Raw genomic sequence first — 57,671 nt, 5'->3', positions numbered from 1 at the left:
TACAAGCATGGCAGCGCCAAAACACAAAGCGGCGGTTTTACCACGTGCGCCATCAGTGAAGTACCACGCCATGTTATCGATGCTGCGCTTAAAGCCTGCGCCCCGATAGGCGATAGCCTTTACGGTGTTGATATTAAACAGGATGGCGATAAGGTTTATGTAATTGAAGTGAACGATAACCCTAACATCGACGATGGTGTAGAAGACCTATATCTGGGTAATAAATTGTACGATCTACTGGTAGAAGACTTTATTCGCCGCATCGAACTAAAACGGTAAAATTTTGGCACAAAAAAACCGGCTTTAGCCGGTTTATTTGGTGCAGATGGAGAGACTCGAACTCTCACGCCTTGTGGGCACAAACACCTGAAGCTTGCGTGTCTACCAATTCCACCACATCTGCATTATGTTTCGCGCTCAGCGCTTAACATGGCGTGCAGTATAGCGACTTTAAAACAGCAGTCAACTGTGAAACTGCACATTTTCTGCTGTTTTGCACTGTTCGGACAAATACTAGGCAAAGCGCCTAGTATTTCGCCTTTTTCAGCAAACCAATCTCCTCTAAACGCTGCATTAGGTAGTCGTTTGAATTAATTGGTTCAGGGTAACGATTAGGATTATCAGCACTGATACAAGTTGAGAGTGTTTCAATTACGTAATCCGGGTTGGGGTGCATAAAAAACGGTATTGAGTAGCGAGGCTCACCCGCTGCCGCACCAGCAGGGTTAACAACCCGGTGTGTGGTCGATGGTAATACATGATTAGTCAGGCGCTGTAACATATCGCCAATGTTGACCACGATTGTGCCTTCAATAGTCGTGACCGGCAGCCAGCTACCATCACGCCGCAATATCTCAAGACCCGCTTCGTTAGAACCCACTAACAGGGTAATAAGATTAATATCTTCATGCTGACCGGCACGGATAGACTGTGTACTGGTATCTTTAATTGGCGGATAATGAATCGGCCGCAAAATTGAATTACCGTAGTTCACCTTATCAGCAAAATATTTCTGCTCTTGTCCCAGATAAAGTGCCAGGGCTTCCAGTACCGTATTACCTAACTTTTCCAGTTCTGTGTACAGAGCATAAGTTGCTTGTTTAAAGCCCTCTACCTCTTTTGGCCACACATTAGGATACAAACTGGGATGCGGCGCTGGGCCTTGCAGCTCACGGCCAACATGCCAGAACTCTTTTAAATCTGGGTGATTTGAGTCTTTTGCTTTTTCAACCCCAAAGCCGGTGTAACCGCGTGCACCGCCCTGCCCTGGTTTATGGTATTTTGCTTTAACCTCAGTCGGTAAAGCAAAAAACTGCTTAATTGCATTGTAAGTATTTGCTACCACTTCATCCGGAATACCGTGGCCACTAATGCCGCAGAACCCAAACTCAGTGTAGGCCTTGCCAATTTCGGCAACAAAGTTATCTTTGTCGGTGGCAAACCGTCTTATATCTAACGTAGGAACTTGCTTTGTCATATAAAAGACCTGTTTTTAGCCTAAAGTAAAAAAGAACCCTGCAATAGCAGCGCTCATCAAGTTAGCTAATGTTGCTGCCAACAGAGCTTTTAAACCCAGCTCAGCAATATCAGCCCGGCGACCTGGCGCCATACCACCCAAGCCACCTAATAAAATAGCAATTGACGAAAAGTTAGCAAAACCACACAAAGCAATAGTCACTATCACCTGTGTATGGGCACTTAACTGCTCCTTCACCTGCACAAAGTCGAGGTATGCGACAAACTCATTTATTACCAGCTTTTGGCCGATAAAGCTGCCAGCCATGCGTGCCTCATCCCAAGACACGCCTAAAATAAAGGCCAGCGGCTGAAATACGTAGCCGAAAATCAGTTGCAGTGTTAAATCGTCTTTACCAAACCAGCCGCCCACGCCACCAACAATGCCATTAACCAGCGCAATTAAACCGACAAAAGCTAACAGCATAGCACCTACATTCAATGCCAGTTGCATACCACTGGACGCACCGGCTGCAGCGGCATCGATCACGTTAGTATGAGGCTTTTCGGTATTAATTTCTGTCAGTTCATTTTTTGGCTGCTCAGTTTCCGGCAGGATCATTTTTGCCATTAAAAAGCCACCGGGCGCAGCCATAAAGCTGGCGGCTATCAGGTACTTTAACTCCACGCCCAAGCCAGCGTAACCGGCCAGTACTGAACCGGCAACAGATGCTAAACCACCCACCATAACGGCAAACAACTCGGAACGTGTCATAGTGGGAATGAAAGGCCGCACGATTAACGGCGCTTCGGTTTGACCGACGAAAATATTGGCTGCAGCCGACATCGATTCTGGCCGGCTGGTACCCAGCACTTTTTGCAAACCACCGCCTATAATACGGATTACCCAGGTCATAATACCGACGTGATACAACACCGCGATTAACGATGAAAAGAAGATAATAATGGTCAGCACATGGATGGCAAAAATGAATCCCTGGGAAAACTTACCCAGATCACCGAACAAAAACTGAATACCGGCGTTGGCATAGCCAATTACGTTAGCCACCACCTGAGAGATGTTGTACAACACATCTTGGCCAAAAGGTACGTAAAGCACAAATGCGCCTATTGCCAGCTGAATAGCAAAGGCGCCGCCCACGGTGCGCCAGTTAATACGGCTACGCTTGGCTGATGCCAGATACGCTACCAGTAACAGGGCTGCAATGCCCACTAATCCCATCATCGGTTATTCCCTGATTATTGTTATTCTGCCAGCAACTGGCGGATTTTTGCTTTTATAATGTCAATAGCAATTTGGTTTTTACCACCACGGGTAACCACTAAATCGGCATATTGTTTGGAAGGGGCGATAAACTCAAAAAATGCCGGACGCACCGAGTTCTCATATTGCTCAGTGACCGAGCTTAAACTACGGCCACGCTCTTCTAAATCCCGCTTTATCCGACGCAGTAAACAGATATCCAGTGGCGTATCCATAAATACGGTGATATCAAACTGCTCACGCAACTGCTCATCAGTTAGCAGTAAAATGCCTTCCACCAGAATCACTTTGGCCGGTTGTACCGCAATGGTCTCTTCAGTTCGGGTATGGGTTTTATAGCTGTATTGCGGCATCTGTATTGCTTTACCAGCGCGCAGTGCGCGTAAATGCGCCGCCAGTAATTCATGCTCGAACGCTGCAGGGTGGTCGTAATTGGTTAGCGTTCGCTGCTCAAAAGACAAATGGCTCTGGTCACGGTAATAGGCATCTTCGGACAAAATGGCGATACGCTCACCACCCAGCTCAGCCACCAGTTCTTGGTAGACTGTTGATGCGAAAAGACTTTTACCAGACGCCGAAGCGCCGGCAATAGCTATGATAGTGTTTTTTCCCACTGAAACGTTCACTTTTGCAGAAAATAGCTGCTGATTATCGCTAAAAAGTGCTTATTTAGAAATAAAAAAATGCCCGCATTCAGCGGGCATCTTTAATTTGAAGCAACACTGGTATTAGAACTTGTATTCAAAGCCTAAACGCATGCTCCAAAGAGATGGGTCACCCGCACGGCCTTGAACTGGGTCTACGCGACCAGCATTGAAGGTGTTGTACAGGAACTTGTTATCGGCTGTAGTGCCAAAGTTCGCTACGTTTACTGCACGTGGGAAGCTAGTTTCATACAACACACCCCAATCATCATTGATAAGGTTGGTTAAGTTATCAATCACGAAGAACAGGCTAGAACGGTGGCCTTCCATAAAGCCCGGTAATTCCTGCTCGAAACGGAAGTCTACTTTGACCCACCAATCACTGTTAAATTCGTTACGAGGTGCATAGCCGCCTGCGTACTTATCTAAACCTTCACGGTTGATAAATGCAAAGAATGCATCAGTATCAAAGCTATCTGCAAACTCAACGTTAGGATCGTTTACGCCAGTTGGTACATACAGCAACTGTCTACCAGTGAAGATATCGCCATTGCCGTTCATGGTGAAGCTGTATGGGCGACCTTCGTTGGCTGAGCCAAACAGGCTAAATGTAGAATCATAGCCATCCATTAACTCCACAGTGTAAGTTGCACGCAGTGTGAAACGGTGTGGAATTTCATAGTTTGATTTCGCAATACCAGGATTTTCGAAATCAGCCGTTGCCAGGTTACCGTAGTTAGAGTAAGCCACTGAACTGGTCATTGGATTTACATCTTCTGAATCGGTATATGCATAAGCAGCAGTCAGATCTAAACCAAAGTCATAAGACTTGCTAACCGAAATCGACGCTGACAGATTGGCACCTGAGTCACCATTCACGTTAGTCAACAGGAAGGCCTCTGGCACACTACGTGGAATTGACGGGTACAGCGGACGACCGTCTGGTAATACGCCGATCGGACCAAAACCACCCTCTTCTGAGCGTCTTAAATCAGATACGATAGCCGCATCTTCTTTTTTGGTGTATAGCAAATCTGCCATCACCACATAGCCGCTGTCGAAGGTGTAAGTAGCGCCTAACGCATACTTCCACTCTTTAGGTAATTTAAAGTTTGGATCTAATGCATTTACAGGACCACGACCATCAGCAGCAGTAACTTCATCAAAAAGTTGCTGAGGGATATCAATTAACGGACGGCCTGAACCAGTGTGTGGAATGTCAAACAGTGTGTTATCTGCATTGAAAAAATCACTTGGTGTAGATGCCTGATACAGTGAAACGCCATTGTTTGAGTAATTATTAGATAACCAAACATTTGGGTTACCGCCTGAATATAGGCCGATACCACCACGAACCTCAAGCTCTGGGCTTGCCATCCAGTTAACACCTAAACGTGGTTGCAGCAGCCCTTCGCCGTCTAGGGTGGCATCATTTGCAAACCCGTAAGTATCGGTAAAGCTCTGATTTACACGTGGTGTATCACTGGTAGTGTACCAGTCGTAACGCAAGCCATAAGTTAAGGTTACATCGTGATCAACAATGTAAAACTCATCTTGCACATAAGCGGTGTTTACTGCGTATTTAAACTGGCCTGCACCATCAATCGGGTTGTTAGTGCCAGCGGCGTTTTCATAAATGGCTGATGACGGAATACCCGCAGCAAAATCTTCAATAGAGTTAAATACGTATTCACCCTCAGTTTCCTGAATAAACAGGTTGAACACATCGTACTGTTCGCGCTCAACGCCAAAGCTGATTGAGTGGTCACCATACAAGTAGGTACCAGCAAATTTAAAGAAAGTGGTTTCATAAGTTAACTTGTTAGAGTGACGTGAGTCGTCAGCGCCCAAATACACTGTAGGGCCAACACGCAGTTGAATTTCACCAACCTCAGTACCGCCTAACGGGCTTACACGAGCATCAAGCTCAGAATAACCTAAACGAACTTCAGTAGAGAAGTTATCTGTCCAGTCAGAGAATACGTTCGCTACGTAAGAGTTAAACTCCGCACCACGCTCATAGAAGTGGCCTGAGAACTCAAGCTCGTCATCATCTCCATCAGATTCAGCAATAGAGAAGCCATCGTTATAGTTATAAGTAAAAGCAGCGCGGTGACTGTCATTAATAAACCAGTCAAGCTTCAACAGAATTTTTTCGTCTTCAACCGGAATACTCGATGGGAATGAGCCCGGTTCAAAACCATAAACCTCACGGGCAATACGTGCAATTTCATCGACTTGCTCTAATGTAATGCCAGACACTTCGCGGGCAGCATTTGAACCTTCAGGGCCACGGTCGAAGGTATCAGCGCCTTCTAACTTTTCATAAGCAGCAAACCAAAACAGCTTGTCGCTAACGATTGCACCACCACCATTAAAGCCATAACGACGCTCATTGAAAGCACCAACATTAATTTTGTCGCCTTCCAGCTTGTCACCCTGTAAAGAATCGTTTGTGTAGTCAAAGAACACGCTACCACTGAACTCATTACCACCGGACTTTGTTACAGCGTTGATGTTACAGGCAGTAAAACCGCCGTATTTCACATCAAACGGAGCCAGTTCAACAGCAACCTGCTCAATCGCATCGTAAGAAAACGGCATGCGCTCGGTTGGATAGCCACTTGAGTTTAAACCGAAGTTATCGTTGGTACGCACACCGTCGACCGTAAGGCTGTTAAAGCGTGGGTTTGCACCAGCACACTGGATATCACCAGCATTTGTTTCGTTAATATAGATGCGTGGATCAACGCGCACCACATCGCGTAAATCGCGGTTAATCGCTGGCGTATTGCGTAAATCTTCCAGATTGAAGTTTGCTGCAGGGCCCGTGCCGCCGTAGTTAGAGTTGCTAATTGCCGTTCCGGTAACCGCAATCCGCTCAACGTCTGGCTGCTGCACTATCACGTTAAGGTTCTGGGTATCACCAAGAGTAAGAAAAACATTGTCAACAGTTTCAACCAGGCCATCGGCGCTCTTTACTGTCAACAAATATGGGCCGCCAACCTGCAAACCGCGTGCAGAGAAAGTACCGGTTTCGTTAGTTGTCAGAGTACGGGTAGTGCCGCTACGCTTGTCGGTTAGTGTTACTGTAGCATTGGCAACTGTAGTACCGGCTTCAGTAGTAACAACACCCCGAATAGCTGATGAAGTTTCTTGTGCCAGAGCGATATTGCTTGCGCCTAAAGCGAGCGTTACCGCAAGAGCTATACTTTTAATTTTCATATCGTTTTCACCTGGTAGTTGTAGGTATTTATCTAAAATCCATTTGAATACAGTTGTTGTGTTCAATTTGGGAGATAATGGTAACTAAACCATATTACACTTTTCTTACGCCCATCTGATTTACGGGAACTTTTTGTTCCTCTCATTGTCCTAGGCGGTTGCAATATAAGTGTAACATAGCTGGTCTGAGTTGCGCACTAGACGACTTAAAATTGACTAGAAAACGACTTATTCTAGCTTTTCATTCATTTACTGGTGTTTATCCAGTTAGCGTTTTATGCTATCGCGCATGAAAAATCTCTTGTCAGCCGCCTAAATGTTAACATTACCTAAAGCGCTGTTTATCGGCGCGCTGCTCTGCCTTGGAGCCAGTACAGCTATGAATGCCAAAGAAATTACCTTTGCTACCTTTAATGTCAGTATGGAAGCACAAAACTATCTGCCGCGTGGTGAGCCGGGCGATGGTGAGGTATTGGCTAAGCTGCTGCAAACTGACGATCAGCCACAGATCCGTAACATTGCCCAGATTATTCAGCACGTGAGACCTGATGTGCTGCTATTGAACGAGTTTGATTATATTGCCGCCCCTGAGCAGGGTGTAAAAGCCTTTATCCGTAATTACTTAAATAAACCGCAGGGTAACGCCAAAGCGATAGATTACCCCTATTTTTACTACAGCACGGTCAACACCGGCCAGCCTAGTCCTTTTGACTTAGACAACGATGGTAAAGCGACCGGCGTTGGCGCCGATGCCTGGGCCTTTGGCTTTTACCCGGGCCAGTATGGCATGCTTTTGTTATCAAAATACCCACTAGATAACGCTAAAGTGCGCACTTTTCAGCACTTTAAATGGAAGGATATGCCAGGCTTTATGCCCACCAAAAAAGCGGATGGCAGCCCTTGGTACAATGCTGATGCCTGGCAGCAGTTCCCGTTGTCGTCCAAAAGCCACTGGGATATCCCGCTAACGATTGACGGTCAGACGGTGCATATTCTGGCCAGCCATCCGACACCACCGGTTTTTGACGGCCCGGAAAACCGCAACGGCATTCGTAACCATGATGAATTGCGCTTTTGGATAGATTATTTAACGCCGGGGCAAAACCAGTATATTTATGATGATAACGGCAACAAAGGCGGTTTTAGCCATGGCGAGCGTTTTGTGTTGCTGGGTGATTTAAACGCCTCTGCCGAAGGTGAAGGCGATGCCATTAACAGTGCCATCAGCGCGCTATATCAGCACCCCGCCGTTAACAACAGCCAGCCACCAAAAAGCCTGGGCGGTAAAGAGCACAGCCCGGATAACCCGCATGGTGCGGTACATACTGCCGGCTGGCGTATGCGGGCTGATTATGTGCTGCCGTCAAAGCAAGGCTTCACGCTGATGGATAGCGGTGTGTTCTGGCCAGAAAAAGCCGATCCACTGTATCCGTTAGTCGGTTCACGCGGTGCCAGCTCAGATCATCGACTGGTCTGGGTAAAGTTAACATTAAGCGCTGATTGAATCAGCGCCTCTTAAGGCAGAGCTTTAATTAAAATCGCCGCACCAGGTTTTGTACATGCACTGTCACTTCCTCGCGGTCATGGTATAAGTGCTTTGCCTGCAGCCGGTATTTGATGCCGGCTGATGTGAGACGCTGCTCAAACTGTTTCAGAATATCGCACAGCGTTTCATAGCGCTTTTTCATTGGCAGCTTCAGGTTGAAGATGGTTTCCTGACACCAGCCGTTAATCAGCCAGTCGGCAATCCGCTCGGCCACCCGCTGCGGCTGCTCTATCATGTCGCACACCAGCCAATAGTTGTTTTTGCGCTGCGGTTCAAACTTAAAGCCATCAACCATTAAATGCTGCACCTGACCGGTCTGCATTAAAGACTCCGCCATAGGGCCGTTATCAATGGCGGTAACCATCATACTGCGCTTCACCAGCTGATAGGTCCAGCCACCAGGGCAAGCGCCCAAATCTACCGCATGTAAGCCTCCGGACAGTCGCGTATCCCACTCACGTTTAGGGATAAACTGTAAAAACGCTTCTTCCAGCTTTAATGTACTGCGACTTGGCGCCTCAGCGGGAAACTTAAGCCGCATAATGCCATTTTCCAGCGGGCTGTTATTCTCCGGGTACGACACCCCAATATAGCCCTGCTGACCACTTAATAAAAACAAATGCAGCACTGCTGCCCGTTTTTGCTCTTTTTGCGTCAGCACGCCCGCCTGGCGCAGCGCCTGACGCAGCGGTACTGTAAGTTTACGCGCCAGCGTAGATAAGGTTTTACCGTCATTGGTATCGGGGTACTCTACCCGCAACTCGCCACAGCCGGTTAGCTCTGCTGACAATAGGGCCTCAAGCACCGGCGCAATGCGATCAGCCGGTGGTAAATCAAGTAAACCCGCTTGCAGTAAGCTCCACTGGCGAATAAAGATAAATTGTTCAAAAGGATAGTCACGGTAAAACGCCGCCAGACTGTCGCTGTCATAGGCTTCAAAAATAACAAAGCCGCTGTCATTTTGCAGCTTACAAAAGCCACCAGTGTTATTAAGAGCCGCTTTGTGCTGAATTTCTGCCGCGCACTCCTTTTCAAAACCCGCCCGGCAATACAGTAATAGTTGTCTCATATCAGCTCCGCCGCCACGCTGTTATTGCCAGCAATAACCAGGCAGCAATTAGTAACTGCCCGCCTACCGGGGCCAGTTGTGAATAATATAGCGGCAGTGCAAACACACCCGCCAATAAGGTCCAAACAAAACAGCAAAGCCCCAGATGCCATAACAGCGCTACCAGTCGCTTTAACCGGCTGCTACTTTGTGACAACCCTAAGGCCAGCAGTGCCAGGGCATGAAACGCTAGCATGCCAAGCGCACTTAACACTCTGGACAGCTGTTCAGCGGTTAAATCGCCTTGCCACAGGTGCATCAATACGGCGCTCAGTGCCACTACCGCAGCACCGTAAAAAGCACTAATACTGTTACTTAACTGCCAAAAGTACTTCATCAATTTTCCTGCTACAAAAGGCTGCGGCTGCACTAACTAACTGCAGCTGAGTCAAGCCACTTTTAACCCGGGGCACAAAGTCATGGTTCGCATCAGTCAGCCAGTAAAGCTCAACTGTCGGCCAGTGTTTATTACTCAGCTCATCTTTGCTACCAAAAGCATCCCGCTCGCCCTGGGCGATATACAAAGGTGCAGCTAAATCTGCAAAATGCTCAGTACGCCACTGCGGCTTGTTCGGCGAATGAAACGGATAACCAAAGGCAAATACCGCCTGCACCGCGCTGTGACCACTCAACAATGACGCCACCCGCCCGCCCATAGACTTACCACCAATAAATAACGGCAAATCTGCCGGGCACTGCGTTATGTGCTGGCTAAACTCGTCAGCTAACAGCGGAATTTTCGTGGGCAACCGCCGTTTGCCCTCATCAAGCGCCTGCTGCATATAGCCAAAATTAAAACGCCACACTTCAATTCCACATTCAACCAGCGCACAGGCCAACTGCTGCATCACCTCGCTATTAGCACCGGCACCAGCGCCATGCGCCAGCAGCAAGCGCGCTTTCGCATTAGCCGCCTTGTTAATTAGTACCTTAGTCAAGCGCCACCGCATTGGTAAACTGCTGTTCAGCAAAGGCGGCTTGCTCTGCTTCGACCATTTGTGTCATCCACTGACGAAAGGCAGTAATTTTACCCAACTCAGTCTGGCTTTCACGGCACACCAGATAGTAAGCGTCTTTCGAGATAAGTACATGGTTAAACGGCACTATTAACCGGCCGGAGTTAATATCGGGCCGGGCCAGCACATTGTGCGCCAGCGCCACGCCTTGGCCATGAATCGCCGCCTGCAGAACCATCGATGAGTGGCTAAAAATCGGCCCCTGATTCACATTAAAATGCTTAAAGCCCTGAGTAGTAAACCAGGCTTTCCAGGCACGGCGCGAGCCATCGTGCAACAGGTTATGGTACTGCAGATCGGTCGGCTCTTGCAGCGGTTTGCTACTGTTTAACAGCAACGGTGAACACACCGGCAGTAGATATTCAGTATGCAGCTTATCAGCATGTAAGTTACGCCAGGTGCCGCGGCCATAATAAATGGCCACATCAACATCATCGGTCAGCGAGCCCTCGTCCAAATCAACCGCTTTTATGCGTACGTCGATATCGGGGTGTTGCTCACTAAATTGATTAAGCCTGGGTACCAGCCACTGAATAGCAAAGCTGGGTTGCAGGCTTACTGTTAACGAACCCTTAGCACCGCGTGCCAGCAGCTTTTCTGTCGACTCATGTAACTGCAAGAAAATTTCTTTTATATCGAGAAAATAACTTTGCCCCTCTTCAGTCAGCAGCAAAGAGCGGTTTTTGCGCATAAACAGCTTAAGGCCAAGATGGTCTTCCAGCGCTTTGATCTGATGGCTAATAGCGGCCTGCGTAACGTACATCTCTTCCGCCGCCTTGGTAAAGCTTAAATGGCGTGCTGCGGTTTCAAAGGCTTTCAGTGCATTAAGAGGGGGTAAGCGGCGCGCCATAAGCTCTCGCAAAAGTAGGTTAATGATAAAAATTTCTAATGCGAATTATAGCGCTGCCACTGCCGCCGCGCCAGCGGCAGTGTTAGATACGTTTATTTATCGACAGGCTTGTAACCTTCAATTTCAACATCTTCGCCTTTAAACAAGAAGGCTTCCATCTGTGTTTCCAGCAACTTTCTGTGCTCCGGGTTCATCATGTTCAACTTTTTCTCATTAATCAGCATTATTTGTTTCGCCTGCCACAGGGCAAAGGCCTCTTTACTGATCGAGTTAAAGATTTTTTTGCCCAAATCACCCGGATACAACTGAAAATCCAACCCCGGTGCGTCCTTTTTCAGATATTCACAAAATACGGTACGGCTCATACCTGTGTTTCCTCCTGCTCTGACGCTGCAGCGACAACCTGCGCAAACAGCTGCTTGGCCGGTGCAGACAGTCCCACCGGCGGAATGGCGTCTATTGTAAACCAAGTTGCCGCAGATTGCTCCTGCACCTGCAGCGGTGCTTTAACGAGCACCGCTAACTGCGGTTGCACCCATAAATGAAAATGACTAAAGGTATGCCGAAAGCCTGCCAGCTCAATTTTTTGGCTAAGTTCAAGGGCGTTGATAGCGATAAATTGCTCGCGCTCCGCTGCCGAGGCAAACTCAAAAAAACCATACAGGCCGCCCCACAGCCCCGACGCTGGCCGCTGCGTTAACAACAGTTGCTTATTGTACTGCAACAGCAACCAGAAACTTTGTCGCTCTGGCAGGGCTTTTTTCGGCTTTTTGCCGGGATAACGCGCTTGCTCAGCGCTAAGCGCCGCTTTACATTTTAACTTTAGCGGGCAATCAGCACAGCGCGGCTTACTGCGGCTACATAAACTGGCGCCTAAATCCATCATTGCCTGATTAAACTCTGCTACGGTCTCAGCGGGCGTAATTTGCTCTGCCAACTGCCAAAGCTGTTGCTCTACCGCTTTTTCACCCGGCCAGCCGTCAACTGCGGCAAAGCGCGCCAGCACCCGCTTACAATTGCCGTCTAAAATCGGATAATGCTGTCCAAGTGCCAGCGACAATACAGCGCCGGCGGTCGAGCGGCCAACTCCAGGCAGCGCCAGCACTTGGTCAAACTGCTGCGGAAACTGTCCATCATAGTGTGCGGCTATCTGCTGTGCCGCTTTGTGCAAGTTGCGGGCCCGGGCGTAATAGCCCAGCCCGGTCCATAAATGCAATACATCATCTAATGGCGCTTCAGCTAACGCTTTTACATCGGGAAAACGGCTGATAAAACGCTGAAAATAAGGTATTACGGTGGCAACCTGCGTCTGCTGTAGCATCACTTCACTAAGCCAGGTGTTATAAGGGCTTTTATTTAGCTGCCACGGCAGGCTTTTACGGCCATGCTGGCGATACCAGTTAACCAGCTGATTTGAAAACCAAATTGCGTCTTGTTGCTGCAGCATTTTTACCTCAATTTTAGATCCCGCGCAGTATAAGCAGCAAGGCTTTGCTTGCCAACCTGAATCGGCGGTTGAGCAATAGCGTCAATACAAGGATAATACGCGCCAATTACGCATATTGGAGCAGACAATGACAGACACGCACGACCAGCCAGCACAACAACAGGGCGAGACCTATATGCGCAGGATCCGCTCTTTTGTACTGCGTGAAGGCCGTTTAACCAAAGGGCAGCAGCACGCACTGGACACATACTGGGCCGACTATGGTGTCGACTACCAACCACAGCTTATTGACTTACCAGCGCTGTTCGGTCGGGACAACCACAAGGTGCTGGAAATTGGCTTTGGTATGGGTAAATCACTGGTCCAAATGGCTAAGGCCGCGCCAGAAAAAGACTTTATTGGCATTGAAGTGCACAAGCCCGGTGTCGGTGCCTGTTTAGCCGATGCAGTGACCCAGCAGGTTAACAACCTGAGAGTGTTTGAACATGATGCCGTTGAAGTATTAGAGCAGATGCTTGCCGACAATAGCCTGGACACGGTGCAGCTTTTTTTTCCTGATCCCTGGCACAAAAAGCGCCATCATAAGCGCCGCATCGTACAACCGGCCTTTGTACAGTTACTGCGGCGTAAGTTAAAAGCCGGTGGCGTGTTTCATATGGCGACCGACTGGGAAAACTACGCTGAGCATATGCTTGAGGTGATGTCGCAGGCCGAGGGCTTTGTTAATCTGGCCGATGATAGCCGTTATGTCGAGCGCCCCGAGCACAGGCCTCTGACCAAATTTGAACAACGTGGTCAGCGTCTGGGCCATGGTGTTTGGGACCTGATGTTTAAAAAGGAAAGCTAAATGCTCGCCACCACCAGTCAACTGGTTCTACGCAACATTAATGACTTAAACGGCCGGGTGCTGTTAGTTGAGCCTCAGGCCGACAACCTGGCCAGCGAGCTATTGCACCTTTCACCACAGCTTGACATAAGCTGCTACAGCACAGATGCAGCTGTCGCTGCCTGCTGGCAGCAAAGTGCGGTAACCCTGCACACCGAGCTTAGCCCAGAGTTTACTCAAACATTTGATACGCTAGTGCTGTTTTACCCCAAAAGTAAAGAGCAGCTTGGTTTTACCCTGGCGCAACTAGCAACGGCGATAAGCCCGGCTACTCAGGTATTTGTTGTAGGCGATAATAAAGGTGGCATTAAAAGCCTACCCAGCCATGCAGAAAAACTGGCGCTTAATGCCAATAAATTAGATAACGCAAAGCATTGCCTGTGGTTTTCGCTGTTTGGCGACTTTACTGCTTTACCCCAGATATCAGCCAGCCAGTTCAGCATTGAAAACGATGGCAAAACACTCAAGCTATGCTCATTACCCGGTGTGTTTAACCATGGCAAGCTGGATATCGGCACCGCGTTGTTACTGGACAACTTACCGCCGATAAGTGGCGGTAAAGTACTTGATTTCGCCTGTGGCTGCGGTGTAATTGGCGCCGTATTAAAACGCCGTCACCCTGCCATTGAGCTGTACAGCTCGGATATTAGCGCTTTGGCTGTGGCGTCAACTGAACTTACATTAGAGGCTAACCAGCTACAAGGCTCAGTCCTATTGGCCGATGGCTTACCGGCTCAACCCAAGCAGTTTGACTATATTGTCACCAACCCACCGTTTCACACTGGCATTAAAACCGACTACAGTATTGTGGAAAGCTTTATTCAGGGCAGTGCCAAACGTTTAAACCCGCAGGGCAACCTGACGCTGGTGGCAAACAGCCATCTGGCTTATCTGGATCTATTACAGCAGGCCTTTAAACGGGTTGAAATTATTGCCAAAGCAAATGGTTTTGTCGTATACCGGGCTTTTCCATAAGGCGATAACGGAGACACATGATGCGAATACACTTGGTGCTAGTCCTGCTTATCGTCGCGCTTTCAGCGCCGGTACAGGCTAGCACTAACTGCATTCAGGACCCGAAGCGGCAAAACGCCTGTCCGCACCTGCTATACCGGGCAGTGCAGCTGCCGGGTGCCTCCAGCAACAGCGTGCTATGTGTTTGTGTTACAGACTTTGCCCCGCTATTAACGCCAGCAAAGAATGAAGCTGAGCAAATTAGTCAGAACATGACAAGGCGTCAGCTTGAAGCCCAGCATGGCGATAAACTTCAAACCGTATTAGACATACTGAAACAACGGCGTTAGTCGCTAAGCAGCACCAGACGCTCAGCAAAACTGCCCAAACACTCCTCCTTTGCCGTGAATAACACCGGGACCAAAAACAACTGCCCCTGCTCTACCCAATAAATAGCATTTTGCTCAAACTGCTGTGCCAGTGCCACTGCCTGTGGTTTATCACACAACACTATCCAGCTTTTTTCCTGAAAACTCCTATCAGGTGCACTCCCTATTACTGAGCGATGAGGTAAACGCTGCTTGTTCAGGCAGGCTTGAAATTCGTTATCGCGGCGCAAGTTAAGGTAAGGATGCTCAGTGTGCCCGGCAGGATTCTGCGCACTGATAATGGCAAAATCGACATCACACTTAAGTGCCTGATGGCACAGGAAGATACTCGTTTTATAACTTTCCCACAGGTTCATAACCAAACCCAAAAGTAACAAGTGCCTCTACTATAAACGGCTTTGCTAAATTTGCCAGTGTGGTTTGCTAAATTGCGCTAATGTGCATAACATCAATGCAGACATACACTGCTAAATCCTGCATCGGCATAGAGATAACTGAATGATTGCCATAGATAAAACAACATCGATTAAGAGTGCATTAATTTGGGTAATCATGCTTATTTGCAGCCTGACACTGTGCCTGGCAATGGTGGTATCTGCCACGCAAGATGTGAAGCTACAGCGAAAAAAGCTCGTTGCACAGCTCGACGGCTATGTCAGCATTATCGCTTTTAACGCCAAAAGCAGTATTTTGCAGGACGATGCCGACATCGAAGACAACCGGCTTAACTCTTTTAATGCCGTTGATATGCTGCATAACATTCATATCTACAAGAAGCTGACGCCCAAAGATGAACTCAGCTTTTTTGCCAGCTATAACCGCGATGGTGTTGGCCCTTACCCGGTGCAATTTGAACGGGTGCAACAGCTGCTAAAGCCTTATATCAGCGCCAATTATATTGAACTGACCAAAGCCATTACCCACGACAAAGAGGTTCTGGGTTATGTCTATCTGAGGGCCAGTCAAGAAGAGCTCAGTGCGTATATTCAAACCCGTATTCTGCTGGATATTCTTATCGCGCTGGTCGCACTTGGCAGTGCGTTTTTTATAAGTGCCCGCTTGCAGCAGCGTTTTACCAGCCCGATCGATACCCTACTTAATGTCGTGCAAAAAGTGGCCAAGGAGAAAAACTATCAGGTCCGGGCGCCGATAGCGCCAATAAAAGAATACAACATGCTAAGCCGTGCCTTTAATACCATGCTGGATCGTATCGAGCAGCAAATTAGTAAACTACAACAGGCCGAGCAGGAAAACCGCCAGCTAACGCTAAGTCTGGAGCAAAAAATTGAGCAGCGCACCGAAGCGTTAAAAACCTCGAATCAGGAGCTGTTAAACACCCTGTCGACGCTGCACCAATACCAAAACCAGATTGTTGAAACCGAAAAAATGGCCAGCCTGGGCCAGATGGTCGCAGGCGTGGCGCATGAGGTTAATACGCCGATTGGCTTGGGTGTTACCGCTTCAACCTTACTGCAGGATAAGCTGGCCGATATTCAAAAAGCCTTTGATGAGAAAAAGCTCACCTCGTCACAGCTGGCGAAATTTTTGTCAGAAAGCAAAGAGAATCTGGGCATTATCTATCGCAATATGGAACGGGCCGCTAGCCTGATCTCCAGCTTTAAGCGGGTGGCTGTCGATCAGTCAAATGAGAATCGCCGTCAGTTTAATATGCTGCAGCTTATTAACGAGGTACTGCTGTCGCTTAGGCCCAACCTGAAAAAGACCCAGCATCAGGTGCTCATTAATTGCCCGGCAGAGCTGGAGCTGGACAGTAAACCCGGCCCGATTAACCAAATACTGATAAATCTTATCATGAACAGTTTGATCCATGCCTTTGAACATATCGAACAAGGTGAAATTACGATTGATGTTAGCGTTAGCAATAACCACTGCCAGCTGGTGTACCGGGATAACGGCGCCGGCGTACCAGAAACGATTAAAAAGCGTATCTTCGACCCCTTTGTTACCACCAAAAGAGGTGAAGGCGGCAGCGGTCTGGGTTTGCATCTGGTCTATAACCTGGTGACGCAGGCTTTAAATGGCAAGATAGTACTCGATAGCACGCTGGGCCAGGGCGTCCGTTTTCAGATTGATTTCCCGGTTATCGTGGTTAAAAGTTAATTCAATTTAATCAATAGCATAGATAGCGATTGCCGACTTAAAGAGCAGATGAAAATATTAGCAAAGACTAATTGTTAACAAAAAACTTGTTAACATTTGGACGGATGGTTATAATTGCGTATTATTTGACAATTGCACGTCATCTATAAAACGTTAAAATCTCACAAGATTAACAAAATTCACATAAGGTTTAACTCCAATGCAAACACCTGTGATTCTGATCGTTGAAGACGAAGAAGTAACCCGCCTTAATCTGGTCAGCCTGTTTCAGGGCGAAGGCTATGATGTAATTGAAGCGGTAAATGGCGAGGAAATGAATCAGAAGCTAACCGAAAATAAAGTTAGCCTGGTTGTCATGGATATTAATCTGCCGGGTAAGAACGGCCTGATTTTGGCGAGGGAGTTACGCCAGAAAGAAAACATCGGTTTAATCTTTTTAACCGGCCGCGACAGTGAAGTAGACCGTATTTTGGGTCTGGAAATTGGCGCCGACGATTACCTGACCAAACCGTTTAACCCGCGTGAACTGACAATCCGTGCCCGTAACCTGTTAAACCGCACTGTCGCGCAACCTGTAGTTGAAGAGCACAAAAGCGTGGTTAAGTTTAATGGCTGGACGCTGGATGAAAATAGCCGCAATTTAACCTCGCCAAAAGGCGTGGCGCGCCGGTTGCCAAAAGGCGAATACCGCGCTTTGCGTTTAATGTTAGATACACCCGGTAAAATCTTTACCCGCGAGCAGTTGATCCGTCATATGACCGGCCGTGATTTACGCCCGAATGACCGCACTGTAGATGTGACTATTCGCCGCATCCGTAAACACTTTGAATCGGATATCGATAGCCCGGAGTTAATCAGCACTATTCACGGTGAAGGTTACCGTTTTGTCGGCAAGCTGGAAAAGTAAGTCTTAAGCTTGTTCAATAAACTCAGACAGGGCAGCCAGGTGCTGCTCTGTTTTTAAGTGAAAATCCACCAGTTGCCGCTCTACCCCCTGCCAGTTTACCGGCTCTTGCTCAAACCGCTTAGCCTGCTGCTGCACCCATAGCAAGCCCACCGATGCTGCAGCCCCTTTAAGTTTATGCGCCGCCTCCTGAAACTCCTTTGCCTGTTTCTGTAGCGCTGTTTCCATCATCCGGTTGATATAACCTGGCAATAACTGAGCAAATAATTGTGCACTGCGCTTCATAGCATCTTTACCAAGCGACTGCAGATAATCATTCAGGGTGGCGCTGTCTAATACCTCGGTGTCACTCTGGTCGCTGCTGGGGAGCTGGTGTTGCACTTTTACTGCACTGGGCGAGAACAGCTGCGCCAGCAGTTGGTCAAGCTTAGTAGTGTTAATGGGTTTAGCCAGAGCGCCCTCTATTTGTATGCCCTCTAATTGCTGTTCCGCTTTACGCACATTGGCGCTTAACACCACTATGGGCAAGGCTGCCAGGTGCGGCTCCTGGCGAATATAGTGCGCAACTTGCTCGCCGCCCATATCAGGCAACTGCATATCCAGCAGCACCAAATCGATATCATCTTCGGTTTCCAGCAGTGCGATGGCATCTTCACCGGTTTCTGCCAGCACGACAGTGTGACCACGCTGCTCCAACAAACCGGTGGCGATTTCAGCGTTAAGCGGCACATCTTCTACCAGCAAAATGGTCAATTCCGGACAACTAATCGCGGGCTGCAGCTCTTGCTGTGCTGCTGCTGTTGGCAGCGTCACATTAAAACGGCTGCCCTCGCCACTAATGCTGTTCACGCTAATTTGGCCCTGCATAGCCTCAACCAGGGCACGTGACACCGACAAACCAATGCCCGAGCCCATAATGCTTAAGCGGCGCCCGTCGTTAGACTTGTAATACATATCAAAAATGCGCTCTTGCTCTTGTGCCGCTATACCTATACCGGTATCACTGACTTCAAAGCGAAGCTGGTCGCACTGTGCACTGAGCTGACAGCTTAAACTAACGCTGCCCTTGCTGGTGAACTTAACGGCGTTATTCAGCAGGTTCCACAACACCTGCCGCAATCGGGTTGGATCAAGCCGCAGATAGACATCATCTAAAGCATCTACCTGCAAACTAAATTGCAGGCCCTTTTGCTGACACAACAGCTCGGCAAAGTTAGCAATGTCATTAATAAAGGGTTTAAAGGCGACGCTTTGATAAACAATATCCAGATCCTGCCGATCGATTTTATCCAGATCGATAATGTCATTAAAAATATTACCTAGGGTTTCTGCACTGCTAAAAATAGTATTAGCCCAGCCGTGCTGCTGCTTTGTTAGCTTGCTTTCCAGCAAGCGCCGGCTTAACCCCACTATACCGTTTAGCGGTGTGCGTAGCTCATGGCTTAACGTTGCAATAAACTTGCCTTTGTCCTGATAGGCTTTTTCCAACGCCTGCTCGGCCAGCTTTCGCGAGGTAATATCACGACCGAAGCCAAGCAAACCAATGTAACGGCCGTGGCGATCATAAAATGGTACCTTGCGCATCTCAAACCACAATACCTGGCCATCCTCTTTAATAAACTCGACATCCAGTGTCAGCTCAGAGGGCTGCATATGTAGCTCATGTTCGGTCAAGATAGCGGCTTGCGCACTATCATCAGTGTAAATATCGGCAGGCAAACGGCCAATCAGTTCATTGGCAGGCTTGCCCATAATCGCTTCAAACATTTTATTGCAACTGGCAAAGCGGCCAGTTTCATCACGGTAGTAAAACAAGTCGGGGGAGCTGTCGACAATAGAGCGGATCAGTAAACTTTGCTCTTCTAACTCTATCTGGGCTTTTTTACGCTCAGCAATTTCTTTACGCAGCTCATCTACAGCACGACGCTTGGCTTGAAAAGCTTTTTTTCGCTCTTCAATTTCAAAGTTAAGCTGGCGGATATTGTCTTGCATCCCTTCATTCAGCAAACGCTCCTGGTGGGCAGAGTCTTCTAAGTAAGACAAGGCGGCATCCAGATGCAGTACTAAATAAAACACAATGGCAATAACGGCAGGGCCAAGTAGCAGGCTAATACCCAGTACCGCTTGTACCTGTGACCAGACAATACTGTTGTGCAACACCAGATTGAGAGCAATGCAGGCAAGACCGCTCAGCAGCAATAACAAAAGCTGGCACAATAGTGCCAGCTTTAGCTTGCCCCAGGTGCGGATGCCGTTAGCAAAGCTCCTGACCTGGGGGTGAACCGGACCTTGCATCAGGTTAACACCTCGCAGAGTACTGTTAGTTTGCCGGGGCTATATCCAGCAAAACGTTTCGGTATGAACAATACTGCGCTTCAGTACCAGCCTGACGGTACAAGCCCTGACGCGCATAAGTGGTCATATCTTTGCTCAGGGTAAGTTGATGCCCTTGCCCCACCCGCACCGCGCGCCCCTGCGCCTGTCGGCTTTGTGTCAGGCAAAGCAGCTGTGCCAGCTGGCGATAATTATCACGTTCGAACAACTCGCCAGAGCTTAATAGCGGCGATTGGTTATTATTAGGTGCAAACTTCCAGTCGGCAAAGCGGGTACGCATTACACCGTCTTTGATTTCCAGCATGTCATCACGGGTTAAATAATGCGTACTGACTTTTTCAATCTGGCTGGCGCTACCCTCACCGCTGCTTTGCGCCTGCTGCATATCAGCCACAAAGACACCCGCTTCACCCAGCACCGCCATTTTTACTTCAGGAGCATTTTCTGCCAGGTCAAAGCCGACTAATAAGGCTGTATTTTCGTCAATACCAAAACCAAAACGAGTCTGCGTATCATGTTGCAACCGCACTAGCCGCGCCTGGCGGCCGCGTTCAGAGAAATGCGTATCCAGTACACCCCAGTTAAACAAGCCAAGGCCACCAGCACCGCTGTAGGTTAGATGGTTTTCGCCAAGGCCGTTGGCACAGCTTTGATCTCTATCACAGCCACTTTGTGGTGCGGGCAAATCAAAAGCACCGAATTGCATAGCGCTGTAGCTATCACCATTGGTAATCATCGGCGTTTTGCGTCCCTGATAACTCCCTCCTGCCATCACAGCACTACCGGCACTGGTACCGGCTACAATGATCTGGCCGGCGGCCAACATTGACTCCAGTTGTTTAAGCTCCGCCGTTGCAGTGCCATCATCCTGACGAAACGCTTTTAATGTCAGGCTCTGGTCTCCACCATTAATGAAAACAGCATCCGAGCGACGAATAAGCTCTACCGCGGCGGTGGTACCCTGTTGGCAAAACTGTTCAAACTGTTGCATCAAGTCGGGGTACACCCGCGCTCGCTGATAAGTGCCATGATAAGCCGCCAGGTATTGCGGTAACTGCTCACAAGATGGCGAATTATTAGCTTTATTTTGCTGTGCAGCCTGATAGGCAGCATTGATCGGTAACCAGGTTACTTCGGCGCCGGCTTCGCTAAACAGATTGGTGTACATATCAACCGCAGCAAAGGGATCGCGCCCTGAAGCGGTTACTACCAGCAGTCGCGGCTTACGCTGCGGGCCACTAACCTGCTGCGCTAAATCGACAATTTTACGCACAATCTCTACGGTAAATGCATCGCTGGTTTGCGCCAAGTTAGCGAACTCTCGTTGCCGCGTAGTCGCGCGGCGGCCGCCAGCGTTTGCACTGGCCATAATTTGCAGCTGGTCGAGCACAAAATTACGCTCACGGTCGGTCAAAGCGGCATAATTGGTCCGGCCCGACACCCAAATACCGTCTATTTCTATCTCGGCGCCACGCCACTGCCGCAGCAACTCGCGCTCTGTCATGGGTTCACCGGCCTGGCGACTGCGGATAAACTCAAGTAGTGCCAGCGTTTGTTGCTGCTCAATCACCCGCTCTTCGCCCCAGAAACTGCTATCAGCAATATTGGCCAGGTGCGGCTCCGACAACAGATACTGCTCTGCAGATTTCGCCGCAGCACTAAAGGTATCGGCCGCTGTACAGTAGCGATTGCTCACCGAAGAGCAAATTTGCATACCACCGCCCACCAATACCATAGAGTATTCCGGCAGCTTTCTTTCGCCGTTAACATTGGCAGCCGAGGCTGAACTGGCCAGTAAAGCCGCAGAAAGGTAAAAACTTAGTGATCTCATTATTCTCTTTCTTATCGTAAGCGCAGATAGTTGCCTGAGCCTGTTGCCCGGCGCGGAATAAAATTTAATATGCATAGATTATCCTGTATTGACTTCTTTGCCAATTAGCAGTAATTCTAATAGCGCTGTTAAATTCATTTAACGTTCATTTTCCGGTAACGATATGCTGAAAAAAGCCTTTGCGCTAAGTTCATATCATTACTCGTCTTACTACCTGTCAGAGTGGTTTAACGAGTAGACACATGTCAGGCACTAAACCGTGTCTGGCAGCGCTATTCCTGTAAACCAATAACTCAAATTAATAATGATAAGCCAGGCCTGGCATATGTTGCCGTGCGCCTGGCCAGATAAAGACAGGTATTTTCATGCACAAGTTATCTCCCTTAGCACTGGCCGTTGCAGCTAGTTTCTTCGTTACTCCTTTTGCGTTCGCGGCTGAAGAAATGCCGAAAGAAGAGCAAAAAATTGAAAAAATCGAGGTTACCGGCTCGCGCATTAAAGGCGTTGACCTCGAAGGCACCCAGCCACTGGTTGTTATCTCGGCCGATGATATTAAGAACTCCGGCGCAAACTCAGTATATGAGTTGCTGCAAGATTTAGGGCAGGTGCGTGGTGGTACAGGCACCTTTTCTACCTCAGAAAGCGGTGCAACCTCAACATCTACCCCAGCTGGACAGGCAGCAGCGTCACTGCGGGGGCTGGGACCGTCCTCAACGTTAACCCTGATTAACGGGCGTCGCGTCGCAGCATCATCGTTTGCAGCAGGAACGCAAAATTTTGTTGATATTAATAGCATTCCGCTGGCGGCTATAGAACGCGTGGAAGTGTTGGCCACTGGTGCATCAGCCATTTACGGTGCTGATGCCGTTGCCGGTGTTATCAACTACATCCTGAAAAAGGATTATGAGGGTGCCGAGGTTACACTGTCTTATGCCAACAGCACAGCGTCTTCCAATGATGCCACTGTCAACGCCAACCTGCTATTTGGAACTAATGTCGCCGGCGGCAACTTAACGCTATTCGCCGACCTTTTTGATCGTGAAGGCTATATGGCGTCAGATCGCGACTTTACCAAACAACCGGCCTTACAAAGTAATTATTCTTATTTACCCAAGCTGCGTGATGGTGCCAACATCAACTACTACTCTGTACGCAGTGGCAATGAAATTGGCAATCCGAATTGTACCAGCCCGCTGGTAACAACTGAGTTTGGTGAAGAAATCTGTGCCTATTATGCTAATCAGGATGATCAGCTGGAAAGCCCGTTTGAAAGCCAATCAGCCGGCTTTATTTTTACCAAGTATATTAATGACTTAGTATGGAATACTGACTTTTTCTTCAGTACAACCAAGTCAACTGCCATATCGTCACCAGCACCGATAGAGCAGGTAGAGCAAGTTAACCCTGATCACGGTGCCTGGGTACCAGAAACGGCATTAGACATCTACCCGGCAGACTACGTAGACTTCTTATATGATGAGCTGTGGATAGACCCGTTTGACACCTTAGCCGGCCAGGAATTATGGGGCTTTCAATACAGTGCCCGCTTCAATGATCCGCGCACTATTGAAAATAAAACTGACTCTTTCCGCCTGACCAGCTCACTGGGTGGTGATATTGCGGATTGGCAATGGGAGTCTGCTATCCTGCTTTCTCAATCCAAATCTAAACAGAAAGCCATTGCAGGTATCTACAATCGTTATAAATACAGTGCTTTGGTGCATGGTGAACTGTGCAGCGACGGCAGCATCGCCAATTTTGACGAGGATATGGGCTTAAGCTGCTCTTCAGGTCAGTTACTCGCGGCATTTAACCCTCTGCTACAGAATGATGCAGCCAACAATGCTCTACTCTCTAATGCACAAGAAGTACCGACACGGGATGGTAAGAGCACGGTTTATGGCTGGGACTTACGCTTTAGCGGCGACCTGATGGAGTTTAATGATGACTTTATCCGTGCTGCCTTTGGTATCGAAGCCCGCAAAGAAGAAATTACAGATACACCGTCGTTGAATGCCAGAGCACGACCAGAAAATCGTTATTTGGTTGACGTGTTTGGTTTTGGCTCCAGCTTGTCAGAAGCAGACCGTACGCAAGCAGCGGCTTTTGCCGAAATTTATGCCCCGCTTAGCGATACCGTTGAATTACAGCTGGCTGGTCGTTACGACTACTACGACGATTTTGGCAGTACGTTTAACCCTAAAGTAGGCCTGACCTGGCGCCCACATGACACCTTAGCCATTCGCGGCTCTTGGGCAACCTCGTTCCGCGCCCCGTCTTTAACACAGGCAGGGGTAAAATTAAGAACAACCACAGCGACCTACGATTGTAGTGCTAATCAAACCGTTGCTGATTTGTACTGTGAGGGTTTTGGTGATGTGCGCCGGCCGAATGTGCTGGAGCTGGGCAACCCAGATTTACAGGCTGAGACTTCAGAATCAGTAAGCTTTGGTTTTGCCTGGAGCCCAACCGACAATACTACCCTAACAGTAGACTACTGGCAGTTTAGCCACGAGAAACTGGTTGATACAGACCTTACTGCCATGCTCGCCAGAACTGCAACAGATGCCTCTGTGCGCCATTGTGGTTTAGTGCCTGAAGGTGAAACTGGTATCGCTTATAACCCGGATCTGTGCCTGGTAACTGATGAAGCTGGCCTGACGGTGGAAGATGAAGGCGCCAATATGGCGCAAATTCTTGATGCCTGGGTAGCCTTTGACGAGCCACGTTTTGCCGAGCTGCCGTTACTACGCGATCATGTGATCCAGTTAGAGAACGTCGGCCAGCAAGATGTGAAAGGTGTCGATCTGCGTTTTTCACATACACTTGACTTTGCGGGTGGCCGCTTAGGCCTAGATGCTGACTGGACACACTATGTCAGCTTTGAGCGTAATAAAGCCGGCTCTGATGAAATTGAATCACTTATTGGCACCTTCCGCTACCCGGAAAACATTGCCAGTGCACGTATTTCCTGGAGCGGTGAAGCGGTTTATGTAGGGCTGACAGCACTTTATACCTCGTCATATCAGGATGACATTAGCAGACTAAGAGGCCGTAATATTGACGAGCTGACTGATCTTGGTTTGCTGGACGAGAATGGCCAGCGTGAGGTTTCAGCCTGGACAACACTGCGCGCCAATATTGGTTATGACTTTGAAAATGCTTCATTAAACTTCACGGTCGATAACCTGCTGGATCGTGATCCACCGGCAGTGTACGGCACGGCACGTGGTTTTGATTCTATTAACCACGACGCTTTTGGCCGTAACTATCGTGTATCCTTTAGCTACTTCTTTTAATGAGTACCGAGCGGGCGTGAGTAGATAACACTCATGCCCGCTTACCTTTATCGGCTACGACAAGGTTTACACTATGGCTAATCAAGTAAGACAACCGGTATCAATGCCGGATGCCTTTATCATTCTGTTTTTTGTCATGATACTGGCCGCTGTGGCATCGCATCTGGTGCCTGCCGGCTCATTCACTATGCTGGAGCCGGCACACTTGGCTGAGGGTGCTGCCAAACTGAAAAGCAAAATCGACCCCAACAGCTTTACACTGCACCAGGACGCTGAGCAAGGTGCGCCGCTGTTTGCTGAAGGTGGCGGCATCGGCTTTTTTAACTATGCCTTTGAAGGCCTGGTATCCGGTGATAAATGGGGCTCTGCCGTCGGCGTAGTGGCCTTTATTCTGCTCACCGGCGGTGCCTTTGGCATCATTATGAAAACCGGCGCTATCCACAATGGTATTCTGGCGCTTATCGCCAAAACCCAGCGCATGGAGTTTTTGTTTATTCCACTGATGTTTGGTCTGTTTTCATTAGGCGGTGCCGTATTTGGTATGGGTGAAGAAGCTATTGCCTTTTGTATTGTGCTGCTGCCACTGATGCTAGCGCTGGGCTACGATGCCATTACCACGGTACTGGTAACCTATGTGGCCACCCAAATCGGTTTTGCTACCTCCTGGATGAACCCGTTTAATGTCGCGATTGCTCAGGGTATAGCGGAAATTCCGCTGTTGTCTGGTAGTGATCTGCGTATTGCCATGTGGGCGGTCTTTACCCTGTTTGGCATTATTTTCACTATGAAATATGCCGCCAAAATTAAAGCCCAGCCAGAGCTGTCGCTCAGTTTTGCCAGCGATCAAAAGCTGCGTTCAGAGCAAAGCGAAAGTGCGAAAAACCAATACAACGGCCTGGACTCCATCATTCTGCTGGCGTTCTTTGCTGGCTTAATTTGGATCATCTGGGGCGTAACAGTACGTCAGTACTACATTCCGGAAATTGCCAGCCAGTTTTTTACCATTGGTGTGGTGATAGCGGTTATTGCAGTGCTGGGAAAACGTTTTAGCATGAATGACGCTGCTGACGGCTTTAAGCACGGCGCAGCTGAACTGTTGCCGGCTGCGCTGATTGTCGGTATGGCCAAAGGCATTGTGCTGCTGTTAGGCGGTGACAGCCCCGAATCGCCCTCTGTACTTAACACGCTGCTGTATTACAGCGGCCAGCTGCTGGGCGATTTACCAGCCTATTTATCCGCCTGGCTGATGTTGGTGATCCAGTCCGTGATTAACTTCTTTGTTGCCTCCGGCTCAGGTCAGGCGGCGCTGACGATGCCACTTATTGCGCCACTGGCCGATTTAGTCGGACTTTCGCGCCAGATTGCCGTCTTAGCCTTTCAGCTTGGTGATGGCTTAACCAACTGCATCATTCCTACTTCGGCGGCATTAATCGGCTGTTTGGGTGTGGTACGGGTAGATTGGACAGTCTGGCTGCGTTTTGTCTGGAAATTACAGCTGTGTCTGTTTGCACTGGCCAGCGCCTTTATGTTTATCGCCGTTGCTATTGCATATCAATAACAGCGCGAGCTGTTTAAGGTAACTATTTTGAACAACATTATTTTAATAAAAAATGCCGAGCTGCTGGCCCCCCACAGTATTGGTAAAAAAGACGTAGTACTTGCAGGCAATACTATTGCCGCTATTGGTGAAGACTTCAATCTGGCAGGCTCCAACCTGCCGGTAACGGTAATAGACGGCAAGGACTATTACCTTACTCCGGGCTTTGTTGATTCCCTGGTGCATTTTATCGGCGGTGGCGGCGAAGGCGGCTTTGCCACCCGCACCCCGGAAATGCAATTAACCGATGCCACCTTAGGTGGCGTTACTACCGCTATTGGCGTGCTGGGTACCGATGCCACCACCCGCACCTTCACTAATCTGCTGGCTAAAGCACATGCGCTGGAAACTGAAGGCATCAGCACCTATTGCCATACCGGCTCTTATGAGATCCCCTGTCGCACCCTGACCGGCAATATCACTGATGATTTGATCCTGATTGATAAGTTTATCGGTGTCGGTGAAATTGCCATCAGCGATCACCGCTCATCACAGCCCACCACCGATGAAATTCGCAAAGTGGCTGCTGCAGCACGGGTTGGCGGCATTCTGTCGGGCAAAAGCGGCGTGGTGAGTGTGCATATGGGCGCCGGCGAGCGTATTTTGCAGCCGATATATCAGGCGGTGGCCGGTACCGAGTTAAAACTCAAGCAGTTCTACCCTACCCATATGAACCGCAACCGCCGGGTGTTTGAAGCCGGTTTAGAGTTTGCCACTAAAAGCGGCGTAATTGACTTTACCACCAGCACCACTGACTTTGACTTAAAACATGGCGAAGTGGCTGCTGCTGCAGCACTGGCTGAAGCCTTAGCCTTTGGCATCAACGCAATGCAATTAACACTTAGCTCAGATGGCAATGCCAGCCTGCCAATCTACAACGACGAAGGCGAGCTATTAGGCTTGCAGGTAGGCAGTGTGCAAAGCTTGTATCAAAGCGCCCGTGAAGCCGTATTAACGCACAAGGTGGCACTATCCGATGCAATCTGCAGTATTACTGCAGCACCGGCTGCCGTGTTGGGGTTAAAGCAAAAAGGCCGTTTAGCGCCACAGTTAGATGCCGATCTGGTACTGCTGCGCCGCGATGACTTGGCTATTGATAGTGTCATAGCCAAAGGCAAATTGCTGGTGCAACAAGGCAAAGCCCTGGTAAAAGGTACCTTTGAGCGTTAAGGCCAACTAGCAGCTGACAAATAGCCCCCTGACAAGCAACCACAACTCGCATAAATATGGCGCCTTTTGCCATAGTGTGATTGGTAAAAAAAGCTGCCACGGCAGCTTTTTTATTATGCCAATTGCTATCAATGGCAAAAATATCGCCAATTCATGTAATTAATTTTCAATTTCAAAACTGCGCTTTCTGCGTTATTTCACCCGCCAAGCACTATAAAGTCAGCTTGCTTTTTTCCACAAGTCACGGTATACCTGTACGCACTTGAACGTTTAGACGGCTAAACATTTCAAGAGTAAATACTCTACAACGCATTGACCTCTGAAAGAGTAACCGTTATTTTCTTTCAGCAGCAGCAAAAACCAACAATAAGAATAATAATTCAAAAATAATACATATTTATTTATTTATTTATTTATCAGGACAAGTTTGGAGGTGAGTCATGGCGTTGTACCAACACAGTCAGGCAAGAGAAAACTGTGGCTTTGGTCTGATTGCCCATCTGGAGGGCGCAGCCAGCCACCGCATCGTCAGAACCGCCATTAATGGCTTGGATCGTATGCAACATCGCGGCGGTATTTCTGCCGACGGCAAAACCGGCGATGGCTGCGGCTTATTAATGCAAAAACCCGATAGTTTTTTCCGTGCTATCGCCGAAGAAAACGGCTGGAATTTAGCGAAAAAATACGGCGTCGGTATGATTTTCCTCAGCCAGGATCCGGTAAAAGCCGCTTTAGCCAAAAAAATTATCGCCCAGGAAATTGGCCGCGAAACTTTAACCTTAGTCGCCTGGCGCACGGTGCCGGTTGACAGCAGCGTGCTGGGCCCCTTGGCGCTTAGCTCAATGCCACAAATTGAACAGGTAATTGTTAACGCGCCACATGGCTGGGGCGATCACGACCTGGAGCGCCGCCTGTATATGGTGCGCCGCCGTATTGAAAAGCAACTCACCGACGATAAAGACTTTTACATCCCCAGTTTCTCATCACTGGTTACCGTATTTAAAGGCCTGATGATGCCGGCCGATTTGCCGCGTTATTATCTCGATTTGGCTGACATTCGCATGGAAACCGCTATCTGCGTATTCCACCAGCGCTTCTCTACCAACACCATGCCGCGCTGGCAACTGGCGCAACCGTTTCGCTTTTTAGCCCATAACGGTGAAATTAATACCATTACCGGCAACCGGCAGTGGGCCCGCGCCCGCCAATACAAGTTTGCCTCACCGCTATTACCGGATCTGCAGGACGCCGCGCCTTTTGTCGGTCAAAGCGGCTCAGACTCCAGCTCGCTGGATAATATGCTTGAATTGCTGCTTGCCGGCGGTATGGATTTATTCCGTGCTATGCGTTTATTAGTACCGCCTGCCTGGCAGGGCAACCGGGTAATGGACGACAACTTAAAAGCCTTTTATGAGTTTAACTCCATGCATATGGAGCCGTGGGACGGCCCGGCCGGTATTGTGATGACCAACGGACAACACGTAGCCTGTAACCTGGACCGCAACGGTTTGCGCCCGGCTCGCTTTGTGATTACCCGCGATAAACTGATCACGCTGGCGTCAGAAGTGGGTATCTGGGATTACACGCCGGATGAAGTGGTGGAAAAAGGCCGGGTTGGCCCGGGCGAAATGCTGGCGGTAGATACCACCAGTGGTGAAATTTGGCGCTCAGATAAAATAGACGCCGACTTAATGGCGCGTCACCCGTACCGCGACTGGCTTAATAGCAATGTGCAGCGGCTGGTGCCATACGAAAAATACGAAACCGACCTTATCGGTAAACGTGTCTTTACTGATGATGAAATGCTGGTGCTGCATAAGCTGTTTAATTACAGCTATGAAGAGATTGATCAGGTGATGACGGTGCTGGCCAAAGATGGTCAGGAAGCGGTAGGCTCTATGGGTGATGACACGCCAATGGCGGTGCTGTCGCGCAAACCGCGTACCTTGTACGATTATTTCCGTCAGCAGTTTGCGCAGGTCACCAACCCACCGATTGACCCACTGCGCGAATCTCATGTGATGTCACTGGCCACCAGCATCGGTCGCGAGCATAACGTGTTTAAAGAAACTGCCGGTTATGCGCGTCGGATTCAGTTTGAATCGCCGGTGATGATGTATTCCGACTTAAAGCAGCTAAAACAGGCGGACGAGCAGTACTACAAGCATCAGATTTTCTCACTGAACTTTGACCCGAGCACTTTTAGCCTAGAGCAAGCCGTCACCCAGCTTTGTGACGATGTAATAACAGCGGTGCGCGATAACAAGGTAGTGCTGGTGATGTTAACTGACCGTCGCATCGAGCAAGGCAAACTGCCAATACCTGCTGCTATGGCAGTAGGTGCGGTGCAACATGCGCTGGTTAATGCCCAGCTGCGCTGCGACTCCAACATTATTGTCGAAACCGCCACTGCACGTGACCCGCATCATTTCGCCGTATTAATTGGCCTTGGCGCCACCGGTATTTATCCGTTTTTAGCTTATGAAACCGTTGAACAGCTGGTTGAGAAAGGTGTTATTAACTTAACCGCGCGCCAGGCAGTACTGAATTACCGTAAAGGCATTAACAAAGGCCTGTACAAAATCATGTCGAAAATGGGTATTTCAACGGTGGCGAGCTATCGTTGCTCTAACCTGTTTGAGGCCGTCGGTATTGATAAAGCGGTGATGCGGCAATGCTTCGCCGATATCCCATCACGCTTAGGCGGTGCCGGTTTCGACGATTTCCAGCAGGACATTCAACAGCTTGCCAACGTCGCCTGGCTCAAGCGCAAGCCGTTAAATCACGGTGGTTTACTAAAATACGTACACGATGGCGAATACCACGCCTACAACCCGGATGTGGTGCAAACGCTGCAAAAAGCGGTGCGCTCCGGCAAATACGAGGACTATCAGCAGTACAGCCGTATTGTCAACGAGCGCCCGGTAGCGCATTTACGTGACTTATTTAAACTAAATGCAGCCGCTGCGGTGCCGCTGGAGCAGGTTGAAAGCGAGGACAAGCTGTATCCGCGTTTTGACAGTGCGGCGATGTCTATCGGCGCCTTAAGCCCGGAAGCGCATGAAGCCCTGGCGATTGCGATGAACCGTTTGGGCGGGCGCTCTAACTCGGGTGAAGGTGGTGAAGATCCACGCCGCTTTGGCACTGAGAAAAACTCTAAGATTAAACAGGTGGCCTCCGGCCGCTTTGGTGTGACGCCGCATTACTTAGTTAATGCTGAAGTTATCCAGATTAAAGTGGCGCAAGGCGCTAAGCCGGGTGAAGGTGGTCAGCTGCCGGGTGAGAAAGTGACCGCAGAAATTGCCCGCCTGCGCTATTCGGTACCCGGCGTGACGCTAATTTCACCGCCGCCGCACCACGATATTTACTCAATTGAAGATTTAGCCCAGCTGATTTTCGATTTAAAGCAGGTCAACCCACAGGCGCTGATCTCCGTCAAACTGGTATCAGAGCCTGGCATCGGCACCATCGCCACCGGTGTCGCCAAAGCTTATGCTGATTTGATTACCGTATCCGGTTATGACGGCGGCACCGGCGCCAGCCCGCTAACCTCGGTTAAATACGCCGGTAGCCCGTGGGAGCTGGGCCTTGCCGAAGTGCATCAGGCGCTGGTCGAAAACGGCCTGCGCGATCGCGTGCGCTTGCAGGTAGATGGCGGTTTAAAAACCGGCCTTGATGTGATTAAAGCGGCTATTTTAGGTGCTGAAAGCTTTGGCTTTGGTACCGGCCCTATGGTGGCGCTGGGCTGCAAGTTCCTGCGTATTTGCCATTTAAATAACTGCGCCACCGGTGTAGCAACCCAGGATGCAACACTGCGCCGCGATCACTTTAACGGCCTGCCAGAGATGGTAATGAACTACTTTAAGTTCTTGGCCTTTGAAGTGCGCGAACTGATGGCGCAACTTGGCGTAACTGAGTTAACTCAGCTTATCGGCCGCACCGATTTACTCAGCGTCAAAGACAGTGAAACGCAAAAGCAGGCCCGGCTGGATTTAACGCCTATTCTGCAAGCCAGTGGCGTGCAATCAGATAAAGCCTTGTACTGCGTGCAAAACAACACACCGTTTGATGAAGGTAAGTTAAACCAGGAGCTATTAGCGCGCTGCGAGCAGATGGTGCTGAACAAAAGCGGTGGTCAACTCAGTGTCAGTATTCGCAATACCGACCGCTCAGTGGGTGCGGCGCTGTCCGGCTTTATTGCCCGTCAGCACGGTAACCAGGGTATGGCAACCGATCCCATCCGTATCCGTTTAACCGGCACTGCCGGCCAGAGCTTTGGTGTGTGGAACGCTGGTGGCCTGCATATGTCACTGCAAGGCGATGCCAACGACTACGTCGGTAAAGGCATGACCGGCGGTATGCTGGCGATTTACCCGGCCAAGGGCGCGGCCTTTGCCAAAAACGGCTTTACCATTGCCGGTAATACTTGCTTGTACGGTGCCACCGGCGGGCGTTTATACGCTGCAGGTCAGGTCGGCGAGCGCTTTGCGGTGCGTAACTCCGGTGCCTTAGCGGTAGTAGAAGGCACCGGCGATAACTGCTGTGAATATATGACCGGCGGCGTGGTCGTGGTGCTGGGTTGCACCGGGGTGAACTTCGGTGCCGGTATGACCGGTGGCTTTGCTTACCTGCTGGATGAGCAGGACGATTTAGCGCTTAGGTTAAACCCGGAGCTGGTAGAAGCGCTGGACGTCAGCACGCCCATACTGCAAGAGCACCTGCGTAGCCTGCTGCACCAGCATGTCGAGGAAACCGGCAGTGAAAAAGCGCAAAAAATCTTAAATGACTTTGGCAGCTACTTAAGTAAATTCAAGCTGGTTAAACCAAAAACCAGCGATGTAAACACCTTGCTGGGACACCGCGCACGCTCGTCAGCCGAGCTGCGGGTACAGGCGATGTAGGGAGGCGTTATGGCACAGAATGTATACCAGTTTATCGACGTAAAACGGATTGATCCGCCAAAACGCTCACACCACGAACGCACTATCGAGTTCGTGGAAATTTACCAGCCAATGACCCACACCCAGGTGGAAGGTCAGGCCGATCGCTGCCTGGATTGCGGCAACCCTTACTGTGAATGGAAGTGCCCGGTGCACAACTATATTCCGCAGTGGTTAAAGCTGGCCAACGAAGGCAAGATCATTGAAGCGGCTGAGCTGTCGCATAAAACCAACAGCCTGCCGGAAGTGTGCGGCCGGGTCTGCCCGCAAGACCGCTTATGCGAAGGCGCCTGTACGCTAAACGAAGGTTTTGGCGCGGTAACCATCGGCAGTATTGAGAAATACATCACCGACAAAGCCTTTGAGATGGGCTGGCGGCCGGATTTATCTGCCGTGGTAAAAACCGAGCGCCGCGTCGCCGTTATTGGTGCCGGCCCGGCCGGTTTAGCCTGCGCCGATGTACTGATACGCAACGGCGTCACGCCAGTGGTGTTTGACCGCTATCCGGAAATCGGTGGCCTGTTAACCTTTGGTATTCCGCCGTTTAAGCTGGAGAAAGACGTTCTTAAGCTGCGCCGGCAGATTTTTAGCGAAATGGGTATCGAGTTTCGCTTAAACACCAACGTTGGTGTTGATGTCAGCTTCGACAGCTTATTAAACGAGTTTGATGCGGTGTTTTTAGCGCTGGGTACTTACACGCCAATGAAAGGCGGCTTAGCCAATGAAGATGCGCCAGGTGTGTATGAAGCACTGCCGTTTTTAATCGGTAATATCAATAACCTGATGGGCTGGCAGACGGAGCACCCATACGTTAGCTTAAAAGACAAAACCGTGGTGGTGTTAGGCGGTGGCGACACGGCGATGGACTGCGTACGCACCTCCATTCGCCAGGGCGCTACTAAGGTTAGCTGTGCCTACCGGCGCGACGAAGCCAATATGCCAGGCTCACGTAAGGAAGTACAAAACGCGCGCGAAGAAGGCGTCGAGTTTTTGTTTAACTTACAACCGCTGGGTATCGAGGTTAACGCCGAAGGTAAGGTGATTGGCGTTAAGGTAGTGACCACCCAACTGGGCGCACCGGATGCCAAAGGCCGCCGCAGCCCCGAGCCAGTGCCGGGTTCTGAGCTGGTGTTACCAGCTGATGCGGTAGTAATTGCCTTTGGTTTTCAGCCCAGCCCACCGCAGTGGTTAGTCGATATGGGTGTAGAGCTGGACAGCAAAGGCCGGGTTGTAGCCAGCGAAAAGAGTACCTACGCCATGCAAACCAACCAGCAGAAAATCTTTGCCGGTGGCGATATGGTATTAGGCTCAGATCTGGTAGTGACCGCTATCGCCCAGGGCCGTAAGGCTGCCGAAGGTATATTGGACTACTTACAAGTATAAAAACGCAGGTATAAAAACGCAGGTGTAACGTCCGCTTCTGCTTGATGCTTGTGCCATCCGCAGCAGCGGACAGTTAAGGCAAGATTAAGCTGCCGGTTTAAGCGAAATGCTCGAACCGGCTTACCCACGCCGACACGCCGTAAACCCATCCCTGGGGGCTCGTCTCAGCCCGTCCGGGGCTTCAACGGTCAGCTTAGGGTAAGCCTAATCTCGCTTTATCGTTTCCGGTTGCAGGTTCAAAGCGTGGATAACCCGGTTCGAGCAATACACATCAGTCAAACCTGCATAGCCACAATACAAGGAAGAACAACATGCCCCACTTTACCCTGCCAGACCTCTGCGACGCCCACGCCGACTGCATTCGCGTGACTGATCCTATCTTCACCAACTACGGTGGCAAAGCCGCCTTTGGCGGGCAAATCGTTACCGTGAAATGCTTTGAAGATAACTCCAAGGTTAAGCAGTTAGTCGCCACACCGGGGCAGGGTAAGGTGTTAGTGGTCGACGGCGGCGGCTCTAAGCGCCATGCGCTACTGGGCGATATACTGGCCGAACAAGCGGCAGCCAATGGCTGGGAAGGCATTATTGTCAACGGCTGTATTCGCGATATTGACGAGATACGCCAATCGCCGCTCGGCGTGCAGGCGCTGGGTATTCACCCAATGAAAACCGACAAACGCGATTTGGGCGATATCAATGTAACGGTAACTTTCGCCGGAGTAGATTTTATCCCCGGCCAGTTTGTGTATGCCGATAATAATGGCGTGCTGGTAGCGACTAAGCAGTTGCTGTGAAGAACGTCAGTTGGAGCAGTTTTCAGAACGGCTCACACGCGGTGCCCTGGTGAAACAACATCTGCCAGTTTTCACCATCAAAACGGTAGAGTGAGCTTCGTATGGAGTACGCCGCTGTATCGTCACCCTCCCGCTGTATAGTGGCGCGGTAAGTCAGCTGCGCCAGCCCTTCGGCCCAAACCCGGCAGTTAAAATCTTGTTGGGTAATCACAGGTGGGGTTTCTGTTGGTAAACGCTCCAGCACATCAGCTTTACCAAAACAGCGGCCGGTAGCGGCGATTTCATAAAAATCATCGGCCAGATAGCGGTTTAGTAGCTCGGCAGATAACCGCGTAGTGGGCTGTACCAATAGCTGTTCCAGCTCAATTAATTGCTGTTTAACTGTGTCGCTATGCACTAAGAAATATCTCTTTTTATTGATTTGTATTTTCACTCAATAATAAACATCAATGACTCTGACTCTATTCGTTGTATTGACCCTTTTGGTTTCTTTGTAAAACTAGAGAGGTAATGATAAGTCACCAGGTAAAAAAAGACCCGCTCTAAAGCCAGTAAGTTGATAAGAAAAATTCTGTTGCGTCAAAAGTCATGATCAGCGAGCATGGAAGAAAACCTAAGATAGGAAATTGGGATGGCAAAGCAACGGAAACTTGATGTAGGCGCGATTAATATCACCATTCACCCGCATACTGCAGCGCGCTATGTCTCTATGTTTAAACAAGCTAGTAGGCAACGTATCACTGCAAACATTGGCTATAAACATTTGGCGATTATAACCGGAGTCAGCTCCTTCGATCCTCTTTTAAGAGACGCGGTAGATGCACCTATTCAGGGTGACATTGTTAAGTTTACAGATATTGATTTAGATGGCCCTTGGCTAAATTTGGAGAACAATCAGGAGGCTGAAGAAAGCGATTTAGAGAGTATAAACATACCGGAGCATTTGAAACCAAATATGAGCCGTTTCAGGTTCGTATTTTTCCCGGAAAAACATATTTTGTTTTATGAAGCTTATGACCGTGGCACTGTGCTTAATCCAAATGTTGCAACGAGAATTTTTAAAAGTATTTTTGCTAACTCAGACATAGTATCAGTGTACGGCGACGTAAACGTTACGCACATTCCGAAAGAAGATGCGGTGGAAGTTGCTCTAAAAACTCCAAGAGTATCAAGTGTGAAGTTTAAAGTTACACGACCAAATGCAGATCACTTTAAAGAGCAGGAAGCAGAGTTTCTAGCTAAATTGAATAGCCTGCACGTAGCAGAAGTTAAGCAGGAATATAAAGCCATTAACGGCAAGTCTATCGTCATGGATAGATCAATGACAACCTTAGCCAAAATTGCCGCCAATAATGGTCGGTTTGAACTTAAAGGACGGGACGACAATAATAAGGTGGTTAACTTTTCGACAGTTAGCCATCCAATGATTGAGACAGTTTTCTTTAACCCGAAGCGTGAGACAGTGCTGTCATTTCTATATAAAACAGCGTTAAAAATTTGGAAAAGATATAGATGCCAACCGAACAAGCAAACAGAATTAAGGCCGCATCTATAATATCGCGCTATTGGACAGCCTATGGAGGGGTGGTAGGACTTTTAAGTAGCCTGTATTTTTGGGGCGCGCTTATTCTGTCTGGTTGTTTGCATCAAATTTGGATTGTTCCAGGCTGGTGGGATACTGTCTTATCGGTTATCCCAAACCTGCTGGGTTTTAGTCTTGGAGGTTTTGCGCTGTGGATAGCGATAGGTGATGACAAATTCCGTGAATTCATAGCGGTAAAAAGCCCCAATGAAACGGTCAGCATTTATGAGGGTATTAACGCCAACTTTGTACACTTTATCGTGCTTCAGACGCTAGCTCTGGTATGTGCATTATGGGCTAAGGGGATGAATTTTGCTTTACCTGAAGAATACTGGATAATCGTGCACTTTCGAGAGCAATACTTTGTAATTGTAAAGGTATTTACCTTCCTTGGTTTTGCTGTATTTGTGTATGCACTGCTCACGGCATTATCTGCTACGCTCGGTCTATACCGAGTTACTCGTATGTATGAGGCCTACCTTGCAGTTAAAGTGCAAAGGGAAGTTAAAAAAGTTAGTGCAATCCAACGAAAATCACTTCGATTGCAGCGGATGAACAAAACATCTAGGCATTCAAAATTGAAGTACAAGTAAGACGAATGATTCGCGGATTACCCGCTCGCCGAGTGATTCAGATGAAGTGACGATTTTGGATATTCTGTATGACCACCACTTTAGCAAGGACCTGCTAAATCGCTTGTAAGGTTTTTAACACGGTTTTAAGCTACTAAGACAGTAAAGGAAGGTTAAGCGTGGACGATGCGCCTAAAGATTATTTTGATAGAAAACGATTCGCAGGCTTGCTACTGAGCCACATTAAAATGTTACCAACTCCTTTTGCAGTTGGGTTAGATGCGCCATGGGGATATGGCAAAACATTCTTTGTTCAACATGTACTTAAACCTGAAGCTGAGCAGACCAAGCTACCGCTGATTATTTACGACGCTTTCGAGCATGAGAAAGATGGAGACGTTTTTCTTAGTCTCGTTACCACCATACTTGAGAATACTGTGGTATTGAATCAGGGTGAAAAAACAGTTGTTGAGACAGCAATTTTAGATGTTGCAAGGGCGACAGCGAAATTTGTTAAAGCAGCTTCTGATGTTACTCTAAATGCCGTATCCAAGACTCTTTTAAGACAATCGAGTGAAGATTTAGCAGCTAAATTCACGAGCGACACTAGTGCAGTAGAAAACTTCGCAAATGATATCGAAACCGGCGTTGAAAAATTCATCCTAGAAAGGACTCGGCCTGGTAACTCTTATCGAGACATTAAAGAAAGCTTTAAATCCAGCATGCGAAAGTTAATTTGTACGATGTCGGATAAAGCAAAACTTATAGTTGTGATTGATGATCTAGATAGGTGCACACCGAAGCATGCACTTGAAATCTTAGAAGCCGTGCATCATTTGCTTAACACCGATGGTATAATTTTTTTATTTTCGTACCATCGTCAACAACTAGAGCGAATGGTAGAGCACACATATGGTATAGGTATTGACGCAACGCAGTATCTTAATAAGTTTATTGGACTAAACATCCAGTTCCCGACTCCAGAAAAACTTATCCACAAGTCTGGCATCTTCAAGCTAGCCAAAGATCGTTTTGACACATACAGCGAAAATCTGGACTTAAACGACGAGGTGTTGAGTGATTTATTAAAATATTTGCATCTTTTTTCCCTCTTTAGTGAGGTTAGCGCAAGGCTGACTCAAGCCTTTTCAAGTCTCGCCATTGCAATTAGAAGATTCTGTTATGGCACAAGCAATGGGCTATATAACAGAGACTTAGCGATGATTATTTTTTGGGCTCTGACAAAACCAAATGATTTGAGGCAATTAACACAGACAGACATCTCAGCAGAAGAGGTCATGAGAATAAGGTTAGCACTGGACTTTGATCGTCTGCGTAAAGTCCAACAAGTTCCTGAGGACATCATGGATTCTATTCTGGGTGGAACCGCTTCTCACATAAACTCTCAAAATGCGCTAAAAAATCATATAAATGAAATACTCACTTTAAGCCGCTAATTAGCAAACGCTTTAATCTACAACCAAAACACTAATCCACCACAATCAGCCTAGGATAATATCGTATACGAACTTCTTCGTGCGCCGAATCTGAGATATCACTTCCCATTGCAGTCCGTCTCAGGTTTTTTGCCGCAACGAGTGTCGAACCTGAACCAAAGAAAGGGTCAATAACTAACTCCCCCTTATTCGAACTTTGTAGAATCAATTGCTCGAGAAGCGGTATTGGTTTCTCCGTAGGATAACCGCGATACACTCGTTTAAATTCCAGGATGTCAGGAACACTCAAGTCATTGAGCTTCCTTTTACCTTTCTCAAAAAATAAAATGAATTCATACCTTGAACGATAGTGATATCCCATGCCAATGCATTTTTTATCCCAAACAATAGGTTTCCAGAACTTAAAACCTACTTTTTCAGCTATCGGCTTAATGAAAAACATCGTCTCTTGATCACAAAACAAGTAAAAATGAGAGCCTTTCTTAAGGACTCGATAAATCTCCGTCAATAAACTTTCAAATCTTGAGTTAGGAAAAATTTCAAACCATTGATTACTAGAACTTTTACTTACCTTCAGCCTAGTTGTCGTACCTATTTTTCTGTATTTTTCCAGCGATTCGTACGGTGGATCGGTAATGACTAAATCAACGCTAGCATCCGCCAGTGTCGACAGCCATGAGACGGCATCTTCCTTAAATAATTTCATTAACTCTCTACTTTAAACTACTACATACCCTGCCTGAACTATAAACTTGCGAAATTTCACCTTTCTGCAGACCTCTGCAATCAGAGCAGTAACTTTGATAGCCTTCAGGATTTCTAGCTGTTTTTCGGGCTGGTGTTTTACCAAACGACGCAGGGTAAGAATGAAAAACATGTTCTTTACCATTTGCGTCAGAACAATGAGGGCATGATTTGAACTTTGCCCCTGTTACCGGATCTATTTTCTGAATCATACCAATATTTAGTTTTTTACCACAGCAAGTACAGCTCATAATACTCCCTTAATTAGTTTCCTAGATAGTTGTAAACGAAATACAAATTAGTCCATTGCTTTACCCCCCTAACATGAGGGGAAAGCAAAGGTAATACTGCCAATTCGGATCCAAAGAAAACTAACGAAGTTTTGATTTAATGCTGATATCGCCGATTTTCGACCACTTTCTTGCTAACAAAATGTTTCTTATGCTAATAAAGCGATAGCTGCAAAAGAAATCGTGTTTGTGCTGCATAGACGGGATAAACAACACTATAACTGCCCAAAAGCTGTTTGGTGGGTTTCAAGTTGTAGTGTCAGTGCTTGTTGTTGTCCTTTACTCCTTCCTTCTTACAATCAGCGTATTGATACAAAAATCTCCCCATAGACTGCACTGTTATCCGTTTTTAGCCGTATTAGCCGTAACCTAATCAACGATTAAAGGATCTCCTGTGAACGTATTACTACACCGTGTTTGGCTGCCGCTATTTACTGTGCTGTTAACTGCTGGTTGTTCTGTGTTTGGCGACAATGGCGTTGAAAGTGCGCCTTACACCTTAGTTAAAGCCGATGCCAGCCAAAACATTGAAGTGCGTAACTACGACAGCATGATTCTGGTGTCTACCGATATGGCAGGCGATGGCCGCAATAGTGCCTTTAGAAAGCTATTTCGCTACATCGATGGCGAAAATGAGGCTGCGGCTAATATTGCCATGACAGCACCGGTGATGATGAACAACAGCAGTAAAGGCGAAAAAATTGCCATGACAGCGCCGGTATTTATGAATAACCGCCCGGGCGGGTCGATGATGTCTTTTGTGATGCCAAAAGAGTTTACCCTGCAAACCACGCCTAAACCGACTAACCCCGATGTGGTAGTAACGGAAGTTAAGAATTACAAAGTCGCCGCCATTCAGTTTAGTGGCACACTACGTCGCAGCAACGTGGCAAAACACACCTCGCTATTACAAGACTGGATAACCGCCAATGGCTACACCGCCATCGGTGAGCCGGTTGAAGCCGGTTACAACGGCCCCTTGACGCTGCCAATGCTAAGGCGCAATGAAGTGTTGATTGAAATTGATTAGCACCAACTCAAGTCAATAAAGACGCCTTCTTTATTGCTGTGCGACCTTTGTCGTATGTTGCTATACCGCCGATAGGCCTATGCTTTTCTTCATAACAACATCCGTTAGCAGGCTTCGCACAGGCTGTTCGCCTGACGTCCTGCACCACGCAGAATTAGCCGGGAGTGACTATGTTTAAAGGCGTATTAATTGAAAAAGACGAGCAAGGCTATCGTGCTGCACTAAAAGAGTTAGACGACAGTGTGCTGATGGACGGCGATACGCTGATTAACGTGGCCTACAGCACGCTAAATTATAAAGATGCGCTGGCCATTACCGGTAAAGCCCCGGTAGTACGCAAATTCCCGATGATCCCGGGCATTGATTTAGCCGGCACGGTAATCAGCTGCAACACGGGTAAATTTAAAGCCGGTGAAAAAGTGCTACTAAACGGCTTTGGTGTTGGCGAAGTGCACTGTGGCGGCCTGGCGCAACAAGCCCGGCTTAACAGCGACTGGTTAATTGCCCTACCCAAGGGTTTGTCGGCCAAACAAGCTATGGCAATTGGCACTGCAGGTTACACCGCTATGCTGTGCGTCATGGCACTGCAAAAACACGGGGTAACGCCGGATTCAGGTGAAATTTTAGTGACCGGCGCTAATGGCGGCGTGGGTAGCTTTGCTATCGCGATATTGGCAAAGCTGGGCTACCGCGTTGTTGCTGCGACAGGCCGGGTTGACGAGGCCGACTACTTAAAAACCCTTGGCGCCAGCGACATTATTAACCGCCACACCCTGTCTGAACCCGGTAAACCGCTGGCCAAAGAGCGCTGGGCCGGCGTGGTCGATTCTGTCGGCAGCCATACTTTGGTGAATGCCTGTGCCAGCACGAAATACGGCGGCGTGGTGGCAGCCTGTGGCCTGGCCCAGGGTATGGACTTACCTGGCACGGTAGCGCCCTTTATCCTGCGCGGCGTAACCTTAGCAGGTATAGATAGCGTGATGCGACCGCTTAAAGACCGCATTGACGCCTGGGACAGATTGGCCGAAGTGCTAGACGCCAGAACATTAGAAACCGTGGCAAGCGAAATAAGCTTAGCGCAGGTGTGTGACACCGCACAGCAGTTACTCGCCGGCCGGTTACGTGGGCGGGTTGTGGTGAAGGTAGAATAGGCTTGAGATAGTGGACCGTTATCCAATCCGTGCCGTATAGCTGGAGAATGCGAATTTGATACGGGACAGATGGTGAAACTACTGCTGAGTTTATTCGCCATAGTGCTGTTGGCAGGGTGCTCATTATTTGGCGATAACGGCGTTGAAAGTGCGCCTTATACCCTGCTTAAGGCAGATGAAAGCGCCAACATCGAAGTGCGTAATTACGACAGCCTGGTGCTGGTAACTACCGATATGGCCGGTGATGGCCGCAATAGCGCTTTTAGAAAGCTATTTCGCTATATAGATGGCGAAAATGAGGCTGCGGCTAATATTGCCATGACAGCACCGGTGATGATGAACAACAGCAGTAAAGGCGAAAAAATTGCCATCACAGCGCCAGTGTTGATGAATAACCAGTCTGGCGCGTCGATGATGTCTTTTGTAATGCCAAAAGACTTTACCTTACAAACCACACCGAAACCCATTAACCCCGATGTGATGGTGACTGAAGTTAAGGATTACAAAGTGGCCGCCATTCAATTTAGTAGCACGCTAAGTAAAAGCAACGTAGTCAAACAGACCGCACTGTTGCGGGCGTGGATAACCACCAATGGCTACACCGCCAAAGGTGAGCCGGTTGAGGCTGGTTATAACGGCCCGCTTACGCTACCAATGCTCAGGCGAAACGAAGTGTTAATTGAGATACACTAAACCAGTTTGCGGCTGATAATATCGGCTAGTTGATTACATTGAGGATGTTTTACATGCGTAAGCTTAGCGCCTTATTGGCTGCCAGTGTTATTTGTGTTGTCACACTCACCGGCTGCACTGGCACGCCTGAGGGCGTAAAACCTGTTACCCCTTTTGAACTGGAGCGCTACCTGGGCCAATGGCATGAAATTGCCCGGCTGGATCACCGCTTTGAGCGTGGTTTAACGCAAGTAACAGCTAACTACAGTATGCGTGAGGATGGCGGGATAAAAGTGATTAACCGTGGTTTTAATGCTGAAGAAAATGCATGGCGCGAGGCTGAAGGTAAAGCTTACTTTGTTGGCGATACCAATACCGGTGCGCTTAAAGTGTCGTTTTTTGGCCCCTTTTACGGCAGCTATAATGTGGCACGCTTAAGCGACGATTACAGCATGGCACTGGTGGTAGGCCCATCGCTGGATTACGCCTGGCTGCTGGCACGCAGTAACACCCCGGCCAAAGCGCAGTGCGAGGCTTTTGCCCAAACCGCTACCGAGCTGGGTATTGACCCGGCAGACTGGATTTGGCTTGAACAGTGCAGCGGCTGAAAAGGTAATGCTTGCTGCAAAAGCACAGTTATGCAGCTACACTGATAGCCTGATGCTAAGCCCAATCCAATCAATATGTTAGATACGTTATGATAAGCGAAAAAATAATGCTGCTGTGGCAGCAATTGGTAAGTTTTTTACAACAACCGTCAATGTGGTACCAAATGGTTGCCGTGGTTGCCGCTTTAACTCTGGCCTGGCTGCTTAACCGGGTACTGGCTAAACGGCTGAATGACAGTGGCGGCAAGGGTTTGCGCCATGTGGCGCTGCACAGCTCACAACGCATAGTGCTGCCTTTTAGCCTGGCCGCATTGCTGGCACTGACGGCTGAAGCCTTTGCCAGCTCCCAGTTGCCGGCACAGTTACTCAGGTTTTTAGTGCCTATTGCGCTGGCACTGGGCGTAATACGCTTGCTGGTGTATATCCTGCGTAAAGCGTTTTTATCCAGTCCTTTCGTCAAATCGGCCGAGCCGGTAATCACCACTACCGTGTGGCTGCTGGTGGTACTGCATTTAGCCGGCTGGTTGCAACCGCTGCTGAAAATGATGGATGCACTGGCCTTTACCTTAGGTGAGAGCAGGCTGTCGCTACTGAGTGTGGTTAAATTAGTGCTGGTGATCATTCTGGCCTTTACGCTGGCGCTGTGGCTGGCCGAGCTGTTAAACCAACAACTGAGAAAAGCTAAACATATCAGCCCCAGCATGCAGGTTGGCTTTAGCAAAGTGGCCAAGGTGGCACTGATCACCCTGGCATTTTTGGTGGCACTTAACGCTGTAGGTATCAACTTAAGCTCGCTGGCAGTTTTTGGCGGCGCCTTAGGTGTTGGCCTGGGGTTTGGTTTACAGCGTATAGCGTCAAATTTTATCAGTGGCTTTATATTGGTGCTCGACCGTAGCGTAAAGCCCGGGGATGTGATTTCAGTTGGCGACAGTTTTGGTTGGGTGCACGAGTTAAAAGCCCGTTATGTAGTGGTACGTAACCGCGAAGGCGTTGATACGCTGATCCCAAATGAGAACCTGATTACATCAGAAGTGATTAACTGGAGCTATGAAGACCGTAATGTACGGGTAAAAATTCTGGTGCAAGTTAGCTATGACGATGACCCGGAGCAAGCGATGGCATTGATGCTGCAATGTGCTAACAGTTCTACCCGGGTGTTGAACGACCCTGCACCCACAGTCATGCTAAAGAATTTTGCTGACAGTGGAATAGAGCTGGAGCTAAGAGTATGGATAGCCGATCCGGAGTACGGTGCAGACACCGTGCGCTCAGACATTAACGTGGCTATCTGGCGCGCCTTTAAACAGGCGGGTATTACCATTCCTTATCCGCAGCGTGATTTGCATATTAAATCTGGCTTACCCACACTGCCATCCTGACTGAGCCACCATAACACTGCGTGGGTGCCTGCCAGCAAAGCAGGCGCCCTTCACTTAGGCTGCGCCAATCATCCGGCGCAGTACATAATGTAAAATGCCGCCATGCTGGTAATACGCCAGTTCGGTCGCTGTATCAATGCGACAATGCACATCGATCTCTTGTTTGCCACCATCAGCATAACGGATCAACAGCTGCAGCTTTTGTTTTGCCATTAGCGTACTTAAACCGCGTAAAGTAAAACTCTCTTCGCCGGTCAGCTTAAGCGTTTTACGATCTGTACCCGGCAAAAACTGCAGCGGTAATACCCCCATACCTATTAAGTTAGAACGGTGAATCCGCTCAAAAGACTCGGCCAGGACGGCCCTTACGCCTAACATCAGGGTGCCCTTGGCAGCCCAATCGCGGGAAGAGCCGGTACCGTATTCTTTACCCGCAATGACGATAAGAGGCAGTTCCTGTTGCTGATAACGCATTGCGGCATTAAATATCGACAAGGTATCGCCAGAGGGGTAATGCCTGGTCACACCACCTTCGCTGCCCGGTACCATTTCATTACGAATTCGGACGTTGGCAAAGGTACCTCGTACCATCACTTCGTGATTACCGCGCCTTGAGCCATACGAGTTAAAATCTTCCGGTGCTATACCCAGCTGCTGCAAATATTCCCCGGCCGGGCTGCTCTGTTTAATATTGCCAGCCGGCGAAATATGATCAGTGGTCACCGAGTCTCCGAGCAGGGCCAATACTCTGGCATTAACAATATCGCGCACCGGTTTGGGCGTACGCGACAAGCCACGGAAAAAATCGGGTTGGCGGATGTAACTGGACTCCGGCCAGCTGTAGGTTTTCGCTTTCGCTACTTCAATAGCCTGCCAGCTGGCATCACCGTCAAAAACCTTGGCATATTCAGCTGAAAACATACTGCTTTGCACAGTAGCCACGGCTGCCGCCACAGTATCGTTATCAGGCCAGATATCTTTCAGATACACATTATTGCCCTGTGCATCCTGCCCTAAGGGTTCAGCGCTAAGGTCGATATTCATATGACCAGCCAGCGCAAAAGCCACTACCAGTGGCGGCGACGCCAGCCAGTTTGATTTCACCAGGGGATGAATACGGCCTTCAAAGTTACGGTTGCCGGACAACACCGCTGACACATTTAAATCACCTTTATTAATCGCCTCTTCAATCGGTTTGGCCAGCGGGCCTGAATTGCCAATACAGGTGGTACAACCATAGCCCACCAGATAAAAACCCAGTTGCTCTAACGCAGACATCAACCCCGCTTGCTCCAGATAACGGGTAACCACCTTAGAGCCGGGTGCCAGCGAGCTTTTCACCCAGGGTTTTGCTTTCAGGCCTTTCGCCAGCGCATTTTTGGCCAACAAACCGGCAGCCATCAACACACTGGGATTAGACGTATTGGTGCAGGATGTGATTGCCGCAATCACCACCGCATGTTCCGGCAATTTAACCCTACTGCCATTTAATTCAAAACTGTTATCGGTGGTCGCCGCCGTACTCTGGCCACCGCCTTCGCTGACTAACTGAGACTCGCGTGCCAGCGTTTTAATATCCAATGGTTTGGTATCATCGCAATGTTGTTTCAGATCTGTCAGCGTGACTTTGTCTTGTGGCCGCTTTGGCCCGGCCAACGACGCTTGCACCGTGGCAAGGTCAAGATGCAACATGTCAGTAAACACCGGTTCATCACCATCCTGCCGCCAGAGCCCCTGCGCCTGGCAATAGGCTTTCACTCTGCTAATCACTGCAGCATCACGTCCGGTGAGCTTTAGATAATCCAGCGTCACCTGATCGACAGGAAAGAAGCCGCAAGTTGCACCATATTCCGGCGCCATATTGGCAATAGTCGCCCGATCTGCCAGCGACAACTGGGACAGGCCAACACCAAAAAACTCCACAAATTTACCGACCACACCATGCTTTCGTAGCAGCTGGGTGAGGGTGAGCACCAAATCGGTCGCGGTAATACCGGCAGCCAACTTGCCGGTAAGCTCTACCCCAACGACGTGTGGAATTGTCATCGACACCGGTTGCCCCAGCATTGCCGCTTCGGCTTCAATACCGCCAACGCCCCATCCTAAAATACCCAGGGCATTTATCATCGTTGTGTGAGAGTCCGTACCCACCAGTGTATCGGGATAGGCAAGCTGACCATCATCGGTACTCTGTGCCCACACCGTTTGCCCGAGGTACTCCAGATTCACCTGATGACAAATCCCTGTGCCCGGGGGCACCACACGAAAATTAGCAAAGGCCTTAGCGCCCCAGCGCAAAAAGGCATAACGCTCATGGTTACGCTGCATTTCAATATCAACGTTTTCACGAAAGGCGTCAGCGCTGGCGTAGCGATCTACCATCACGGAGTGATCAATGACCAAATCGACCGGCGACAACGGGTTGACCTTATCGGGATCTTCACCCAGCGCCGCCACGGCCGCCCGCATCGCGGCTAAATCGACTACCGCCGGTACACCGGTAAAATCCTGCATTAATACCCGTGCCGGCCGAAAAGCAATTTCACGCTCAGAGCTGCCGGTTTTCTGCCAGTCGACCAAAGCCTGAATATCAGCGTCAGTCACACTATCACCATCGAGATGACGTAACAGATTCTCTAACAACACTTTTAATGAGAATGGCAAACGGCTGATATCGCCAAAGTGCTCAGCCGCCTTAGGTAAGCTGTAAATGCGGTATTGCTGCTGCGCCACATTTAGGGTGTCGATATAAGGATTCGCTGAAGTCATGGTTCCCCCTCTGTTATGGCTCTGATTCACTACAGTGTAGTTCATCAGCGTCACAGTTCGAGGCTAACACGGTAGATAGCCCGTACGGGAGGAGGCGTAACATCAGCGCGATGTTACGCCCACATAAGGATGGTGAAGCTTTACTGCAGACTGACTTTGGCGAATTTGCGCTTACCTACCTGGTAAATCTCGCTGCTGCCTTTAGTGATTTCCAGTTTAGTGTCATCAATTTTCTGCTCACCATTGAGCTTCACCGCACCTTGTTTAATCATACGGATGGCTTCCGAGGTGCTGTCGACTAAACCGGCTTCTTTTAGCAAGTTAGCTATCGGCATGCTGTCGCCTTCGCAGCTGACGGTCAGCTCTGGAATATCATCCGGTAAGGCATTTTTGCTAAAGCGCTGGATAAAGTCCTGATGTGCTGCTTGCGCGGACGCCTCGTCATGAAAGCGGGCAATAATTTCTTTGGCCAGCAGAATTTTAATATCGCGCGGGTTAGCGCCCTCTGCCACCTGCTGTTTCAGTGCCGCCACTTCTGCCAGTGGACGGAAACTTAGCAGGTCGTAGTAACGCCACATCAGCTCATCGGAAATTGACATAATTTTGCCAAACATCTCATTTGGCGCATCGGTAATGCCAACATAGTTACCCAGCGACTTGGACATTTTCTGCACGCCATCCAAGCCTTCCAGTAATGGCACCATCATGACGGTTTGCGGCCGCTGACCTTCGTCTTTTTGTAGTTCACGGCCCATCAGCAGGTTAAAGCGCTGGTCGGTACCGCCCATTTCCACATCGGCTTCAAGTGCGACTGAGTCCCAGCCTTGCACCAGCGGGTACAAAAATTCGTGAATAGCAATCGACTGATTATTGGCATAACGCTTTTTAAAATCGTCGCGCTCCAGCATCCGGGCCACAGTTTGCCGGGCAGCCAGTTTAATCATGCCGGCGGCGCCGAGTTTTTCCATCCATTCAGAGTTAAAGGCTACGCGGGTTTTTGCCGGATCAAGAATTTTAAATACCTGATCTTTGTAGGTTTGCGCGTTAGCTAAGACATCTTCGCGGCTAAGCGGTTTACGGGTGACGTTTTTACCAGTTGGGTCACCAATTAAACCGGTAAAGTCACCGATTAAAAAGATCACTTCATGGCCTAGCTGCTGAAAGGTGCGCAGCTTGTTGATCAGTACCGTATGGCCTAAGTGTAAATCAGGGGCTGTTGGGTCAAAGCCAGCCTTAATTTTTAACGGCTTGCCCTCTTTGAGTTTGGCAATTAGCTCTTCTTCCAGCAGAATTTCTTCGCAACCGCGTTTTAGCTCAGCTAAAGCCTGCTCCCAATCCGCCATTCTGGCCTCCTGATTTTTCACCTGTTTACCCGTTGAAGCCGCATTCTATAGCATGTTTAGCCCAGGGGAAACGCACAAAAGTCTGGTGTCAGTGAAAAAAACGGTATATGCTCGGTTTTTGTGCGTTTGTTGAGCCAAGAACAGAATTATGCGTCAATTCGTCACTAAAATTCCAAAACAGCACCGGGTGCTCATTGCCGCGACCTCCGTGTTCTTATCCGTAGTGTTGCTATTACCGTCAGAGCAGGCTGCAGCCTCTAAAAGTAGCAAAGCCGACAGCCTGGAAATTGGTAAGCGTTACAGCTTGGCACTGCCGGAGCAAACCGATGTATTACTGCCCGAGCAGAGCGTATCAACACTGGCACCATTACCGGCTGAAGATTTATCGTTAGATTGGTCAGTGCTGCAGGTACGCAAGGGTGACGCCTTATCCGCGCTGTTTAAACAAGCCAATGTTAGCCAGCAGGTGATGCTGGATATCCTGGCGTTGGGTAAACCAGTAAAAACCTTAACCCGGCTGTTCCCCGGCGAACAGCTGGAGTTTGGCGTTGACGCTCAGGGTGAGCTGCAAGAGTTGCGCTATGCGCTGAACCACCTGACCACACTGCGTATTAGCCGCAACAGTGAAGGCGGCTTTGTTGCCGAAGAGCTGAAAAAAGATGTCGAGCTACGCAACCAGTTTGCCAGTGCGGCCATTCGCAGTAATTTCTGGAGTGCTGGTATTGAAGCGGGCTTAAGCGAAGCGCAGATCATGAACCTGGCCGGTATTTTTGGCTGGGATATCGACTTTGGTTTAGATATCCGTGCCGGCGATAGCTTTAGCGTATTGTATGAAACGCAATATGTTGATGGTGAGTTTATCGGCAACGGCAATATTATTGCGGCACAGTTCTCCAATCAGGGCCATTTATATCAGGCCGTGCTGCACAGCGACGGTAACTACTACAAACCCGACGGTGCCAGTATGCGCCAGGCGTTTTTACGCGCACCGGTGAGCTTCCAGTATGTAAGTTCTAACTTTAACCCACGCCGCTTACACCCGGTGTTAAAAACCGTACGGCCACATAACGGTGTCGATTATGTGGCCCCCGTAGGCACCCCGATTATGGCCGCAGGTGATGGCCGCGTAGTAGCGTCAGCCTATAACAACGTTAATGGTCATTATGTGTTTATCCAGCACGCCAATAATATTGTGACTAAGTACTTGCACCTGTCTAAGCGTTTGGTGGCCAAAGGCGATAAAGTACGCCAGGGTGAGGCTATTGGCCGCTTAGGCTCTACCGGCCGCGTGACCGGTGCTCACTTGCACTACGAATTCGTGGTAGACGGCGTACACCGCAACCCCAGAACGGTTAAACTGCCACAGGCTACCCCACTGCAGGGTAATGACAAAGTACAGTTTACCGCCAAGGCGCAGCAGGTATTAACCCAGCTGCAAACCAAAGAGCGGGTATTGTTGGCTAAAGCTGAGGATGAGCGGCCTGCTGCAACCGCAGCGCCTTAAACCTCTTGCCTAAATAGCAAAAGCCCGCGTTATCGCGGGCTTTTTGTTGTAGCGTTTACGTCAGATTGTCAGTACTAAACGCTACCCCACCAGCGCAAGCAATATACCCGCAGCAACCGCAGAGCCAATCACACCGGCTACATTGGGTCCCATCGCATGCATCAGCAGGAAGTTATGCGGGTTAGCCTCTAAGCCCAGTTTGTTAACCACCCGTGCCGCCATAGGCACAGCCGATACGCCAGCGGCACCAATTAGCGGGTTAATCGGCTGTTTAGAGAACTTGCCCATCAGCTTGGCCATCAGTACGCCAGATGCAGTACCTATAGCAAAGGCCACAGCGCCCAGCACTAAGATACCTAAGGTTTGCAGGGTAAGGAATTTGTCAGCACTAAGACGTGAGCCCACTGCCAGGCCTAAAAAGATGGTGACGATGTTTATCAATTCATTCTGTGCGGTTTTACTTAGCCGCTCGACCACACCGCATTCACGCATCAGGTTACCTAAACAAAACATACCGATAAGCGGTGCAGCGCTGGGCAGCAATAAAATAGTCAGCAGCAGCACAGCAAGTGGAAAAACAATTTTCTCTTTTTTACTCACGGTTCTAAGCTGCACCATTTCAATATTGCGCTCTGCTTTGCTGGTCAGCGCCCGCATAATCGGTGGCTGTATAATCGGCACCAGCGCCATATAAGAGTAGGCCGCCACTGCAATGGCGCCCAGCAGATCCGGTGCCAGTTTAGACGCAAGGAAAATGGCCGTCGGGCCATCAGCACCGCCGATAATGGCAATGGCTGAGGCTTCTTTTAAGGTAAAACTTAAGCCGGGCACCGCATTAAGGGCGATAGCACCGAGCAAGGTGGCAAAAATACCAAACTGCGCCGCAGCGCCTAACAGCAGCATGCGCGGGTTAGCAATTAGGGCGCCAAAGTCGGTCATGGCGCCTACACCCATGAAAATCAGCAGCGGGAAAATGCCCGTGCCAATGCCCACTTCATAAATCATGTACAACAGGCCGCCCGGCTCACCCATACCGGCCAGTGGAATATTGGTCAGCACAGCGCCAAAACCGATTGGTAATAACAACAACGGCTCAAAGCCACGTGCTATTGCCAGATAAAGCAGCGTAAAGCCGACCAGCATCATCACTGCCTGACCGGCGGTAAAATTCATTAAGCCGGTCGAGGCTATTAAGGTAGTTACAGCATCCATTGATTATCCCCGGTGCCTAGTTAAAACTGATCAGCACATCACCTGTGCTAACGGCATCACCGGCCGCGACATGGATATTGGCCACCTGACCATCGGCAACGGCGCGTACTTCCGTTTCCATTTTCATCGCCTCCATAATGATGACCACATCGCCGCGTTTTACGCTGGCACCCACTTTTGTCACCACTTTCCAGATATTACCGGCCAGCGGCGCATTAAGGGTGGCAGCACCGGTTACTGACGCACTGCCCGGGATATTTTCTGATACCACAGGCTTTACTGAGCTTAGCTCGCCGGTAGGGGCAACTTCGACTTCATACACCTTGCCATCAACACGCACACTGTAACTGGCCGGGCCGGTTTGCGCGGGTTTTGCGCTGTTAGCCGCGGGCTTAGCCGCTGTTGGCGCTGATGCTGGTGCGTCCGGGACCGGTTCAAACGCTGCCGGGTTATCGCGGTTTTTCAAAAACTTCAGCCCGACTTGTGGGAACAAGGCATAAGTCAGCACGTCATCAATGTGCTGCTCTGCCAGACGGATGCTCTCGCTTTGCGCCAGGCTATTGAGCTCCTGTTGCAGCTTATCCAGCTCGGGCTCCAGCAAATCGGCTGGCCGGCAGGTAATAGCAGTTTCACCGGCGAGTACCCGCTGTTGCAACTCAGTGTTCATTGGCGCTGGGGTAGCACCGTATTCGCCTTTTAATACACCGGCCGTCTCTTTGGTGATGCTTTTGTAACGCTCGCCGGTCAGCACATTGAGTACCGCCTGGGTGCCAACAATTTGTGACGTTGGCGTCACCAGGGGCAAATAACCTAAATCCTGGCGCACCTGCGGTATTTCTTTTAATACAGCATCCAGTTTATCCAAAGCACCCTGCTCTTTTAGCTGGCTTTCCATGTTGGTGAGCATGCCACCGGGCACCTGCGCCAATAAAATACGCGCATCGACACCTTTTAATGAACCTTCAAACTGGGCGTATTTCTTTCTGATATCACGAAAATAGGCAGCAATCTCCGCCAGCAGCTCCATGTTCAGGCCAGTATCACGCTCAGTGCCCTCGGTGATTGCCACCATGGTTTCGGTGGCGCTGTGGCCATACGTCATGCTCATGGAGGAAATGGCGGTGTCAAGCATATCGATGCCGGCGTCGATGGCCTTTTGGTAACTTGCCGTGCTAAGTCCGGTGGTGGCATGGCATTGCATCGCCAGTGGAATGTTAGTCGCGGCTTTAATACGGCTGACCAGCTCCTCGCACTCGTAAGGTTTAAGCAGACCGGCCATATCCTTAATACAAATAGAGTGGCAGCCCATGTCTTCCAGTTGGCGCGCCATGTCTACCCACATATCGATAGTATGCACCGGGCTTACGGTATATGAGATGGTGCCCTGAGCATGAGCACCAACCTTTATCGCGGCCTGTACGGCCGTTTGCAGGTTACGGATATCGTTCATCGCATCGAAAATACGAAACACATCTACGCCGTTTTCATGCGCCCGTTCAACAAACTTCGTCACCACATCATCAGCATAATGGCGGTAACCGAGTAAATTCTGACCGCGCAACAGCATTTGCTGTTTGGTATTTGGCATGGCTTTTTTCAGCTCGCGGATCCGATGCCAGGGATCTTCGCCTAAATAACGGATACAGGCATCAAAGGTAGCTCCGCCCCAGGACTCCATCGACCAATAGCCTACCTTATCCAGCTTGGCGGCAATCGGCAGCATATCCTCCAGCCGAAGCCGCGTGGCGAGTAATGACTGGTGGGCGTCACGTAGCACCAACTCTGTTAGTAATAATGGTTTGCTCATGCCTGAGTCCTCTTATTGTTGTTGCCGATACTGGTGTATCGCGGTTGAAATGGCGGCAATCACCGCAGGTGGTGGTCCTGAGCTGCCTGATGTTGTCACTGTAGTACTGACAGTGGCCTTAGTGGGGAAATAGCGCTGCATAACACGGCTTATCAGCTGCACGATAAACACTAACAGCAACAAAAAGGCAAATACCGCCCCCATACCTATCAGCATCAGGCTGGCGGCTTCGAGTAATAATTCTGCAACCATAGCGGTGCGCTCCGTCTGTTTGGGTACCGGCAGCAACCGGCACCTTCAGCATAGTAGAATTGTTTCTGTCGGGCAGTTTTTAGCCAGACGACCCGACATTATGCGCAGTAAGCCCGCATCAGATAAATAACCTGGCGTGATAACTGCTATTTATGCTAACAATGTGCATAACCCAGCTACAGTACACGTAAAGACATTTGAATGTCTAGCCATCTGGTTATAAAAGTGCCAGACCAAGGCCACGGTGAAGTGTGCGGCCAAAACCTAAGCCGCAGTGACCGGCATCGGCCACTGCGCTGATACATTAAAACGTTCTTGTTGAGGATGGGTAAAGTGAAGAGGAATTAAGGCTCAAGCTGAGCGGCAATTTGCTGGCTAAGTTGCTGCACCCCCTGCCCCAGCGCAGCAACCAACGCCGGATAACCATCATCTGCCAGTGGCACCCTGTAACTAAAAGACTGACTGAGCGGCTGGCCACTTACCAAAAAATGCCCGCTTAACAGCGCATAACCATCGGCAGTGCCGTGAAAGCTATCCAGCTGTAGCCACAAGCGGGTACTGTGCGCGCCCGGCTGCAACCGCACCGCATAAGCGGGTGCCAGCTGGCTTAAATGCTGCCGCAGTTGGCGCTGCAACTGCTGGTCCAGCGCCTCCGCCCACAAGTGCTGGCGCGCCATGACCAGCTCTACTGCAGAGGTTTGCAACACCAAACCACGGCCATTTAAGTAGGGTGCGACCTTTACCGGTTCAATAAATAAGCTTTTGTCGGCACGGCTGCTTTCTGTTTTGCTATCCGATGGCACGGGTAACTGGTAAAAATGCGTAGTGGCCGGGCTGCTGCAAGCCGTTAACACTAGCAGCACTGTGGCGCTCAATAAAATATTGGCAAGACGTAATGTCATAGCGTTTATCTCCATTACTGCTTGGCGCGGGTCGGCTCGGGGTCGGCAGGCGCCTTGGCTTCAAACACCAGCGCATTACTTTGCTGGTTCAGGGTTTGCAACACCGGTTGCAGCTCGCGCAGCACCTGATCCAGCGTTTGCAAATTGCCACTTAACTTATCATAAGCCGCTGAGCCCGGGCTTAACCCCGCCAGCATCTGCTGCAACTGCTGTAAGCTGCTTTGTAGCTGCGCTGGCAATTGCTGCATCTTTGGGTCGCTCAGCAGTTTATCCAGCTGCGCCAGCATGGTATTGGCCGATTGCAACATCTGATCGGCACTTTGCATGGTTTGCTCACTTTGCGTCAGCAGCTGCTCTACCGGCAGATTGTTTATTTTATCCAGTGCCATCAACACTTTTTGCTCGATATTGCTAAGACCACTGCGGGTCGTTGGCAAAAGCGGATAGCCGGCACTCTGGCTTAGCGCCAGCCGTTGCAATTGCAGCTCTGTTGGCTCTTGCAGCGCCGCATCGATATTAACATCTAAATCAATATACAGGGCGCCGGTGAGCAGGTTGCCGGTTTTTAGCGCGGCGTGCATACCGCGGGCCACGGCTTTGTCCAACTCTTGCTTTAACTGCGCCAGGCTGAGGTTTTCATACAGCCGGCCAGCTTCAATACGAATAAGTACCGGTATGCCTTGCTGCAGCGACACTTCAAAAGGTTTGTCGATAGAAAAGAAAAACGGCACGCTGGCGACAGTTCCTACCCGCACGCCGCGATACTCAACAGGCGCGCCGGCTTTTAAGCCACGTACTGACTCGTCAAAAAACAGCAGGTATTCGACAAACTCGCTGTACAAGCCATCCTGAATGCTTTGCTGGTTCGGAAACAGCTGAAACTCAGTGCCATCGCTGACGGCAGCACCCGGCGGCCAGCCCTGCATTAAATCGAAACTGACACCACCACTGAGCAAGGTGGTGGCTGAACCAACATCGACCTGCAGACCTTCGGCAGATAAATCAAACGAAAAGCCACTGCTGAGCCAAAACCGCACATTTTCGGTTACCAGAACATCGAAGGGTTCGCGAATATACAACTGATAACGGGTACGCCGGCTGGCCAGCTCAAATTCGCTGTGCTCTACCGTGCCCACTTCGTAACCGCGATACAACACCGGATCGCCCACCGCTAAGCCGCCACTGTTGGCCGTAGTAAGGCTAACTCGAATACCGGGTGCATCCGCCGGCGCTACCGGTGGATCATCCAGCAGCTGATGCTGGAGCTGCTGTGCAGTTGACTCGCCAGGTTGTAGCTCAATATAGACGCCGGACAACAAGGTATTTAAACCGGTAATACCGCCACGGCCAATTTGTGGCTTTACCACCCAAAATTGCGAGTCAGCATTTAACAGTGGTGTTACCGCCGGTTTCATCCGCGCTTTAATGATTACCTGCTTCAAATCATCACTTAATTCAACCGACACCACCTGGCCAACATCAACACTGCGGCTTTTAATCTGCGTTTTTCCGGCAATAATGCCCTCGGCATCGCCAGCCAGTAAGGTCAGCAAGGCTCCCTGCTGCTGATAGTGGTTGTACAGCATCCACATACCTATCAGCACCGCCGCTATGGGTACCACCCAAATCGGTGACCACTGCTTGATCCGGCTAACTTTAGCGCTCTGTTGCTGTGTCAAAACGAACTCCCTTTTGTTGTTCGGGTAACGGGTCCCACAGTAATCTGGGGTCAAAACTCAGTGCTGCCAGCATGGTCAGGATCACCACAGCGGCGAACACTAAAGCCCCGATGCCGGGGTAGACACTCATTAATAAATCAAACCGCACCAGCGCTGCCATAATGGCCACCACCAGCACATCCACCATTGACCAGCGCCCTACCCAGTCAACCAGCCGGTAAATTTGTGTCGAATAACGCTGCCGCTGCGCCAGAGGTAAGCGGGTTAAATAGCATAGCCAAAACATAATAATAATTTTAGCCACTGGCACCAGCACGCTGGCGATCAGGATAATAATCGCCACCGGATAAGCGCCATCCTGCCACATTAATATCAGGCCGCTGATGATAGTCGAATCTATAGTTTCACCAAAGGAGACAGTGCGCATAATCGGCAATAAATTGGCCGGGATATACAGCAGCGTTGCCGCCAGCAACAGCGCCAGCGTATTTTGCACACTGGTTTTGCGCCTCAGCGGCACCTTGGTATGGCAACGACTGCAATGGGTTTGCGTCACAGGTACCATAGCAGTACAGACTTTACACAGCTTTATATTTTGCGCTAAACCGCTTTTACCGGCATGCGCCGCCAGCTGCGGTTTAGGGTTGGGTGCGATTTTCGACCACAGCTCGCGCCGGTCAACCACCTGAAAAGCGCGCAAATGCAGCAGACAAAACAGGCAAAACGCCCAAAAACTCGGCCCCAATGAGATATCGGCATCAGCCACCAGCTTCACAAAGCTGATAATCAGCCCCATTAAAAAGATATCGACCATGCTCCAGGGTTTTAGCATATACAGCACCCGCGCCACCCAGGTGCGCGCCGGCAGCCGGTATAACATGCCAAGCTTCAAATAAATAATCGCCAGCATACAAGCTGCCGGCACCGCCTGAATAAATAACCAGACCAAAATGGCCAGCCACTGCTGATGTTGCTGAAACAGTACAGAAGAGGTATCAAAAAAGTTCATTTCACTGCTGTTGCCGGCAGCAAACATACTGACGAAGGGAAACAGATTAGCCAGCAGCAACATAAACAAGGCTGAAGCGGCATACAACATCGGCCGCATCACCGATTCAATATGGCAGGCATCCAGATGATGACCACAGCGTATACAAGCAGCTTCCTCGCCGGGCTGTAATTCCGGCAGGAGCTGCACCAGATCGCAATGCGGACACAACGCCAGTTCATCTTCCGCTACGCTGTGTTGCGCTGAATTATCCGCTGAGGTTGACGACAGCATGCCGGTGTATCCGTAATAATGCCTTAACGGGCTTATAGCTGAGACTGGCTGAACAGTGCCTGAGCAAGTTGCCAGCAAACAGCCGGGTGAAGATGCAATTTATAGCACAATCACAACTACTTAGCTTTACGCAGCCAATAAAAAACCCGCTTTGGTGTTAACCTTAGCGGGTTCTTCGTATATGGCGGACGCGGGAGGATTCGAACCTCCGACCGCTCGGTTCGTAGCCGAGTACTCTATCCAGCTGAGCTACGCGTC

At 49.4% G+C, this 57,671-nt stretch carries 45 protein-coding genes and 1 tRNA gene (1 of these 46 running past the window's edge); 22 read left to right on the top strand and 24 right to left on the bottom strand.

Translation table 11 applies throughout. The features are described from left to right. A protein-coding gene (locus tag ABGI61_RS15945) for a RimK family ATP-grasp domain-containing protein (RefSeq protein WP_347603093.1) crosses the window boundary here: on the top strand, positions 1–279 show its 3' end. 1,188 nt of this gene lie to the left of the window's left edge; the window shows 279 of its 1,467 coding nt (coding positions 1,189–1,467); the start codon falls outside the window, past its left edge; the stop codon is at positions 277–279. 38 nt (positions 280–317) lie between these two features. On the opposite strand, the gene ABGI61_RS15940 is transcribed toward ABGI61_RS15945, so the two are convergent. The 5 genes from ABGI61_RS15940 to ABGI61_RS15920 form a co-directional block, all read right to left on the bottom strand. Then, positions 318–403, bottom strand: a tRNA-Leu gene (locus ABGI61_RS15940). 123 nt (positions 404–526) lie between these two features. Beyond that, positions 527–1,477, bottom strand: a complete 951-nt coding sequence (locus ABGI61_RS15935) for an isopenicillin N synthase family dioxygenase (RefSeq protein ID WP_347603090.1) — start codon at positions 1,475–1,477, stop codon at positions 527–529. A 15-nt stretch (positions 1,478–1,492) separates the two neighbouring features. Next, positions 1,493–2,701 (bottom strand): NupC/NupG family nucleoside CNT transporter, encoded by a 1,209-nt coding sequence (locus ABGI61_RS15930; RefSeq protein ID WP_347603087.1) that lies wholly within the window; start codon positions 2,699–2,701, stop codon positions 1,493–1,495. Positions 2,702–2,721: 20 nt separating this feature from the next. Then, positions 2,722–3,354 (bottom strand): uridine kinase, encoded by a 633-nt coding sequence (udk, locus tag ABGI61_RS15925; protein ID WP_347603084.1) that lies wholly within the window; start codon positions 3,352–3,354, stop codon positions 2,722–2,724. Between the two features lie 114 nt (positions 3,355–3,468). Next, positions 3,469–6,609: a TonB-dependent receptor gene (locus ABGI61_RS15920; protein ID WP_347603081.1), complete on the bottom strand. Its 3,141-nt coding sequence runs from the start codon at positions 6,607–6,609 to the stop codon at positions 3,469–3,471. A 316-nt stretch (positions 6,610–6,925) separates the two neighbouring features. Between ABGI61_RS15920 and ABGI61_RS15915 the strand changes: the two genes are divergently transcribed. Continuing rightward, positions 6,926–8,113: an endonuclease/exonuclease/phosphatase family protein gene (locus ABGI61_RS15915; protein ID WP_347603078.1), complete on the top strand. Its 1,188-nt coding sequence runs from the start codon at positions 6,926–6,928 to the stop codon at positions 8,111–8,113. Between the two features lie 28 nt (positions 8,114–8,141). Here the strand turns inward: ABGI61_RS15915 and rlmM are convergent, their stop codons facing one another. The 6 genes from rlmM to mutY form a co-directional block, all read right to left on the bottom strand. Next, positions 8,142–9,224 (bottom strand): 23S rRNA (cytidine(2498)-2'-O)-methyltransferase RlmM, encoded by a 1,083-nt coding sequence (gene rlmM / locus ABGI61_RS15910; protein ID WP_347603075.1) that lies wholly within the window; start codon positions 9,222–9,224, stop codon positions 8,142–8,144. 1 nt (position 9,225) lies between these two features. Then, a complete protein-coding gene (locus ABGI61_RS15905) occupies positions 9,226–9,600 on the bottom strand; it encodes a DUF423 domain-containing protein (RefSeq protein WP_347603072.1) in 375 nt (124 codons plus the stop codon). Then, complete coding sequence (locus ABGI61_RS15900; RefSeq protein ID WP_347603070.1) at positions 9,575–10,201, bottom strand: alpha/beta family hydrolase; 627 nt, start codon at positions 10,199–10,201, stop codon at positions 9,575–9,577. Before ABGI61_RS15900 ends, ABGI61_RS15905 begins: the two co-directional genes overlap by 26 nt. Then, positions 10,194–11,129, bottom strand: a complete 936-nt coding sequence (locus ABGI61_RS15895) for a transcriptional regulator GcvA (protein WP_347603068.1) — start codon at positions 11,127–11,129, stop codon at positions 10,194–10,196. The genes ABGI61_RS15900 and ABGI61_RS15895 overlap by 8 nt, the downstream gene beginning before the upstream one ends. A 92-nt stretch (positions 11,130–11,221) precedes the next feature. Continuing rightward, the gene (locus ABGI61_RS15890; RefSeq protein ID WP_347603066.1) at positions 11,222–11,494 is read right to left on the bottom strand and encodes an oxidative damage protection protein; all 273 of its coding nucleotides are present in this window, start codon (positions 11,492–11,494) and stop codon (positions 11,222–11,224) included. Further along, a complete protein-coding gene (gene mutY, locus ABGI61_RS15885) occupies positions 11,491–12,576 on the bottom strand; it encodes an A/G-specific adenine glycosylase (protein ID WP_347603063.1) in 1,086 nt (361 codons plus the stop codon). Before mutY ends, ABGI61_RS15890 begins: the two co-directional genes overlap by 4 nt. A gap of 127 nt (positions 12,577–12,703) precedes the next feature. Here mutY and trmB point away from each other — a divergent pair, with 127 nt between their 5' ends. The 3 genes from trmB to ABGI61_RS15870 are packed head-to-tail and all read left to right on the top strand — an operon-like array spanning position 12,704 to position 14,766. Next, positions 12,704–13,423, top strand: coding sequence for a tRNA (guanosine(46)-N7)-methyltransferase TrmB (trmB, locus tag ABGI61_RS15880; protein WP_347603060.1), 720 nt, complete (start codon positions 12,704–12,706; stop codon positions 13,421–13,423). Next, complete coding sequence (locus ABGI61_RS15875) at positions 13,424–14,437, top strand: methyltransferase (protein ID WP_347603057.1); 1,014 nt, start codon at positions 13,424–13,426, stop codon at positions 14,435–14,437. 17 nt (positions 14,438–14,454) lie between these two features. Then, positions 14,455–14,766 carry a hypothetical protein gene (locus ABGI61_RS15870; protein ID WP_347603054.1) on the top strand — a complete coding sequence of 104 codons (312 nt, stop codon included), beginning with the start codon at positions 14,455–14,457 and terminating at the stop codon, positions 14,764–14,766. Here ABGI61_RS15870 and ABGI61_RS15865 read toward each other — a convergent pair. Next, on the bottom strand, positions 14,763–15,161 hold the full coding sequence (locus ABGI61_RS15865; protein ID WP_347603051.1) for a DUF3293 domain-containing protein: 399 nt from the start codon (positions 15,159–15,161) through the stop codon (positions 14,763–14,765). The genes ABGI61_RS15870 and ABGI61_RS15865 overlap by 4 nt on opposite strands. 142 nt (positions 15,162–15,303) lie before the next feature. Between ABGI61_RS15865 and ABGI61_RS15860 the strand changes: the two genes are divergently transcribed. Then, complete coding sequence (locus tag ABGI61_RS15860) at positions 15,304–16,926, top strand: sensor histidine kinase (protein WP_347603048.1); 1,623 nt, start codon at positions 15,304–15,306, stop codon at positions 16,924–16,926. Between the two features lie 199 nt (positions 16,927–17,125). Next, entirely contained in the window at positions 17,126–17,833 is a 708-nt protein-coding gene (gene arcA / locus ABGI61_RS15855; protein WP_008221990.1) for a two-component system response regulator ArcA, read from the top strand. A gap of 3 nt (positions 17,834–17,836) precedes the next feature. On the opposite strand, the gene ABGI61_RS15850 is transcribed toward arcA, so the two are convergent. Both ABGI61_RS15850 and ABGI61_RS15845 read right to left on the bottom strand, forming a co-directional pair. Beyond that, on the bottom strand, positions 17,837–20,125 hold the full coding sequence (locus ABGI61_RS15850) for an ATP-binding protein (RefSeq protein WP_347603045.1): 2,289 nt from the start codon (positions 20,123–20,125) through the stop codon (positions 17,837–17,839). Between the two features lie 25 nt (positions 20,126–20,150). Then, positions 20,151–21,995 (bottom strand): cyanophycinase, encoded by a 1,845-nt coding sequence (locus ABGI61_RS15845; RefSeq protein ID WP_347603042.1) that lies wholly within the window; start codon positions 21,993–21,995, stop codon positions 20,151–20,153. Positions 21,996–22,360: 365 nt separating this feature from the next. Here ABGI61_RS15845 and ABGI61_RS15840 point away from each other — a divergent pair, with 365 nt between their 5' ends. From ABGI61_RS15840 to rraA, 6 genes are all read left to right on the top strand, one after another. Beyond that, complete coding sequence (locus ABGI61_RS15840) at positions 22,361–25,294, top strand: TonB-dependent receptor domain-containing protein (RefSeq protein ID WP_347603039.1); 2,934 nt, start codon at positions 22,361–22,363, stop codon at positions 25,292–25,294. A gap of 73 nt (positions 25,295–25,367) precedes the next feature. After that, positions 25,368–26,852: a putative basic amino acid antiporter YfcC gene (gene yfcC, locus ABGI61_RS15835; RefSeq protein ID WP_347603036.1), complete on the top strand. Its 1,485-nt coding sequence runs from the start codon at positions 25,368–25,370 to the stop codon at positions 26,850–26,852. Positions 26,853–26,879: 27 nt separating this feature from the next. Then, positions 26,880–28,061, top strand: coding sequence for a beta-aspartyl-peptidase (gene iadA, locus ABGI61_RS15830; protein ID WP_347603033.1), 1,182 nt, complete (start codon positions 26,880–26,882; stop codon positions 28,059–28,061). Positions 28,062–28,501: 440 nt separating this feature from the next. Continuing rightward, positions 28,502–32,962 (top strand): glutamate synthase large subunit, encoded by a 4,461-nt coding sequence (gene gltB, locus ABGI61_RS15825; RefSeq protein WP_347603030.1) that lies wholly within the window; start codon positions 28,502–28,504, stop codon positions 32,960–32,962. Between the two features lie 9 nt (positions 32,963–32,971). Next, positions 32,972–34,384, top strand: a complete 1,413-nt coding sequence (locus tag ABGI61_RS15820; RefSeq protein ID WP_347603027.1) for an FAD-dependent oxidoreductase — start codon at positions 32,972–32,974, stop codon at positions 34,382–34,384. A 311-nt stretch (positions 34,385–34,695) separates the two neighbouring features. Next, entirely contained in the window at positions 34,696–35,178 is a 483-nt protein-coding gene (gene rraA, locus ABGI61_RS15815) for a ribonuclease E activity regulator RraA (RefSeq protein ID WP_347603024.1), read from the top strand. 22 nt (positions 35,179–35,200) lie between these two features. Here rraA and ABGI61_RS15810 read toward each other — a convergent pair whose 3' ends face one another. After that, on the bottom strand, positions 35,201–35,575 hold the full coding sequence (locus ABGI61_RS15810) for a nuclear transport factor 2 family protein (RefSeq protein ID WP_347603021.1): 375 nt from the start codon (positions 35,573–35,575) through the stop codon (positions 35,201–35,203). 234 nt (positions 35,576–35,809) lie between these two features. On the opposite strand from ABGI61_RS15810, the gene ABGI61_RS15805 reads away from it, so the two are divergent. From ABGI61_RS15805 to ABGI61_RS15795, 3 genes are all read left to right on the top strand, one after another. After that, positions 35,810–36,733: a DUF4747 family protein gene (locus ABGI61_RS15805; RefSeq protein ID WP_347603018.1), complete on the top strand. Its 924-nt coding sequence runs from the start codon at positions 35,810–35,812 to the stop codon at positions 36,731–36,733. Next, positions 36,691–37,353, top strand: a complete 663-nt coding sequence (locus tag ABGI61_RS15800; RefSeq protein ID WP_347603015.1) for a hypothetical protein — start codon at positions 36,691–36,693, stop codon at positions 37,351–37,353. The genes ABGI61_RS15805 and ABGI61_RS15800 overlap by 43 nt, the downstream gene beginning before the upstream one ends. A gap of 158 nt (positions 37,354–37,511) precedes the next feature. Further along, entirely contained in the window at positions 37,512–38,789 is a 1,278-nt protein-coding gene (locus ABGI61_RS15795) for a KAP family P-loop NTPase fold protein (protein ID WP_347603012.1), read from the top strand. A 31-nt stretch (positions 38,790–38,820) separates the two neighbouring features. On the opposite strand, the gene ABGI61_RS15790 is transcribed toward ABGI61_RS15795, so the two are convergent. Continuing rightward, entirely contained in the window at positions 38,821–39,495 is a 675-nt protein-coding gene (locus ABGI61_RS15790) for a DNA-methyltransferase (protein WP_347603009.1), read from the bottom strand. 722 nt (positions 39,496–40,217) lie between these two features. On the opposite strand from ABGI61_RS15790, the gene ABGI61_RS15785 reads away from it, so the two are divergent. The 5 genes from ABGI61_RS15785 to ABGI61_RS15765 all read left to right on the top strand — a co-directional run bounded on the left by ABGI61_RS15785 (position 40,218) and on the right by ABGI61_RS15765 (position 44,663). Beyond that, positions 40,218–40,853: an SOUL family heme-binding protein gene (locus ABGI61_RS15785; protein WP_347603007.1), complete on the top strand. Its 636-nt coding sequence runs from the start codon at positions 40,218–40,220 to the stop codon at positions 40,851–40,853. Between the two features lie 170 nt (positions 40,854–41,023). Beyond that, a complete protein-coding gene (gene acuI / locus ABGI61_RS15780; protein WP_347603004.1) occupies positions 41,024–42,004 on the top strand; it encodes an acrylyl-CoA reductase (NADPH) in 981 nt (326 codons plus the stop codon). Positions 42,005–42,073: 69 nt separating this feature from the next. Next, positions 42,074–42,697, top strand: coding sequence for an SOUL family heme-binding protein (locus ABGI61_RS15775; protein ID WP_347603001.1), 624 nt, complete (start codon positions 42,074–42,076; stop codon positions 42,695–42,697). Positions 42,698–42,750: 53 nt separating this feature from the next. Beyond that, entirely contained in the window at positions 42,751–43,284 is a 534-nt protein-coding gene (locus ABGI61_RS15770) for a lipocalin family protein (protein WP_347602998.1), read from the top strand. A gap of 89 nt (positions 43,285–43,373) precedes the next feature. Further along, a complete protein-coding gene (locus tag ABGI61_RS15765; RefSeq protein ID WP_347602995.1) occupies positions 43,374–44,663 on the top strand; it encodes a mechanosensitive ion channel family protein in 1,290 nt (429 codons plus the stop codon). A gap of 54 nt (positions 44,664–44,717) precedes the next feature. Here ABGI61_RS15765 and acnA read toward each other — a convergent pair whose 3' ends face one another. Together acnA and tyrS are read right to left on the bottom strand one after the other, a co-directional pair. Beyond that, complete coding sequence (gene acnA, locus ABGI61_RS15760) at positions 44,718–47,432, bottom strand: aconitate hydratase AcnA (protein ID WP_347602992.1); 2,715 nt, start codon at positions 47,430–47,432, stop codon at positions 44,718–44,720. 140 nt (positions 47,433–47,572) lie between these two features. Further along, complete coding sequence (gene tyrS, locus ABGI61_RS15755; RefSeq protein WP_347602989.1) at positions 47,573–48,775, bottom strand: tyrosine--tRNA ligase; 1,203 nt, start codon at positions 48,773–48,775, stop codon at positions 47,573–47,575. A 148-nt stretch (positions 48,776–48,923) separates the two neighbouring features. Here tyrS and ABGI61_RS15750 point away from each other — a divergent pair, with 148 nt between their 5' ends. After that, positions 48,924–50,279 carry a peptidoglycan DD-metalloendopeptidase family protein gene (locus ABGI61_RS15750; protein ID WP_347602986.1) on the top strand — a complete coding sequence of 452 codons (1,356 nt, stop codon included), beginning with the start codon at positions 48,924–48,926 and terminating at the stop codon, positions 50,277–50,279. Positions 50,280–50,360: 81 nt separating this feature from the next. Here ABGI61_RS15750 and ABGI61_RS15745 read toward each other — a convergent pair whose 3' ends face one another. From ABGI61_RS15745 to ABGI61_RS15720, 6 genes are all read right to left on the bottom strand, one after another. Next, positions 50,361–51,491 (bottom strand): sodium ion-translocating decarboxylase subunit beta, encoded by a 1,131-nt coding sequence (locus ABGI61_RS15745; protein WP_347602984.1) that lies wholly within the window; start codon positions 51,489–51,491, stop codon positions 50,361–50,363. 16 nt (positions 51,492–51,507) lie between these two features. Next, positions 51,508–53,298: a sodium-extruding oxaloacetate decarboxylase subunit alpha gene (gene oadA / locus ABGI61_RS15740; RefSeq protein WP_347602981.1), complete on the bottom strand. Its 1,791-nt coding sequence runs from the start codon at positions 53,296–53,298 to the stop codon at positions 51,508–51,510. A 12-nt stretch (positions 53,299–53,310) separates the two neighbouring features. Then, positions 53,311–53,550, bottom strand: a complete 240-nt coding sequence (locus ABGI61_RS15735; protein WP_347602978.1) for an OadG family protein — start codon at positions 53,548–53,550, stop codon at positions 53,311–53,313. A gap of 344 nt (positions 53,551–53,894) precedes the next feature. Further along, positions 53,895–54,452 carry a PqiC family protein gene (locus ABGI61_RS15730; RefSeq protein WP_347602975.1) on the bottom strand — a complete coding sequence of 186 codons (558 nt, stop codon included), beginning with the start codon at positions 54,450–54,452 and terminating at the stop codon, positions 53,895–53,897. Between the two features lie 14 nt (positions 54,453–54,466). Next, a complete protein-coding gene (gene pqiB / locus ABGI61_RS15725; protein ID WP_347602972.1) occupies positions 54,467–56,131 on the bottom strand; it encodes an intermembrane transport protein PqiB in 1,665 nt (554 codons plus the stop codon). After that, positions 56,109–57,413, bottom strand: a complete 1,305-nt coding sequence (locus ABGI61_RS15720) for a PqiA/YebS family transporter subunit (RefSeq protein ID WP_347602969.1) — start codon at positions 57,411–57,413, stop codon at positions 56,109–56,111. Before ABGI61_RS15720 ends, pqiB begins: the two co-directional genes overlap by 23 nt. Between the last annotated feature and the right edge of the window lie 258 nt (positions 57,414–57,671).

Source organism: Rheinheimera fenheensis (genome assembly GCF_039871805.1).
Classification (GTDB): domain Bacteria; phylum Pseudomonadota; class Gammaproteobacteria; order Enterobacterales; family Alteromonadaceae; genus Alishewanella; species Alishewanella fenheensis.
The sequence above is the reverse complement of the archived record's forward strand: the minus strand, read 5'-3'. Positions and strand labels throughout refer to the sequence as shown.

Excerpts from the sequence above, each read along its gene's own strand:
- ABGI61_RS15935 (WP_347603090.1), bottom strand. The coding sequence starts at position 1,477 with ATGACAAAGCAAGTTCCTACGTTAGATATAAGACGGTTTGCCACCGAC.
- ABGI61_RS15930 (WP_347603087.1), bottom strand. The coding sequence starts at position 2,701 with ATGATGGGATTAGTGGGCATTGCAGCCCTGTTACTGGTAGCGTATCTG.
- ABGI61_RS15920 (WP_347603081.1), bottom strand. The coding sequence starts at position 6,609 with ATGAAAATTAAAAGTATAGCTCTTGCGGTAACGCTCGCTTTAGGCGCA.
- ABGI61_RS15915 (WP_347603078.1), top strand. The coding sequence starts at position 6,926 with ATGTTAACATTACCTAAAGCGCTGTTTATCGGCGCGCTGCTCTGCCTT.
- rlmM (WP_347603075.1), bottom strand. The coding sequence starts at position 9,224 with ATGAGACAACTATTACTGTATTGCCGGGCGGGTTTTGAAAAGGAGTGC.
- ABGI61_RS15905 (WP_347603072.1), bottom strand. The coding sequence starts at position 9,600 with ATGAAGTACTTTTGGCAGTTAAGTAACAGTATTAGTGCTTTTTACGGT.
- ABGI61_RS15895 (WP_347603068.1), bottom strand. The coding sequence starts at position 11,129 with ATGGCGCGCCGCTTACCCCCTCTTAATGCACTGAAAGCCTTTGAAACC.
- ABGI61_RS15890 (WP_347603066.1), bottom strand. The coding sequence starts at position 11,494 with ATGAGCCGTACCGTATTTTGTGAATATCTGAAAAAGGACGCACCGGGG.
- mutY (WP_347603063.1), bottom strand. The coding sequence starts at position 12,576 with ATGCTGCAGCAACAAGACGCAATTTGGTTTTCAAATCAGCTGGTTAAC.
- trmB (WP_347603060.1), top strand. The coding sequence starts at position 12,704 with ATGACAGACACGCACGACCAGCCAGCACAACAACAGGGCGAGACCTAT.
- ABGI61_RS15875 (WP_347603057.1), top strand. The coding sequence starts at position 13,424 with ATGCTCGCCACCACCAGTCAACTGGTTCTACGCAACATTAATGACTTA.
- ABGI61_RS15870 (WP_347603054.1), top strand. The coding sequence starts at position 14,455 with ATGATGCGAATACACTTGGTGCTAGTCCTGCTTATCGTCGCGCTTTCA.
- ABGI61_RS15865 (WP_347603051.1), bottom strand. The coding sequence starts at position 15,161 with ATGAACCTGTGGGAAAGTTATAAAACGAGTATCTTCCTGTGCCATCAG.
- ABGI61_RS15860 (WP_347603048.1), top strand. The coding sequence starts at position 15,304 with ATGATTGCCATAGATAAAACAACATCGATTAAGAGTGCATTAATTTGG.
- arcA (WP_008221990.1), top strand. The coding sequence starts at position 17,126 with ATGCAAACACCTGTGATTCTGATCGTTGAAGACGAAGAAGTAACCCGC.
- ABGI61_RS15850 (WP_347603045.1), bottom strand. The coding sequence starts at position 20,125 with ATGCAAGGTCCGGTTCACCCCCAGGTCAGGAGCTTTGCTAACGGCATC.
- ABGI61_RS15845 (WP_347603042.1), bottom strand. The coding sequence starts at position 21,995 with ATGAGATCACTAAGTTTTTACCTTTCTGCGGCTTTACTGGCCAGTTCA.
- ABGI61_RS15840 (WP_347603039.1), top strand. The coding sequence starts at position 22,361 with ATGCACAAGTTATCTCCCTTAGCACTGGCCGTTGCAGCTAGTTTCTTC.
- yfcC (WP_347603036.1), top strand. The coding sequence starts at position 25,368 with ATGGCTAATCAAGTAAGACAACCGGTATCAATGCCGGATGCCTTTATC.
- gltB (WP_347603030.1), top strand. The coding sequence starts at position 28,502 with ATGGCGTTGTACCAACACAGTCAGGCAAGAGAAAACTGTGGCTTTGGT.
- ABGI61_RS15820 (WP_347603027.1), top strand. The coding sequence starts at position 32,972 with ATGGCACAGAATGTATACCAGTTTATCGACGTAAAACGGATTGATCCG.
- rraA (WP_347603024.1), top strand. The coding sequence starts at position 34,696 with ATGCCCCACTTTACCCTGCCAGACCTCTGCGACGCCCACGCCGACTGC.
- ABGI61_RS15805 (WP_347603018.1), top strand. The coding sequence starts at position 35,810 with ATGGCAAAGCAACGGAAACTTGATGTAGGCGCGATTAATATCACCATT.
- ABGI61_RS15800 (WP_347603015.1), top strand. The coding sequence starts at position 36,691 with ATGCCAACCGAACAAGCAAACAGAATTAAGGCCGCATCTATAATATCG.
- ABGI61_RS15790 (WP_347603009.1), bottom strand. The coding sequence starts at position 39,495 with ATGAAATTATTTAAGGAAGATGCCGTCTCATGGCTGTCGACACTGGCG.
- acuI (WP_347603004.1), top strand. The coding sequence starts at position 41,024 with ATGTTTAAAGGCGTATTAATTGAAAAAGACGAGCAAGGCTATCGTGCT.
- ABGI61_RS15775 (WP_347603001.1), top strand. The coding sequence starts at position 42,074 with ATGGTGAAACTACTGCTGAGTTTATTCGCCATAGTGCTGTTGGCAGGG.
- ABGI61_RS15770 (WP_347602998.1), top strand. The coding sequence starts at position 42,751 with ATGCGTAAGCTTAGCGCCTTATTGGCTGCCAGTGTTATTTGTGTTGTC.
- ABGI61_RS15765 (WP_347602995.1), top strand. The coding sequence starts at position 43,374 with ATGATAAGCGAAAAAATAATGCTGCTGTGGCAGCAATTGGTAAGTTTT.
- acnA (WP_347602992.1), bottom strand. The coding sequence starts at position 47,432 with ATGACTTCAGCGAATCCTTATATCGACACCCTAAATGTGGCGCAGCAG.
- tyrS (WP_347602989.1), bottom strand. The coding sequence starts at position 48,775 with ATGGCGGATTGGGAGCAGGCTTTAGCTGAGCTAAAACGCGGTTGCGAA.
- ABGI61_RS15750 (WP_347602986.1), top strand. The coding sequence starts at position 48,924 with ATGCGTCAATTCGTCACTAAAATTCCAAAACAGCACCGGGTGCTCATT.
- ABGI61_RS15745 (WP_347602984.1), bottom strand. The coding sequence starts at position 51,491 with ATGGATGCTGTAACTACCTTAATAGCCTCGACCGGCTTAATGAATTTT.
- oadA (WP_347602981.1), bottom strand. The coding sequence starts at position 53,298 with ATGAGCAAACCATTATTACTAACAGAGTTGGTGCTACGTGACGCCCAC.
- ABGI61_RS15735 (WP_347602978.1), bottom strand. The coding sequence starts at position 53,550 with ATGGTTGCAGAATTATTACTCGAAGCCGCCAGCCTGATGCTGATAGGT.
- ABGI61_RS15730 (WP_347602975.1), bottom strand. The coding sequence starts at position 54,452 with ATGACATTACGTCTTGCCAATATTTTATTGAGCGCCACAGTGCTGCTA.
- ABGI61_RS15720 (WP_347602969.1), bottom strand. The coding sequence starts at position 57,413 with ATGCTGTCGTCAACCTCAGCGGATAATTCAGCGCAACACAGCGTAGCG.